The sequence below is a fragment of the Sporosarcina sp. FSL K6-1508 genome, from assembly GCF_038007465.1.
GTDB lineage: Bacteria > Bacillota > Bacilli > Bacillales_A > Planococcaceae > Sporosarcina > Sporosarcina psychrophila_B.
This window is the reverse complement of sequence record NZ_JBBOXF010000001.1, coordinates 3719452-3777122: the sequence shown is the minus strand read 5'-3', so window position 1 is coordinate 3777122 and position 57671 is coordinate 3719452. Positions and strand designations below refer to the sequence as shown.

General features: G+C 42.5%; 61 protein-coding genes (2 of these 61 only partly in view). 57 read left to right on the top strand and 4 right to left on the bottom strand.

Annotated elements, in window-relative coordinates:
- The 4 genes from MKZ11_RS19275 to MKZ11_RS19260 form a co-directional block, all read left to right on the top strand.
- On the top strand, positions 1-877 hold the 3' portion of the coding sequence (locus MKZ11_RS19275) for a RecQ family ATP-dependent DNA helicase (protein WP_340795971.1). 560 nt of this gene lie to the left of the window's left edge; only the last 877 of its 1437 coding nucleotides appear in the window; the start codon falls outside the window, past its left edge; its stop codon occupies positions 875-877.
- Positions 878-1028: 151 nt separating this feature from the next.
- Positions 1029-1685: a LysM peptidoglycan-binding domain-containing protein gene (locus tag MKZ11_RS19270; protein ID WP_340795970.1), complete on the top strand. Its 657-nt coding sequence runs from the start codon at positions 1029-1031 to the stop codon at positions 1683-1685.
- 238 nt (positions 1686-1923) lie between these two features.
- Positions 1924-2622 carry a metallophosphoesterase gene (locus MKZ11_RS19265; RefSeq protein WP_340795969.1) on the top strand — a complete coding sequence of 233 codons (699 nt, stop codon included), beginning with the start codon at positions 1924-1926 and terminating at the stop codon, positions 2620-2622.
- A 1-nt stretch (position 2623) separates the two neighbouring features.
- A complete protein-coding gene (locus MKZ11_RS19260) occupies positions 2624-3598 on the top strand; it encodes a YpdA family putative bacillithiol disulfide reductase (RefSeq protein ID WP_340795968.1) in 975 nt (324 codons plus the stop codon).
- A 176-nt stretch (positions 3599-3774) separates the two neighbouring features.
- Here MKZ11_RS19260 and MKZ11_RS19255 read toward each other — a convergent pair whose 3' ends face one another.
- Positions 3775-4713, bottom strand: coding sequence for an asparaginase (locus MKZ11_RS19255; protein WP_340795967.1), 939 nt, complete (start codon positions 4711-4713; stop codon positions 3775-3777).
- Positions 4714-4773: 60 nt separating this feature from the next.
- On the opposite strand from MKZ11_RS19255, the gene prsW reads away from it, so the two are divergent.
- The 36 genes from prsW to MKZ11_RS19075 all read left to right on the top strand — a co-directional run bounded on the left by prsW (position 4774) and on the right by MKZ11_RS19075 (position 36496).
- Entirely contained in the window at positions 4774-5457 is a 684-nt protein-coding gene (gene prsW, locus MKZ11_RS19250; protein ID WP_340795966.1) for a glutamic-type intramembrane protease PrsW, read from the top strand.
- 101 nt (positions 5458-5558) lie between these two features.
- A complete protein-coding gene (gene sleB, locus MKZ11_RS19245) occupies positions 5559-6323 on the top strand; it encodes a spore cortex-lytic enzyme (RefSeq protein WP_340797059.1) in 765 nt (254 codons plus the stop codon).
- Positions 6324-6416: 93 nt separating this feature from the next.
- On the top strand, positions 6417-7703 hold the full coding sequence (locus tag MKZ11_RS19240; protein ID WP_340795965.1) for a PepSY1/2 domain-containing protein: 1287 nt from the start codon (positions 6417-6419) through the stop codon (positions 7701-7703).
- 189 nt (positions 7704-7892) lie between these two features.
- On the top strand, positions 7893-8555 hold the full coding sequence (locus tag MKZ11_RS19235) for a flagellar brake protein (protein WP_340795964.1): 663 nt from the start codon (positions 7893-7895) through the stop codon (positions 8553-8555).
- 91 nt (positions 8556-8646) lie between these two features.
- Positions 8647-9324: a (d)CMP kinase gene (gene cmk, locus MKZ11_RS19230; RefSeq protein WP_340795963.1), complete on the top strand. Its 678-nt coding sequence runs from the start codon at positions 8647-8649 to the stop codon at positions 9322-9324.
- Positions 9321-9905 carry a lysophospholipid acyltransferase family protein gene (locus MKZ11_RS19225; protein ID WP_340795962.1) on the top strand — a complete coding sequence of 195 codons (585 nt, stop codon included), beginning with the start codon at positions 9321-9323 and terminating at the stop codon, positions 9903-9905. The genes cmk and MKZ11_RS19225 overlap by 4 nt, the downstream gene beginning before the upstream one ends.
- Before the next feature lie 82 nt (positions 9906-9987).
- The gene (gene rpsA / locus MKZ11_RS19220; RefSeq protein ID WP_340795961.1) at positions 9988-11136 is read left to right on the top strand and encodes a 30S ribosomal protein S1; all 1149 of its coding nucleotides are present in this window, start codon (positions 9988-9990) and stop codon (positions 11134-11136) included.
- Positions 11137-11630: 494 nt separating this feature from the next.
- A complete protein-coding gene (locus MKZ11_RS19215) occupies positions 11631-12320 on the top strand; it encodes a peptidoglycan recognition protein family protein (protein ID WP_340795960.1) in 690 nt (229 codons plus the stop codon).
- Positions 12321-13093: 773 nt separating this feature from the next.
- On the top strand, positions 13094-13381 hold the full coding sequence (locus MKZ11_RS19210) for a transcriptional regulator (protein ID WP_340795959.1): 288 nt from the start codon (positions 13094-13096) through the stop codon (positions 13379-13381).
- A 343-nt stretch (positions 13382-13724) separates the two neighbouring features.
- A complete protein-coding gene (gene der / locus MKZ11_RS19205) occupies positions 13725-15035 on the top strand; it encodes a ribosome biogenesis GTPase Der (RefSeq protein WP_340795958.1) in 1311 nt (436 codons plus the stop codon).
- A gap of 33 nt (positions 15036-15068) precedes the next feature.
- On the top strand, positions 15069-16091 hold the full coding sequence (locus MKZ11_RS19200) for an NAD(P)H-dependent glycerol-3-phosphate dehydrogenase (RefSeq protein WP_340795957.1): 1023 nt from the start codon (positions 15069-15071) through the stop codon (positions 16089-16091).
- A 90-nt stretch (positions 16092-16181) separates the two neighbouring features.
- On the top strand, positions 16182-16376 hold the full coding sequence (locus tag MKZ11_RS19195) for a DUF2768 domain-containing protein (RefSeq protein WP_445327058.1): 195 nt from the start codon (positions 16182-16184) through the stop codon (positions 16374-16376).
- The gene (locus MKZ11_RS19190) at positions 16376-17098 is read left to right on the top strand and encodes a hypothetical protein (RefSeq protein WP_340795955.1); all 723 of its coding nucleotides are present in this window, start codon (positions 16376-16378) and stop codon (positions 17096-17098) included. The genes MKZ11_RS19195 and MKZ11_RS19190 overlap by 1 nt, the downstream gene beginning before the upstream one ends.
- Positions 17099-17174: 76 nt before the next feature.
- A complete protein-coding gene (gene spoIVA, locus MKZ11_RS19185; protein ID WP_340795954.1) occupies positions 17175-18653 on the top strand; it encodes a stage IV sporulation protein A in 1479 nt (492 codons plus the stop codon).
- Positions 18654-18815: 162 nt separating this feature from the next.
- Positions 18816-19088, top strand: coding sequence for an HU family DNA-binding protein (locus MKZ11_RS19180; protein ID WP_067210384.1), 273 nt, complete (start codon positions 18816-18818; stop codon positions 19086-19088).
- Positions 19089-19267: 179 nt separating this feature from the next.
- Positions 19268-19837, top strand: a complete 570-nt coding sequence (gene folE / locus MKZ11_RS19175; RefSeq protein WP_340797058.1) for a GTP cyclohydrolase I FolE — start codon at positions 19268-19270, stop codon at positions 19835-19837.
- Between the two features lie 68 nt (positions 19838-19905).
- The gene (gene mtrB / locus MKZ11_RS19170; RefSeq protein WP_340795953.1) at positions 19906-20127 is read left to right on the top strand and encodes a trp RNA-binding attenuation protein MtrB; all 222 of its coding nucleotides are present in this window, start codon (positions 19906-19908) and stop codon (positions 20125-20127) included.
- 50 nt (positions 20128-20177) lie between these two features.
- On the top strand, positions 20178-20912 hold the full coding sequence (locus MKZ11_RS19165; RefSeq protein WP_340795952.1) for a heptaprenyl diphosphate synthase component 1: 735 nt from the start codon (positions 20178-20180) through the stop codon (positions 20910-20912).
- A gap of 18 nt (positions 20913-20930) precedes the next feature.
- Positions 20931-21629 carry a demethylmenaquinone methyltransferase gene (locus MKZ11_RS19160; RefSeq protein WP_340795951.1) on the top strand — a complete coding sequence of 233 codons (699 nt, stop codon included), beginning with the start codon at positions 20931-20933 and terminating at the stop codon, positions 21627-21629.
- A 24-nt stretch (positions 21630-21653) separates the two neighbouring features.
- Positions 21654-22634 (top strand): polyprenyl synthetase family protein, encoded by a 981-nt coding sequence (locus MKZ11_RS19155; protein WP_340795950.1) that lies wholly within the window; start codon positions 21654-21656, stop codon positions 22632-22634.
- An 83-nt stretch (positions 22635-22717) separates the two neighbouring features.
- Positions 22718-23164 (top strand): nucleoside-diphosphate kinase, encoded by a 447-nt coding sequence (ndk, locus tag MKZ11_RS19150; protein WP_340795949.1) that lies wholly within the window; start codon positions 22718-22720, stop codon positions 23162-23164.
- 215 nt (positions 23165-23379) lie between these two features.
- Positions 23380-24150 (top strand): CheR family methyltransferase, encoded by a 771-nt coding sequence (locus MKZ11_RS19145; protein ID WP_340795948.1) that lies wholly within the window; start codon positions 23380-23382, stop codon positions 24148-24150.
- Between the two features lie 114 nt (positions 24151-24264).
- A complete protein-coding gene (aroC, locus tag MKZ11_RS19140) occupies positions 24265-25446 on the top strand; it encodes a chorismate synthase (RefSeq protein ID WP_340795947.1) in 1182 nt (393 codons plus the stop codon).
- A 1-nt stretch (position 25447) separates the two neighbouring features.
- Positions 25448-26554 (top strand): 3-dehydroquinate synthase, encoded by a 1107-nt coding sequence (aroB, locus tag MKZ11_RS19135; protein WP_340795946.1) that lies wholly within the window; start codon positions 25448-25450, stop codon positions 26552-26554.
- Complete coding sequence (gene aroH, locus MKZ11_RS19130) at positions 26554-26916, top strand: chorismate mutase (protein ID WP_340797057.1); 363 nt, start codon at positions 26554-26556, stop codon at positions 26914-26916. The genes aroB and aroH overlap by 1 nt, the downstream gene beginning before the upstream one ends.
- Positions 26917-26945: 29 nt before the next feature.
- Positions 26946-28049 carry a histidinol-phosphate transaminase gene (hisC, locus tag MKZ11_RS19125; RefSeq protein ID WP_340795945.1) on the top strand — a complete coding sequence of 368 codons (1104 nt, stop codon included), beginning with the start codon at positions 26946-26948 and terminating at the stop codon, positions 28047-28049.
- Positions 28046-29146, top strand: coding sequence for a prephenate dehydrogenase (locus MKZ11_RS19120; RefSeq protein ID WP_340795944.1), 1101 nt, complete (start codon positions 28046-28048; stop codon positions 29144-29146). The genes hisC and MKZ11_RS19120 overlap by 4 nt, the downstream gene beginning before the upstream one ends.
- A 17-nt stretch (positions 29147-29163) precedes the next feature.
- Complete coding sequence (gene aroA / locus MKZ11_RS19115) at positions 29164-30471, top strand: 3-phosphoshikimate 1-carboxyvinyltransferase (RefSeq protein ID WP_340795943.1); 1308 nt, start codon at positions 29164-29166, stop codon at positions 30469-30471.
- A 38-nt stretch (positions 30472-30509) separates the two neighbouring features.
- The gene (locus MKZ11_RS19110) at positions 30510-31775 is read left to right on the top strand and encodes a tetratricopeptide repeat protein (RefSeq protein ID WP_340795942.1); all 1266 of its coding nucleotides are present in this window, start codon (positions 30510-30512) and stop codon (positions 31773-31775) included.
- 1 nt (position 31776) lies between these two features.
- Positions 31777-32328, top strand: a complete 552-nt coding sequence (locus MKZ11_RS19105) for a ReoY family proteolytic degradation factor (RefSeq protein WP_340795941.1) — start codon at positions 31777-31779, stop codon at positions 32326-32328.
- A gap of 57 nt (positions 32329-32385) precedes the next feature.
- Positions 32386-32835 carry a YpiF family protein gene (locus MKZ11_RS19100; RefSeq protein WP_340795940.1) on the top strand — a complete coding sequence of 150 codons (450 nt, stop codon included), beginning with the start codon at positions 32386-32388 and terminating at the stop codon, positions 32833-32835.
- Between the two features lie 144 nt (positions 32836-32979).
- Positions 32980-33486, top strand: a complete 507-nt coding sequence (locus MKZ11_RS19095; RefSeq protein WP_340795939.1) for a ubiquinol-cytochrome c reductase iron-sulfur subunit — start codon at positions 32980-32982, stop codon at positions 33484-33486.
- Positions 33487-33509: 23 nt separating this feature from the next.
- On the top strand, positions 33510-34184 hold the full coding sequence (qcrB, locus tag MKZ11_RS19090; protein ID WP_340795938.1) for a menaquinol-cytochrome c reductase cytochrome b subunit: 675 nt from the start codon (positions 33510-33512) through the stop codon (positions 34182-34184).
- 41 nt (positions 34185-34225) lie between these two features.
- Entirely contained in the window at positions 34226-34993 is a 768-nt protein-coding gene (locus tag MKZ11_RS19085) for a menaquinol-cytochrome c reductase cytochrome b/c subunit (RefSeq protein ID WP_340795937.1), read from the top strand.
- Positions 34994-35157: 164 nt separating this feature from the next.
- Positions 35158-35757, top strand: coding sequence for a DUF1405 domain-containing protein (locus MKZ11_RS19080; RefSeq protein WP_340795936.1), 600 nt, complete (start codon positions 35158-35160; stop codon positions 35755-35757).
- 70 nt (positions 35758-35827) lie between these two features.
- Positions 35828-36496: a zinc metallopeptidase gene (locus tag MKZ11_RS19075; RefSeq protein ID WP_340795935.1), complete on the top strand. Its 669-nt coding sequence runs from the start codon at positions 35828-35830 to the stop codon at positions 36494-36496.
- Between the two features lie 226 nt (positions 36497-36722).
- Here MKZ11_RS19075 and MKZ11_RS19070 read toward each other — a convergent pair whose 3' ends face one another.
- Positions 36723-37595 (bottom strand): YitT family protein, encoded by an 873-nt coding sequence (locus MKZ11_RS19070; RefSeq protein ID WP_340795934.1) that lies wholly within the window; start codon positions 37593-37595, stop codon positions 36723-36725.
- A 106-nt stretch (positions 37596-37701) separates the two neighbouring features.
- Between MKZ11_RS19070 and MKZ11_RS19065 the strand changes: the two genes are divergently transcribed.
- From MKZ11_RS19065 to MKZ11_RS18995, 15 genes are all read left to right on the top strand, one after another.
- A complete protein-coding gene (locus MKZ11_RS19065; RefSeq protein WP_340795933.1) occupies positions 37702-38040 on the top strand; it encodes a nucleotide pyrophosphohydrolase in 339 nt (112 codons plus the stop codon).
- Positions 38037-38837 carry a 4-hydroxy-tetrahydrodipicolinate reductase gene (gene dapB, locus MKZ11_RS19060; protein WP_340795932.1) on the top strand — a complete coding sequence of 267 codons (801 nt, stop codon included), beginning with the start codon at positions 38037-38039 and terminating at the stop codon, positions 38835-38837. Before MKZ11_RS19065 ends, dapB begins: the two co-directional genes overlap by 4 nt.
- Before the next feature lie 41 nt (positions 38838-38878).
- Positions 38879-40012 (top strand): N-acetyl-alpha-D-glucosaminyl L-malate synthase BshA, encoded by a 1134-nt coding sequence (gene bshA, locus MKZ11_RS19055; RefSeq protein ID WP_340795931.1) that lies wholly within the window; start codon positions 38879-38881, stop codon positions 40010-40012.
- Positions 40009-41199, top strand: coding sequence for a CCA tRNA nucleotidyltransferase (locus MKZ11_RS19050; RefSeq protein ID WP_340795930.1), 1191 nt, complete (start codon positions 40009-40011; stop codon positions 41197-41199). Before bshA ends, MKZ11_RS19050 begins: the two co-directional genes overlap by 4 nt.
- Positions 41177-42160, top strand: coding sequence for a biotin--[acetyl-CoA-carboxylase] ligase (locus MKZ11_RS19045; RefSeq protein ID WP_340795929.1), 984 nt, complete (start codon positions 41177-41179; stop codon positions 42158-42160). The genes MKZ11_RS19050 and MKZ11_RS19045 overlap by 23 nt, the downstream gene beginning before the upstream one ends.
- Before the next feature lie 231 nt (positions 42161-42391).
- Positions 42392-43237, top strand: coding sequence for a 3-methyl-2-oxobutanoate hydroxymethyltransferase (gene panB / locus MKZ11_RS19040; RefSeq protein WP_340795928.1), 846 nt, complete (start codon positions 42392-42394; stop codon positions 43235-43237).
- A 10-nt stretch (positions 43238-43247) separates the two neighbouring features.
- Positions 43248-44126: a pantoate--beta-alanine ligase gene (panC, locus tag MKZ11_RS19035; RefSeq protein WP_445327057.1), complete on the top strand. Its 879-nt coding sequence runs from the start codon at positions 43248-43250 to the stop codon at positions 44124-44126.
- Positions 44101-44481, top strand: a complete 381-nt coding sequence (gene panD / locus MKZ11_RS19030; RefSeq protein ID WP_340795926.1) for an aspartate 1-decarboxylase — start codon at positions 44101-44103, stop codon at positions 44479-44481. Before panC ends, panD begins: the two co-directional genes overlap by 26 nt.
- Before the next feature lie 650 nt (positions 44482-45131).
- A complete protein-coding gene (gene dinG, locus MKZ11_RS19025) occupies positions 45132-47909 on the top strand; it encodes an ATP-dependent DNA helicase DinG (protein ID WP_340795925.1) in 2778 nt (925 codons plus the stop codon).
- A gap of 68 nt (positions 47910-47977) precedes the next feature.
- On the top strand, positions 47978-48457 hold the full coding sequence (locus MKZ11_RS19020) for a cell wall elongation regulator TseB-like domain-containing protein (RefSeq protein ID WP_340795924.1): 480 nt from the start codon (positions 47978-47980) through the stop codon (positions 48455-48457).
- A gap of 13 nt (positions 48458-48470) precedes the next feature.
- Positions 48471-49664 carry a pyridoxal phosphate-dependent aminotransferase gene (locus tag MKZ11_RS19015; protein ID WP_340795923.1) on the top strand — a complete coding sequence of 398 codons (1194 nt, stop codon included), beginning with the start codon at positions 48471-48473 and terminating at the stop codon, positions 49662-49664.
- 124 nt (positions 49665-49788) lie between these two features.
- The gene (gene asnS, locus MKZ11_RS19010; protein WP_340795922.1) at positions 49789-51084 is read left to right on the top strand and encodes an asparagine--tRNA ligase; all 1296 of its coding nucleotides are present in this window, start codon (positions 49789-49791) and stop codon (positions 51082-51084) included.
- Between the two features lie 28 nt (positions 51085-51112).
- The gene (locus MKZ11_RS19005; RefSeq protein ID WP_340795921.1) at positions 51113-51826 is read left to right on the top strand and encodes a DnaD domain-containing protein; all 714 of its coding nucleotides are present in this window, start codon (positions 51113-51115) and stop codon (positions 51824-51826) included.
- Between the two features lie 10 nt (positions 51827-51836).
- The gene (gene nth, locus MKZ11_RS19000; RefSeq protein WP_340795920.1) at positions 51837-52487 is read left to right on the top strand and encodes an endonuclease III; all 651 of its coding nucleotides are present in this window, start codon (positions 51837-51839) and stop codon (positions 52485-52487) included.
- A complete protein-coding gene (locus tag MKZ11_RS18995) occupies positions 52480-52827 on the top strand; it encodes a YpoC family protein (protein ID WP_340795919.1) in 348 nt (115 codons plus the stop codon). The genes nth and MKZ11_RS18995 overlap by 8 nt, the downstream gene beginning before the upstream one ends.
- 212 nt (positions 52828-53039) lie before the next feature.
- Here MKZ11_RS18995 and MKZ11_RS18990 read toward each other — a convergent pair whose 3' ends face one another.
- On the bottom strand, positions 53040-55712 hold the full coding sequence (locus MKZ11_RS18990; protein ID WP_340795918.1) for a PBP1A family penicillin-binding protein: 2673 nt from the start codon (positions 55710-55712) through the stop codon (positions 53040-53042).
- Complete coding sequence (gene recU / locus MKZ11_RS18985; RefSeq protein ID WP_340795917.1) at positions 55709-56344, bottom strand: Holliday junction resolvase RecU; 636 nt, start codon at positions 56342-56344, stop codon at positions 55709-55711. Before recU ends, MKZ11_RS18990 begins: the two co-directional genes overlap by 4 nt.
- Before the next feature lie 176 nt (positions 56345-56520).
- Here recU and MKZ11_RS18980 point away from each other — a divergent pair, with 176 nt between their 5' ends.
- Both MKZ11_RS18980 and MKZ11_RS18975 read left to right on the top strand, forming a co-directional pair.
- A complete protein-coding gene (locus tag MKZ11_RS18980; RefSeq protein WP_340795916.1) occupies positions 56521-56892 on the top strand; it encodes a YppE family protein in 372 nt (123 codons plus the stop codon).
- Positions 56889-57671, top strand: the beginning of a protein-coding gene (locus MKZ11_RS18975) for a DEAD/DEAH box helicase (RefSeq protein ID WP_340795915.1). The gene runs 1500 nt beyond the window's last position; the window shows 783 of its 2283 coding nt (coding positions 1-783); it begins with the start codon at positions 56889-56891; its stop codon lies beyond the right edge, outside the window. The genes MKZ11_RS18980 and MKZ11_RS18975 overlap by 4 nt, the downstream gene beginning before the upstream one ends.

Sequence of the window (57671 nt, the reverse complement as noted above, 5' to 3'; positions counted from 1 at the left end):
TCACATGCCTGCAATCCATCAGCGTTCGCTGGACCGCCCAAATATTTCGTATTCAATTGTCAAAGTAGAGAGTGGAATGATGAAAACGGAATGGATTAAGAACCGTCTAGTAACTACGCCGGGGCCTGGAATCATCTATGTAGCGTCGCGAAAACGTGCGGATGAACTATCTTTACTGCTTCAGGAGATAGGTATCTCCGCCGCATCCTATCACGCAGGTAAAGAGCAGGAAGATCGAGCATTCATCCAAGAACAATTTATCACTGGTGAAATAAGTTGGATATGTGCTACAAATGCGTTTGGAATGGGTATACATAAAGACAATATCCGCCAAGTGATTCACGAACATGTACCACAAGCCATTGCTAGTTACATTCAGGAAGTAGGCCGAGCGGGCCGTGATGGTGAATTATCGGCGGCAACATTACTATTTTCATCCGACGATGAAGGAAGAACACGTTTCATCATCCAGGATGATATTCCTCAAGAATGGGAAATCAAACACTATGAAGGTCTTCTGGTGGAAAATTATCCTTCTGCTGAGGCTGCCGAATTGGCACGAATTAGCGAAACCGGCAAACGCGTCATAGACTACTACATCGAACGCATGCCGATAGAAGATGTCATTATTCGGATGAATGAATTAAAACGTGAGAAAGAGGCACAACTACAGACGATGCTCGGACTGATTCATACGGAAAAATGTATTCGGGAGGAGATCTTAGGTTTTTTTGGCGAGGATTGCGAAACAAAGCCGACGTTTTGCTGTTCAGTTTGCGGAACAGCAGATGATCTAAGACTTGATGGACAAAAGCCCATTATATCCGACAAACATATGATGGATTGGGATGAAAGGCTTACTCAACTTCTAGGCTAACGGCTCTGTTGTCCATTGATCTTCATTTAGCAAAATATGCTTGCTAACTACATTACTTGATTTGGACAAAAATACACCAAGGTGCATTTGATTTTTGCGACAAAATTCGTCATAATGGAAGAATAGCACGATGTGATAGGAGAATGCAGCGATGAAAAATGATGATTATAAAACTGAATTTGAAGAGCACAGGAAGGAGATCAGTCTAGACGAAGGTCTTGATGATGGCAAGCTTCCATCACGTACCGACTTGCATAGAAAAGGCCGTAAGCCTAGAAAGAAATCCAGTCATACGATGATTAATATTATCCTTGGACTATTTACACTCATTCCGGTTGTCATCTTAGTTTACATCATTTCTGATTTTTATACTCCAGGAGATCGAACGTCTGCAAAAGGTGGAGAAACAGGCACACTCTTCGAGATGAACAGTGAGACGTCTGATGAAAAAAACGCTGTTGCTGATAAGGGCGAAGAAAAGAAAGCAACCAATAAAGATGACGAGAAAACTGCTGTTCAATCAGAAAATGAAAAAGAAACAAAGGTTGAAGAAAAACCAGTATCTAAACCTGTAGTGAATGTTAACCCAGTACCTGAGAAGAAACCGGTCGTAAAGGCGGAACCGAAGCCAGACAAGAGACCGGTAGAAAAGCCTGCGTCAAAGTCGCATACAGTTGCGAGTAATGAAAATCTTTATCGTATCTCATTGAAATACTACGGCAATGGTTCGGGTGTCGCAAAAATCAAAAGCGCAAATGGTTTATCATCGGATGAGATTAGTGTGGGGCAGACGCTTGTCATTCCTTAAGAAATAGCAGTGTTAAAAAGGCGAAGTATCAATTCTTTGCCTTTTTTTTATGAAAATAGGAAAGTCTAAGTTTATCGACACAGAATAGTGTCTAGACTCTGGGCGCCTTACGCTTTGTTTATGAAAGGTGGGCATGATTACGGCTAAAAAAACGTTATGGTCATTAGTTTCACTTATGATCGGATTCATAACATTCATGTTTATGAGCGCTCGGGGACGGAATGTTATTTTTCACAATATGAAGATTAAAGATGACAGCTTAGCTGAAAAAAAAATGTCGGTGTTTTTCATTTCGGATATTCATCGGCGCAAAATAGATGAAAAGCTGCTGGCAAAAGTACAGTCTTCCCAGAAAATAGATCTTGTTATCATTGGCGGTGACCTTGCTGAAAGGGGCGTGCCTCTTACAAGGATATCCGAAAACATCCGTAAATTATCACAATTGGGACCATTGTTTTATGTATGGGGTAATAATGACCGTGAAGCTGGAGAAGAGGAAATCAGGGGGATTATTAACCGATATGGCGGGAAAATCCTTGACAATGAAAGTGTAGGTATTCCAGGGCATTCGCAATGGGGCATAGGAGGAACGGATGATCCATCAAGCCGCAATGTCGATATTGAATCGACTCTCCGTTATATCGAGCAATATGAGAATGTCATTCTCGTCACCCACACGCCTTCGATCTTCAAGAAAATAGAGCAGTTCTATCAGCCCCGACTGATGCTTGCGGGGCATACGCATGGCGGACAGATACGATTTGGTAAATACGGTCTGCAAGAAAGAGGTGAGTTCCGGTTGGAGAAAGGCAGAGCGAAGCTGGTCAGTAATGGATATGGCACATCTACGTTGCCACTCAGACTTGGTGCGAAGCCTGAATGTCATGTTATCGTAATCAATTACGGGGAAAGCGTACTAAAGGAGTGTTCTGATTAAAATGTTACAAAAAGACGTAATTGTGGTAGGAGGAGGTCCTTGTGGCCTTTCCGCAGCAATAGAATTGCAAAAACAGGGACTGGATGTTCTTGTAATCGAAAAAGGTAATATCGTTAATTCGATTTATCATTACCCGACGCACCAGACTTTTTTCAGTTCAAGCATGAAGTTGTCCATTGGGGATATTCCATTCATCACCGCAATTGAAAAACCGAAGCGAAATGACGCTCTAGTTTATTACCGAAAAGTTGCGGAGCTGAAAGAAATACCTATCCATAGTTTTGAAAAGGTAGAGGATATTAAGAAAGTAAGTGCAGGATTTCATGTTTTGACGGAAAAAGGAGAATATTTATCGGAAAATGTTGTAATCGCCACAGGCTATTACGACAATCCAAACTTACTGGGCATTGAAGGGGAGGATCTTCCGAATGTCTTCCATTATTTTAAAGAAGCGCATCCTTTCTTTAGAAAAAAAGTGGTTGTCATCGGAGGAAAGAACTCCTCAATCGATGCTGCTCTCGAGTTGGAACGTGCAGGGGCGCTAGTTACCGTTATTTATCGGGGCACCGATTATTCACCGAGTGTAAAGCCTTGGATTTTGCCTGGATTTGATAGCCTTGTCCGAAGTGGGGAGATAGCCATGCATTTTAATGCAGATGTCGTCAAAATTACGGACTCTGCCGTCACCATGGAAATAGCTGGTGAATGGTTTGACATTGAAAATGAGTATGTCTTCGCGATGATCGGCTATCACCCAGACCATACTTTCCTAAAAAAGGCTGGCATTTTAATTGATGAGGAAAGTGGTCGTCCCTCTTTTGACGAAAAAACAATGGAAACGAATATCGAAGGGCTTTTCATCGCAGGGGTTATCGCTGCGGGTAATAACGCAAATGAAATTTTTATCGAGAACGGCAAGTTTCATGGTGAACTAATTGCCCATGCGATCAATGCTAAACAAAATACTACAAAATGAAAACAGGCTACTCTCCACTCGATCCAAAAAAGCGAGGGAGTAGCCTGTTTTGTCATTTACTAGAAAATCTGATGATCTATTTCATATGTTGCATACGTTGAATGAGCTATCTAAACGCAATCTGAGGAAAATTTCATATACACATCTTTTTTCGTTTATGTCGAGCGTCTAAAACCTCATACTGAACATAGTTCAAGCAGTAGCTTTAAACGGGCTTTCTGGCCACTGAGACCATGCTCAAACCGTACGCCCATATCTTTAAGCATCTTACCTCCGCCCTCGTACGCATAAATGTCCTGTGCGATTCCATTGAAACAACGAGAGACGAGGATGACTGGTAACCCTTGATCCAGCAAATGGCGGATTCCCACAATCAAAGCAGGCGGGACGTTTCCCTGACCGAGACCTTCGAGTACAACACCGTCATAGCCAAGAGAAGATATTGAAATGAGCAAGTCGGATTCCATTCCTGCATATATTTTAAACATAGCAACTTTTTTACTGATGGACTCAACAGGTAAATAAGTTCTTGATAATGGTGCGTGATGGAAGTGAATATCTGACTTTGTCACGATACCGATAGGTCCATATTGAGGACTTTGAAAAGTGGACACACTGCTACTATGTGTCTTCGTCACGTTCGTCGCTGTATGGATCTCATCATTTAGGACGACGAGTACCCCTTTGGTATTTGCATCGTCTGCTGCGGCAACCCTGACGGCTGACATTAGGTTGTAGACACCATCCGATCCGATTTCATTTGATGAACGCATTGCTCCTGTTAGAACAATAGGAATGTCGTAATTTGTTGAGAGTTCCAAGAAATAAGCGGTCTCTTCAAGTGTGTCTGTGCCATGCGTAATGACTACGCCATCGACAGGATTGTTTTTTACATGTTTAGTAAGCAAGACTCTCAGTTCAAGCATCTTTTCAGGAGTTATATGGGGAGACGGTAAATTGAATGCTTCAACTTCTGTAATCGTTGCGAATTGCTGAATATTATCGATTTCTAATGCAAGGGGATTAGCGGCACTCAGAATAACACCGCCTGTTTTTGAATCCAGTTCCATTGAAATTGTCCCACCGGTATGGATGAGTAGAATATTTTTCTTCAAATTCGTTCCTCCTGTTTTAAGGGAAATCATGGTACAATATAGCAGAATGGGGGCCCGCCTATGTTCATATTGCTCACCGTAGCGATTGCGCCGGGATTCGCGCTCTTTAGCTATTTTTATTTAAGAAAACAAATTGCAAAAGAGCCATCACTTACATTATTCCATACATTCATATATGGGGCTATCATGACTTTTCCGATTTTGTTCATCCAGCACGTATTTGAAGAAGAAAATATCTTTTCTCACTTTTTTATACGGAATGTTGTTTTTACGAGTGGTCTTGAAGAGTTTTTTAAGTGGCTCATCCTTCTGCTAGCTATTTATCGGCATGTTGAATTTGAAGACGCTTATGATGGAATTCTTTACGGTGCCAGTGTATCTCTAGGTTTTGCGACAGTCGAAAACATTATTTATCTGTTAGCATTTGGAGCCGACACCGCATTTCTTCGGGCTTTGCTACCGGTTTCCAGTCATGCACTGTTCGGTGTTGTAATGGGCTATTATTTCGGCCAAGCAAAATTTGCTATAGAATCAAACGTCAATAAGTATTTGTTTTTAGCACTCCTTGCTCCGTATAGTCTTCACTTTGTTTATAATGGAATCCTTGCTATTGATGATTTATGGCTCTATCTGATTATTCCTTTCATGCTATTTCTTTGGTGGTTTGGTTTGACACGAGTGAAATATGCCCATACGTTCGCGATGCAACAATTCAGGCGCAAAGCACGAACGAATACAAAATGATCCAGCATTCGCTGGATTTTTTTTATTTGTTCATAAAATTAAAGACTTTGGACAAACTGTATGAAAAGGAGGAATGAAATTTGAAAAAGTTTGTTATCCGAATGATAACAGTCGCTCTGCTCCTCGGTAGCGCCTACGCTACATCGCCTATCCAAATAAAAGCGTTCAGTTCTCAGGAAATCGCACGTGGCGCATTTGGCGATGATGTTATTGAATTGCAATCGAGGCTTCAGTATATCGGTTATTACACAGGGACGATTGATGGAACATTTGGCTATGGAACGTATTGGGCATTACGCAATTTTCAAGAGAAATATGGACTTCCGGTAGATGGTATTGCGGGATTGAAAACGAGAAAGAAACTAGTGGATGCGTCACAGTACGATGAAAAATTCGTAAAGGATAATTTAAATAAAGGCAATAAATTTACGTATTACGGAAGTAAACCTCTTGCATCCCAAGTGGAAAAAGGAACTGGTAAGAAAGAGAATATCCAATTGCCGTCCAAGTATTCCGAACAGGATCTTAAACTAATGGCAAATGCAGTTTACGGAGAAGCGAGAGGTGAGCCTTATGAAGGCCAAGTTGCGGTAGCTGCGGTTATCTTGAACCGGGTGGAGCACCCCGATTTTCCAGATACGGTTGGGGGTGTCATTTTCCAGCCGCTCGCATTTACTGCGGTTGCTGACGGACAAATTTGGCTGACGCCGAATGAACGGGCAAAGGAAGCCGTTCTCGATGCTATCAACGGATGGGATCCATCTGAAAATGCAATTTATTACTTCAATCCTATTACCGCGACAAGCAAGTGGATTTGGTCACGGCCACAAATAAAAAAAATCGGATTGCATATTTTTGCTAACTAATCAGCATGAAAAAGGCAATGAAAACTTGTGATAAAGGAGGGTAGGCGAAAGTTTCCGGAATAACGAAAGCTTCCGGCGATATTTTGCCGAACTATGAAAAAAATGATTTTTGTACTAGTGTACTCATTAGCAGCACTGTCGATCTTTTCTTACGGTAAAGCCGCTGAAAACGAACAGCTTGCCATCGCCTTAAGTGGACAATATGCCAATAAGATGACAGATGCCTCGAAGAAACTGGAAGAGTTGGATACCGCAGTTAAGAAAACGTTATTGTTTAATGAAGCAGAGGGTTCTTCGAAAGCGCGAGAGGATATTTGGCGTCTTTCAGCTGATATTAAAAACTCTGTTTCCTCATTGCCTATGGATCCGAGCTTTTCGACGTCTTGGATGAATTATCTTGGACGGCTCGGCAATTTTGCAAAGGAAGCCGGCGGTACGGGAGATAATGGCGAATATCACCGTGTTATGAAAGTGGCTTCAAAAAACCTGCGCTCAATGGCAGATGAGTGGCAAGTTGCAACTGCAGATATGGTAAGTGGTAATTTGTCGATAGCTGATTGGAATAATAGATTGGATGTTGCTGATTCGGGCCACGATTGGGCTGGTATGGGTACGAGTGTAAAACAGTATACAGAGAGTGACTTTCCATTAACAGCTAGTGAGTCGGACTCGATGAAGAAAAAAGAATTAAGGGATATGGCAGATCCTAAAGTGACACGTGAAGAGGCTGTTACAGAGTTCAAAAAACTGTTTCCCCACTTGTCTAACGAGACAATTGGTGTAGAAATGAGTAAACCGGGTTCTCCGTATCCGTTTTATCATATTCGTTTTGCTGAAAATCAGTCTGTCGGTTATATTGATATCACGGAAAAGGGAGGTCATGTCCTTTCATTTCTGAGTGAAAGACCGTTTGGGAAGGAAAGTCTTCCATTTGAAGATCTTAAAAAGAAAGCTGAAGTGTTTTTAAAGGAAGCAGGATATAAAGATCTGGTTTATGAAGAAGCGAGGGAAAATAATACGGTATGGCATATGGTATATGTCCGAGTGGAGCCCGAATATGGAGCAAAAGTTTTTTCAGATACAATCCATTTAAAAGTTGCAAAAGACAACGCGAATATAGTTGGACTTGACGCATCTGAATATATACGGAAAGAGAAGACAACACGACAGCCGATAACGAAAAAAGATTGGAAAACATTTTTCCATTCTGGCGCTAATGTTGTCAAGGAAGAACTTGCGTATGTTGAAAATGATCGGCTTGAGCAGCGCTTAGCACATTATTTGACTGTAACGTTGGATGAAAATGGGGAAATAGGCACATATACAGTTATTATCGATACAGAGACTTCTGAAGTGATTAAAACAGAGAAGTTGCAGTAAATTACTATAGAAATAGTCGTTGGAATTTTCATCCGGTCATGACATAATAGGTATTAAGGGAAGCGGAAGGTTCTATTTTATCGGCGACATACGTGAGGAGATTGTATGTATAAGGTTAGACTTTAGCCTCATATGGAAATCTGAAGTGCCAAGGAAGTCGATAGTTCCTGATGCTGGACCATATGACATATGGATGGCTGGTGGTTAATAATGCTACTTTCGATTGGAACGATAGTTGTTCTGGACAAAGACTTTACAAAAAACAGTGAAAAGTTTAAAAGTAAAGTGGTGGATATGAATGACGGATTGGTGATGATAGATTACCCAACTCACATCGAAACTGGGAAAACCGCTTTTTTTATGGACGGGACACAGTTGCATGTTACATTCTCGGACAGTAAGAAGGTATCCTATGCTTTCCGGACTGAAGTGAGTGGCCGTCTTAACAAAGGGATTCCTATGCTGAAATTATCCTATCCGGGCGATGACCAGCTACTAAAAATCCAACGGCGTGAATTTGTGAGGGTAGAATCAGCAATCGATATTGCGATTGAAAAAGATGGGCGATTCAGCCAGTATGTGGCGGCAGATCTTAGCGCGGGTGGTGTTGCACTTACTCTGCCCAATCAAGATGTGTTCAAAAAAGGCGATATCCTATCGCTGACAATTGTACTGCCATTTATGAACCGTGAAATTAAGTATGTAAAAGCAGATGCCAGGGTAATTAGAATTTGGGAGAAGGATGGCAGAATAATTGCCTCTCTGGAATTCGAGAAGATTAATCAGGTAGACCGTCAATACGTCATTCGGTTTTGTTTTGAACGACAATTGCAGATGAGAGATTTTAATTAGGATTTGATCGAGGGGAAAAGTCTGCGTGAATGGGACTTTTCCCTTTTCAATATGATACAATATTGTCGAATTGACTACGGGGGTAGATGAAATGACATTAGGGATAAAAATCGCAATTGACGGTCCTGCTGCGGCCGGAAAAAGTACAATTGCTAAAATTACAGCTGAAATATTGGGCTATACGTATATCGATACAGGCGCTATGTACCGCGCGCTTACGCATAAGGCGTTAGTTCGCAACATAAATACTAATGATGGAAAAGAACTTGAAGCATTATTGGAAGATACAAAGATTGTTCTGAAGCCATCAGCTAGCGGCCAAGCGGTGATTGTGGATGGTGAAGATGTGACAGAAGATATCCGTTCGCAATTGGTGACTGCTAATGTATCTTCTGTCGCAACACATATGGGTGTCCGCCAACTTATGGTCGATAAACAACGTCACTTAGCGGAAGGTGCAGGTGTGGTTATGGATGGCAGGGATATCGGGACAGCAGTACTGCCGGATGCAGAGTTAAAGATTTTCATGACGGCCTCTGTTGAGGAGCGGGCCATGAGACGTCATATAGAAGACGAAAAGCGCGGCTTTACAACATCTCTTGAACGATTGAAAACTGAAATAGCTGAACGTGACCGAGCGGATAGTGAAAGAGAAGTGTCTCCACTTCGACAAGCGGAAGATGCTGTTCTTATCGATACGACAGCTATGACAATTGCAGATGTGGCGGAAAAAATTAGTGCGCTTGCAGAAAAGAGGATGAAATTATGAACTTATACCCACTAGGTAAACTTCTTTGCAGCACAATTTTTTATCCGCTATATCGTATTAAAGTAATTGGAGTGGAAAACTTCCCGAAAGAAGGGGGCGTTCTGCTTTGCACGAACCACATCGAAAATATCGATCCGCCAGTTGTCGGCAGTACTTGTCCCAGACCTGTTCACTTTATGGCAAAAGAAGAGTTATTTAAAATGCCGCTGCTGAAAAGTATTCTTCCGCAAGTAAATGCATATCCTGTGAAACGCGGAATGAGTGACAGGGAAGCATTTCGGAATACATTGAAAATCCTCAAAGCTGGGAAAGTCGTCGGGATGTTTCCTGAAGGGACGAGAAGTAAGACGGGTGAACTTGGCAAAGGGCTTGCGGGCGCTGGCTTCTTCGCATTGAAGGGCGGCGATGCGGTTGTTGTTCCTTGTGCGATTATTGGGCCTTACAAAGCGTTTAGAAGATTGAAAGTTGTGTATGGTAAACCGCTTGATTTGACGACTTATCGTGAAAATCGGACTTCAGCTGAAGCTGTTACAGAGGTTATCATGAGTGAGATTCAAACACTTATCGAACAAAATAAATAAAGAAGATAAGGGTAATTTTTTGTTATTTTGAATAGATTCGCATAATATAGGAGTAGGATTCTTTATGAAGGAGGACTACATAATGACTGAAGACATGAACTTGGAAACAACGAACATCTACAATGAAGGTGACCGTGTTACTGGGAAAGTGACTAAAATCGAAGAAAAGTCTGTGACAGTTGAAATTGAGGGAGCACCATTTGATGGTGTCATCCCAATTAGTGAACTTTCAAGCCTTCACATTGAAAAAGCTGCAGATGCAGTGGCGGTGGGCGACGAACTTGAATTGATTGTCATGAAAGTGGAAGATGATAATTATGTTCTTTCAAAACGGAAAGTCGATGCGGAAGATGCGTGGGACTCCCTTGAAGAAAAATACAATAATAAAGAGACGATTGAAACGGAAGTAAAAGACGTTGTAAAAGGTGGACTAGTTGTTGACCTTGGCGTTCGCGGTTTTATTCCCGCATCACTTGTAGAAGATTATTTCGTCGAATCGTTTGAAGAATATAAAGGCCGCATGATGACATTTAAAATTGTTGAAATGGAAAAAGATAAAAATCGATTAATACTTTCTCACCGTGCAGTTATCCAAGAAGAAAAAGAATCACATAAAGGCGAAGTATTGGATAATCTTAAAGAAGGCGAAATACTTGAAGGTACTGTTCAACGTCTTGCAACATTCGGTGCTTTTGTTGATATCGGCGGTGTTGATGGACTTGTCCATATTTCTCAATTGTCCCATGATCACGTCGAGAAAGTTTCAGATGTGCTAAAAGAAGGCGACAAAGTGACAGTTAAAATACTTTCAATCGATCGCGATTCAGAACGGATTTCACTTTCCATTAAAGACACCTTGCCTGGTCCGTGGGAAGGGATCGAAGAGAAGGCTCCACAAGGATCTACGTTTGAAGGAACTGTGAAACGTCTTGTCTCATATGGTGCGTTCGTTGAAGTCTTCCCGGGCGTAGAAGGTCTCGTCCATATTTCACGTATTTCCCACCAGCACATTGGTACTCCGCATGAAGTGCTGCAGGAGGGTCAAAAAATAAATGTCAAAGTTCTAGAAGTCAATACGGATGATAAACGTCTCTCTTTAAGCATTAAAGATCTTATTGAAAAAGAAGATAATAACTCTTATGGTAATTACGAGATGCCAGAAGAAGCATCAGGTTTTTCAATGAGTGACGTCATCGGGGATCAGCTAAAGAAGTTTTCTAGTAAAGACTGAATAGAGTGAAACACTGTTTTGCTTACAAGCAGTGATTGAATTGTGAACATTATGAATGACTTTTGAATGGATGATGGTGCCTTTTATGGGCGCTGTCATCTTTTTTTGCATAGAAAGGAAATTATAGCATCTTTACTTATGGGGAATTTGTGTCCTGAGATCCAAATGCCAGGAGATTCACGAGGATAGGTGGAACGTGTGCTGTTTATAATCGGCGGGCGTGAAGATGTGGCTGTGTAAGAGAGAATTAAGCACTGTCAACTTAAGGGGTTGTATTTAGGAGTTGTCATAGGGGGCTTCTAGATTGTCTCATATAATAGGAAGCAAGGTATTTTCTTGTCGCTTAGGAAATTAAGAATCTCGTACTGTCGATAATTTGTAACAGAAGAATTTTACGTCTGAACTTCGGACACCCTACACTTTTTGTTCGAATTCTTAGCAGATAGCCTTTATTCTAGCGACAAAGTTTTAGTAGAGAAAGGAAGTGAAAGGGTATGCCGTACACAATAATTACCAACTACATCCCGGCGTCTCTCTATCCGCTTAAAGCAACGTATCCGATGACGCCCGAATACATCACTATACACAATACAGCCAATGATGCGACGGCCATCAATGAAATTGCTTTCATGACGAGGAACACGGCTGCTACCTCCTACCATGTTGCAATCGATGACAAACATGCAGTACAAGCCATCCCATTTACACGCAATGGTTGGCACGCTGGGGATGGTCAAGGAGCGGGTAATCGGAAATCCATCGGAATCGAAATCTGTTACTCGGAATCCGGTGGTACGAAGTATGCTAATGCAGAAGCAAATGCCATTGACTATATAGCGCGCTTACTTAAGCAATACGGTTGGGGTTTAGATCGTGTGAAGTGGCATCGGGATTGGAGCGGTAAAAAATGTCCGCATCGTATCATAGATGAGGGGCGCACGTCGGCTGTCCACAATGCCATCGCTAAACGTTTGTCGGAACTGAGTGGCCCAACACCGCCAAAGGAGGATGTCCGCATGTTTAATCCGAGTTCAGCAACACTCAAGCTTGCTTACGAACAATTTTTGTTAGATGCCCTGAAAGAGGGATTGATTTCTGATAAATGGCTAATTGAATTTAAGGCAGGCAAGTTGTCACTTGATGATGCTCTTGCGCTTAAAGTCATTATTGACCAGCGCAAGTGAGATAATTTAGAAGGCATATATGTTGAACAAATGAATACGGCCAATGCACTTTACAAGGGCTTTTGGGAGGCCACTGAAAAACTCCTAATACTAGGTGCGAATTAGAATTCCTTCCAATACCGCTTCGGCGCTTTGCGGATGCCTTCCATGATATGCCAGAAAGGAGACCGCTTTCAGTCTTATCGCTCCGGCTACAACGAAGTCGCGCCTTCGCTGGATTGTCTATGCGAGAAAAAGCATTTCGTTAACGGGGATGAGGCCTACAACCTGGAGTGCCAAAAAGTGAAACTCAATTAGGTGGCGTCTTACTGCCCGTTAATACGAAATAAGTCGAGCGAATGTGATCAACGAATGTCTCAATATATAAGAATGAATTAGAAATCCTGCTAATACCGCTTCGACGCTTTGTGGATGCCTCCCGCGATAAGCCGGAAAGGAGAGCACTTTCAGTCTTATCGCTCCGGCTACCACGAAGTCGCGCCTTCGCTGAAAGGTCTATTTGAGAAAACGTATTTCGTTATCTGTGATGAGATCTGCAACCTAGAGTGCGTCTTTCTTGAAACTAATTATATATGTTGAACTATTGAATCTGGTGTATAAACTTAGCGCAGGCGCCGCAAAGTCATCCTCAAAGCGCCAAGCGTTTTACAATCCACACCCCGAATTACAACTCGACTATTATTGAGTACCACAACAGATTCAATAAGATTCTTTATTTCAACATATATTATAGATAACAAAAGGCGACGCTTCCATTATGGGTGTCCGCCTTTTTGTTTGTCATATTAAGAACGTTAGTTCCATATATTGTTGAAAAGGAGGGAAAGAGTATACGTGATCAATTGATCAAGTCAGTAAAATACAACGAGTCACTCGACATGATATACATGACGAATGACGGTCAAATCAGTAAAAGGCGAATAAGAGCGCAACAAGTTGGTGAGGTATCGTTTCGTGCATATTGTTTTCTGCGTAAATCCACTCGCACTTTTACAATCGAAAACGTGCTGGCACTTGTTCCTGTTACAGTGAATGAAAATAGGATGATCTATATTAGTTGAAGTATTGAATGCGGTGTTTAAATTGAGAGAAGGGCCTTGCGGGGGAACCGAAGCGGGTTGAGGGATAAATTTATAACCTTACCACTTTTAGAGAGGTTTGGTGTGGATTTTTTTGTTCGGTGTGTTGTGCCAGTTGGTGCCACAATTCAAAGGGCGTGAATTGTGGCGGTACTGGCACGATGTATTAAATTGTTTAAACTTGCGGAAGTTAAAAGCGCTTAAAAATGATATACTGTCATAGTGTGTCAAGGACACTGTTTATAGTTAATGAATGTGCCCGTTTAGACGCTTTAATGATTATTGTGTATAATATGCAGAAGATAAGCTGGAAGGATGTTAGATTATGAATAAACCAACAGTAGCGATCGTCGGTAGGCCGAACGTCGGGAAATCGACAATATTCAACCGAATCGTTGGTGAACGAATTTCAATCGTAGAAGATGTTGCGGGTGTTACACGTGACCGTATTTACAGTTCTGCTGATTGGCTCTCCCATGAATTTAACCTGATTGATACAGGAGGAATCGACATTGGGGACGAGCCTTTTCTTGAGCAAATCCGACTACAGGCGGAGATTGCAATTGAAGAAGCAGACGTTATCATTTTCCTTGTGAATGGCCGTGAAGGGGTAACCGATGCTGATGAGCAAGTTGCCAAGATCTTGTACAAAACGAAAAAACCGATTGTTCTTGCAGTAAACAAAGTTGATAACCCAGATATGCGGGATATGATTTATGATTTCTATTCCCTTGGGTTCGGAGAACCTTATCCAATTTCGGGTTCACATGGACTAGGTCTTGGAGATTTGCTTGATGCAGTAGCAAACGATTTCCCAGAACCAGGCGATGAAGATATCGAAGACGATGTTATCCGATTTTCGTTAATCGGTAGACCGAATGTTGGAAAGTCATCCCTCGTCAATGCTTTTCTAGGTGAGGAACGGGTTATCGTCAGTGATATACCGGGGACAACAATCGATGCAATCGATACATCTTATGAATATGAAGGACAAAAATACAAGATTATCGATACAGCCGGCATGCGCAAAAAAGGAAAAGTATATGAAAACGTTGAAAAGTATGCCGTCCTTCGTGCACTAAAAGCTATTGACCGTTCCGATGTCGTACTCATCGTTATTAACGGTGAAGAAGGAATTCGGGAAATGGACAAGCGGATTGCAGGCTATGCAGAAGATGCAGGCAAAGGTGTCATGTTTGTTGTAAACAAGTGGGATGCTGTTGAAAAAGATGACAAAACGATGAATAAGTTTATAACGGATATCCGCGACAACTTCTTATTCCTTGACTATGCACCTATTTCTTTTGTTTCGGCGAAAACGAAACAGCGTGTCAATACACTGTTCGATAAAGTTAAGTTAATCAGTGAAAATCATGCGCTTCGTATTCAGTCAAGTGTTCTGAACGAAGTAATTGAAGATGCCGTTGCAAGAAACCCGGCACCTAATAACAAAGGACGCAGACTGCGTATTTACTACGCTACCCAAGTAGCTGTCAAGCCGCCAACTTTCGTTGTCTTCGTGAACGATGTAGAAATCATGCATTTCTCTTATGAACGCTTTTTACAAAACCGTCTTCGTGAATCATTTGGCTTCGAAGGAACGCCGATCAGAATCATTACTCGCGCAAGAAGCTGACCGACGTTACGGAAGAAAGGATGTCTGTGTGAAATGGAAAAAGTAACTGTTATTGGCGCTGGAAGTTGGGGAACAGCAATCGCTTTTGTCCTGGCTGAAAATGGTCATGATTGTTTACTCTGGGCGAGACGTTCTAACCAGTCCGCTGAAATTAACGAAAATCATACAAATAATTCATATTTACCCGGTATTTCTTTACCTGCAAATTTGAGGGCGACATCAGATTTGGAAACGGCGGTGATGCATAGTGATACTGTCATTATCGCTGTTCCTACAAAAGCGATTCGAGATATCTGTACTGAACTGAATGCATTGGCAATCAGTCCTAAATTAATTGTCCATGTTTCAAAAGGGATTGAACCGGATTCGTTGAAGCGGATCTCCGAAATGATTTCGGAAGAGTTGGATTCCGCAAAGACGACGGCTATTGTCGTTCTCTCAGGACCTAGCCATGCCGAAGAAGTTGTTCTGCGTCATCCAACGACAGTGACAGCTGCGTCATTTGATCTGGAGGCTGCAGAAAAGATTCAGGACCTATTTATGAACAATTATTTCCGTGTCTATACAAATCCGGATATTGTCGGTGTGGAAATCGGAGCCGCGCTTAAAAATGTAATTGCATTGGCGGCTGGTATTTCTGATGGGCTCGGTTATGGCGATAACGCAAAAGCTGCCTTGATTACCCGCGGTTTAGCGGAGATTTCAAGACTCGGTGTCAAGATGGGCGCAAATCCTCTTACTTTTTCAGGTCTTACAGGTCTCGGAGATTTAATCGTCACTTGTACGAGTGTCCATTCGCGCAACTGGAAAGCGGGCAACATGCTCGGTAAAGGGAATAGTCTGGATGAGGTCGTATCAGGCATGGGCATGGTCATCGAAGGTGTCAGGACAGCTAAAGCAGCGCATCAGCTTGCGGCGCAGTATAAGGTCTCCATGCCGCTTACAGAAGCTTTGTATTCCATCCTGTTCGAGGATATTCCGCCGAAAGAGGCTGTTGACCAACTTATGAACCGTATGAAAAAGCAGGAAGTTGAAGATCTATTCGGCAATCGTTAATTTTTGAATTTGTCAGTCAAAAAAATTCGATGAAAATTGTCTTCAGTTTTGAATACTGATTATACGAAAGGAGGACTACCTTTGTCCTCGATGGATAAAATGTGGCTGTCGTTCTATGCAATGGGATTCATGGTTATTTCCATGGGTCTTATTTATGTGAGCAGGCAAAAGCTTCAAAATAAAGTATTGAAATTTATATTTGCTATAGTAGCCTATTCTTTACTAATCATCGCATTTTTTGCAATGATTTACCTTGTATTTAATGGGCCGACAGGAGGGGCATAATGACAATGTCAGTAAAAAAAATCGGGCTGCTCCTGATTTTTTCTTTTGTTTTTGTTCTATCCGGATGTATGTATCCGTCCGAAAAAACAACTGGGCAGGAAATCCCGTATGCTGATCAGCTGGAATCGATGCAAAAAGCGGTTGAAGCTTATCAGCAGGATGCAGGAGGGCTCTTGCCTATCAAAACACGTGATCTTGAAACAGATATTTACATAAAATATCCCATCGAGTTCTCCAAAATCGTACCGGCTTATACGGAGAAAATACCTTCCAATGCATACGAAACAGGAGGGATTTATCAGTATGTACTGACGGATGTTGAAACAAATCCAACAGTAAAGCTAGTCGATTTGCGCTCAGCGGAACGCATCCGTGATTTAAATCTAAGGAAAAACATTAATGGCAGGGTTCCATTCAAAGAGTCTGTCGGTCAGAATGTCTATACAGTCGATTTTAAAGCAATGGGCTTTAAAGAGCCGCTGACGGTTCCTAGTCCTTATTCAGATGCAATCTTACCGATTGTGATCGGCGGGGACGGTGTTTTTTATATCGATTATTCAATTGACTTGAATCGGATTTTGCAAGAAGAAACTCCGAAGGTTAAACAAGGAGAGGATATCCGTTTTTTGTTAGCGGATAATTATCCCGTTTTACCGGCTTATTCTTTACCTTATACGGTGAACGAAAACAACGAACCGATATTCATGAATAAATCAAAATAAAAAACGTTTCATGCCGCGTGCATGAAACGTTTTTTATTTACATAAACTAATATGCGCATATAAAGGAGGACGATGGATGAAAGAGGAATTATATGAAAACTTGGCACGACGCACTGACGGTGATATTTATATCGGTGTCGTCGGCCCTGTCCGTGTAGGGAAATCAACATTCGTGAAAAGGGTTATGGAAGAAGTCGTTATTCCAAATATGACGGAAGCGTCGGATCGGATTCGTGCACAGGATGAACTCCCGCAAAGTTCACCCGGAACAGTCATCATGACATCAGAACCGAAATTTGTACCTGCTCAAGGGACGTCTGTATCCGTAGGGGACGGTGAACTTAAGTTTCAAATCAGGTTAGCAGATTGCGTTGGTTACGTGATAGACGGTGTAAAAGGGTATGAGGACGAGAATGGTCCCAAACTGGTCCACACGCCATGGCACAACGAACCAATCCCGTTTGAAGAAGCGGCACGTATAGGCACGGATAAAGTGATCAGGGATCATTCTACGATTGGTATTCTTGTCACGACGGATGGAACGGTGAATAATATTCCGCGGGCAGCAGCCGAAGTAGCAGAAGTAGAAATTGTCAACAAGTTGAAAGATATCGGCAAGCCGTTTGTCATTGTACTCAATTCTAAAATGCCTGCAAATGATAGGACTGTTGCGCTAAAGCATGATTTACATGAAAAATATGGAGTGCCTGTCATTGCAATAAGTGCTGATCAGTTAAATGCGCAGGAAATTCAACTCATTTTAAAAGAAGCTTTATACGAATTTCCGATTTCTGATATCGAAGTTCAAAAACCCGATTGGATGGACGTACTTGGAAGTGAACATGAGTTGAATGCCAACATCGATAGGGTGATTAACGAAGGTTTTCTAGAAGTATCAAAAATTCGTAAAGTACAGGAATTGGCGGAAAGATTAAGAGACGAAAAATATGTTAAGCAAGCAGAAGTCATTGAAGTAGATGCTGGCAAAGGGAAAGCAATCGTGAAAATCGCCATGGATGAACAGGCTTTCCGTGAAATTTGTGAAGAGATTATGGGCCAGGAAATCGGCTCGAAAAAAGATTGGTTATTGTTTGTTAAAGAGGCGGCCAAAGCGAAAAAGTCATACAATATGTATTCAGAAGCCATTGATACGGCCAGAAAACAAGGTTACGGCGTCGCTCTTCCAACAATTGATGATTTTAATCCTTCTGCACCAGAACTGATCAAACAGAATAACTTTTTTGGCGTACGCATGAAAGCGACGGCACCTTCACTTCACATTATCCGGGTAGATATGGAGGCTGAATTTTCTCCATTAATCGGCTCCGAATTTCATAGCCATCATCTACTAAAAGAATTGAAGAATGCTTATTTGCATGATAGAGAGGCATTATGGGAAACACAACTCTTCGGAACGCCGCTCCATGAAGTTATGAAAGAGAGCATTCGATTCAAAACAGCTTCGGTCCCGATGAATGCACGAAAACGTCTGCGAGAGACGATTGAACAGATGGTGAACGATGGAAATAAAGGCATGATAACATTTATCGTATAAGGGAAAAAGATCCGTCAAAAGCGGATCTTTTTCTCTTTTTTGCGCTTAAAGTGCATGATATTGGCAATTCCGCGATAATATTGTTGCGTCTAGGTTTTTCTTGTGATACTCTTTTTACAGTATTAGAAGCTAGCTAATGCCCTTTGAGAGGAGGTGAATGGTGTGAATAAAACAGAATTGATTACTTCTGTAGCTGAAGCAGCAGAACTAACTAAGAAAGATGCTACAAAAGCTGTCGAAGCTGTATTCGATACGATCCAATCTACTCTTGCAAGTGGTGAGAAGGTACAATTGATCGGTTTCGGAAACTTCGAAGTTCGTGAGCGTGCAGCTCGTAAAGGACGTAACCCACAATCTGGGGAAGAAATCGATATCGCTGCAAGCAAAGTACCAGCTTTCAAAGCAGGTAAAGCGCTTAAAGACGCGGTAAAATAATCTTCGCGATTACATAGAAGTCCGTCCGTCGTATCTGATTCGTTAGATACTTGGGGCGGACTTCTTTCCATTTTTAGCATATTGCCCATTTACAAAGTGAACGAACTGTACGGAAATGGGCGAGTATGCTACTATTTTTGTTGGAATAGCTTTATTTCCGATTGGGGAGGATTCGAATGATGAATGTTGTCGATTATGAGAAAATAGAGAAGGCAGTTTCAATGATCCTTGAAGCAGTCGGTGAAGATCCCGAGCGTGAAGGACTTATAGAAACTCCGAAGCGTGTCGCAAAGATGTATGCCGAAGTATTCGAAGGTTTGAATAAAGATCCAAAGGATTATTTCAAAACGGTATTCCATGAAAATCACGATGAAGTCGTCCTTGTAAAAGATATTCCGTTTTACTCGATGTGTGAGCATCACCTTGTACCCTTTTTTGGGAATGCACATATTGCATACATACCGCGGGACGGTGTCGTCGCCGGCTTAAGTAAATTGGCGAGAGCTGTCGAAACGACTGCCAGAAGGCCGCAGCTTCAAGAACGCATCACTTCCACAGTTGCGGAGGCAATGATGGAAATGCTGAATCCAATCGGCGTGTACGTTGTAATCGAAGCAGAACATATGTGTATGACTATGCGAGGCATCAAGAAACCGGGCGCGAAGACAGTGACTACTGTCGCTCGTGGAATTTACGAGCAGGACGATGTGAAACGTGCAGAGATCCTGTCACTTATTAAGATGTCTTGAAGCCTTTGCGGCTAACGCCTTTTCTATGATATGATAAGACCGTAATAGAATAGACAGGAGAGGTGAAAATGACACAAACCGACTATATCGTCATAAAAGCGAAAGAAGACGGCGTAAACGTAATCGGTCTGACACGAGGGAACGATACAAAGTTCCATCATACGGAAAAATTAGATCGTGGTGAAGTGATGATTGCACAATTTACAGATCATACGTCAGCAATGAAAATACGAGGCGAAGCTGACGTTCATACCGCATATGGTGTTTTGTCAAGCGAAGGGAAAGACTGATTCGCATTTGGCACACTTTTCCGTAGACGTCTTTGAATGGAGATTCGACGATGGAAACCCAAAAAATCAAACTGCATATCGAAAATTATATAGGTGAAGTAGAGCGTTCAATTTACGAGCCGATTATGGACAAGGATGTTGGACGCACGACAATCGATGCCGGTAAAGCTTTCTTCCTTTTGTTGCCGCTGTTAAATGGAGAAAGATGGAATAATCATTTAAACACTTCAGCAATTGCAGTCGGTGCTGTGCATGCAGCTCTAGCAGCGCATGAGTCGATTGATGTATCCAACGCAACTTCAAAGCAACAACAACTTACTGTTTTGTCTGGTGATCATTTCAGCGGAATCCATTACAGACTTCTTGCATCTCTTCCTGAATTCGGTTTCATCCGTTCATTGTCTGAAACGATCGGACAAATTAACGAGATGAAAACAACTTTTCACAACCAATTACCGGATGGGCCTGAAATGTTGATTGAAGCAATTCGTATTATCGAAGCAGGGTGTGTAACGGATTTTTTACATACATTCGGTTTTTCACAATACGTCCCGCTTGTCAGTGCGGCTATGTCGCTCTTATGGTTTAACGAAGAGAATGCTGACAGTAATTTTAGTTCGGGTAAGTATTCGTGCCATACAATGAATGCTGCTGATGCAGATCGTGCGGTTGTTTTGCTTCATGCTGAAATGCAGGAAGCGCTTGATGCAGCTGATTACCTTCAGCCCTTTTTGAAGCGTCAACTCCGTAACCTGGCGACTCCGCTACTTGGTAAACTGAATTGAAGAAAAGAGGTATAACTCTTGTCATTATCAAAAGAACAGAAAGTCCATACCGTTTTTGAAAAAATATCCGTTGATTACGATAAGATGAATTCCGTGATCAGTTTCAATCAACATAAGAAATGGCGTGATGATATCATGTCACGTATGAACGTTCATGAAGGCGCTCATGCGCTGGACGTCTGTTGCGGCACTGCTGATTGGACAATCGCTATTGCAGAAGCGACAGGATCTAATGGGCACGTGACGGGTCTGGACTTTAGCGAGGGTATGCTAGAAGCAGGCCGATCGAAAGTTGCAGCCCATCCAAATATTACGCTCGTACAAGGAAATGCTATGGAACTGCCGTTTCCTGACGATTCGTTCGATTTTGTTACAATCGGTTTCGGATTGCGTAACGTCCCGGATTATTTAACGGTTTTACAAGAAATGAACCGTGTCTTAAAGCCGGGTGGAATGATTGCATGTCTTGAAACTTCTCAATCTGAGCTTCCAGGTTACAGGCAGTTATTCCGCTTTTATTTTAAATTCATTATGCCTGTACTGGGAAAGGTATTTGCAAAAAGTTATAAAGAATATTCATGGCTTCAAGAATCGGCCGATGATTTTCCAGGGATGAAACAACTCGCCCAGCTATTCACAGAAGCAGGCTTCACTGGAGTGTCCTTTAAATCATATAGTGGTGGCGCCGCGGCTGGCCACGTGGGGTATAAACAATAAAGACCGCAGGGGAAGGTAATCGTTTTGGAGAAATTGAAGTTAATGTCACTTTATGCTGATTTCCGTAAGGATATGGCTTATATAGAAAAGGAACTTGAACGATCCGTCAATTCATCTTCCCCAATCATTCGGCAAGCATCACTTCATTTGCTTCGTGCAGGTGGAAAAAGGATTCGGCCAATTTTTGTTATTCTGTCATCCAAATTCGGTAACTATTCGTTGGAGGATGTGGCAAAGGTAGCTGTCTCGCTTGAGCTTGTTCACATGGCATCTCTTGTCCATGATGATGTTATCGATGATTCAGATATGCGTCGCGGCCTTGAAACTGTGAAGGCGCGCTGGGATAACCGGATTGCAATGTACACGGGAGATTTCATCTTTTCCCGTGCGCTTACATCCATCGGTGAAATAGAACTACCTGCGGTTCATCAACTGCTTGCAAAAACAATGCTTGAAATTTGTAAAGGTGAAATTATTCAAATCGATCATCAGCGGAAAACGGATCAGACGGTTCGGGATTATTTGCGCCGCATAAAACGAAAGACTGCACTTCTTCTATCATCTAGCTGTGAGCTCGGCGCTCTTGTATCGGGAGCTGATCCTTTGATAGTGAGAAAATTGCGCCGCTTCGGTTATTTCGCAGGCATGGCTTTTCAAATTGTCGATGACATCCTTGATATTACATCAACTGATGAAGAACTTGGAAAACCTGCAGGTAGTGATTTGTTGAATGGTCATCTGACATTGCCGATTTTATACATAAAAAATGATATGAATTTCCAACCTTATATGGAGCGTTCGTTTGACGGGACCTTGACGGAATCGGACCGGGATGAAATGCTGACTTATATTCGTAATACAGATGCCATCCAAAAAGCACAAGCTGTAAGTGATTTGTATTTGAAAAAAGCAATGGATGAAATAAGTACACTGCCTGATGGTGAAGCCAATGCTAAAAAAGCATTCATGCAAATTTCTGCTTTCATTGGTAAACGTAAGTATTAATGCGTTAACAGTTGAAAAATCGTGCATCGGGTGGTACGATCGAAAAGGAGAAATCCTGATACATACAAGAAGGAGTGTTAATAATGGAAAGAACATTTTTAATGGTTAAACCGGACGGCGTTCAACGTAACCTAATTGGTGAAATTGTTGGCCGTTTTGAAAACAAAGGCTTCCAACTAGTAGGTGCGAAGCTTATGACAATTTCACAAGAACTTGCTGAGCAACACTATGGTGAACATAAAGAGCGTCCTTTTTTCGGCGAGCTTGTTGATTTCATCACTTCCGGTCCTGTATTTGCAATGGTATGGGAAGGCGAAAACGTCATCTCTGTTGGTCGTCTGATGACTGGCGCAACAAATCCGAAAGAATCTGCACCTGGAACAATCCGTGGCGACTTCGCTGTTACTGTCGGCAAAAACATCATTCACGGTTCTGATGCTCCAGAATCGGCTGTTCGTGAAATCGGTCTTTTCTTCAAAGAAGAAGAACTTGTAACTTACGGCAAAACGATGAACAACTGGATCAACTAATTACCAAAAACAGCCCTGCCAATTGCGCACGGCTGTTTTTCTTATTTTCACAGGAAATCATTGACTCTTGTGCAATAAGTTATTTAGAACGTGAAGATGTTGCTTCTAGAATGCTATCCGCTTGTCGTGTCTAACAGGCGCTTTTTGCATTTGTACTTCCGAAATAAGTCTCAATCCGTTATAATAGTAAGAATATATGAACGGAGGGACTCAGATTGCCGGATTATGCTGTATTTATTGGAAACATCAAGAAAAAGACGGGAATTGATCTGTCACTTTATAAAGAAGCACAGATGAAAAGAAGACTCACTTCTCTATATGAGAAAAGAGGGTACCGAAATTTTATAGAGTATTATGAAGCCATACATAATGACAAAGAGCTACTCGAGGAATTCCTGGATCGGATGACTATCAATGTTTCCGAATTCTATCGCAATGCCCAGCGGTGGGATGTGCTGGAAAAGAAGATTTTCCCAAAGCTCCTTGCACAAAATAAAAAACTGAAGATTTGGAGTGCTGCCTGTTCCACGGGTGAAGAACCATATTCGATCGCGCTTGTTTTATTATCCCATGTACCACTTCGCGATATATCGATTTTAGCAACAGATCTTGATTTAGGCGTCATTGAACGGGCGAAAGTTGGTTTATACCCTGAAAGAGCTTTGAAGGAAGTGCCTGCTCCGATTGTAAATCAGCATTTTGTCAATGAAGGTCATTTTTATCAGGTGAAGGATGAAATCAAGCGGACCGTAACGTTTAAACAGCAAAATCTATTGGAAGACCGTTACGATACGGGATTCGATTTAATCGTTTGCCGCAATGTAATGATCTATTTTACAGAAGAAGCAAAAGACCAAATTTACACAAACTTTTCCAAGTCGCTAAAACAAGGCGGAATTCTTTTTGTGGGAAGCACAGAGCAGATTTTTAATCCTTCAAAATATGGGTTAGAATCAGAAGATACATTCTTTTATAGGAAAATTTAAAATATCCGGATATCTTTCCGGATATTTTTCATATAAACATATAGTCAAAAGCATCTTACTTTGGTAGAGTGCTATAAAACGAATGTTAACCCATTCGTCGGAGGAGGAAATGGAATGAGGTATTTCACAGCCGGTGAATCACACGGACCGCAATTGACTGCAATCATTGAAGGACTGCCTGCCCAAATGGAATTGACTGCTGAAATGATTAATGGGGAACTTTCAAGACGTCAAGGTGGACACGGACGCGGAAGGCGCATGCAAATAGAAAAAGATCAGGTTGTTATTTCGTCGGGTGTCCGCCATGGCGAAACACTGGGCTCTCCGGTCACGTTGACGGTTATCAACGATGATTGGAAACATTGGACCTCGATTATGGGGGTAGAACCTTTAGCGGATGATGTTAAACCGGAAGACGTTAAACGACAAATAACACGTCCAAGACCGGGCCATGCAGATCTTGTTGGCGGGATGAAATACGGTCACCGGGATTTGCGCAACGTTCTGGAACGATCGTCTGCACGTGAGACAACGATGCGCGTCGCTATCGGTGCGGTTGCAAAACAATTCCTTCGTGAACTTGATATTGAAACTGTCGCACATGTAACAGAGATTGGAGGAGTCACAACAAATCCAGATACATATGCAGGAAAAGGAACGGAAGAATTGCGTAACATCGTTGAAAACGATCCTGTCTACTGTGCAGACCCTGAAGCTTCTAAATTGATGGTACAAGCCATTGATGACGCGAAAGGGCGTGGAGATACAGTAGGCGGTGTCGTAGAAGTGGTGATTGAAGGGTGCCCTCCTGGAATCGGGAGTTACGTTCAATTTGACAGAAAAATGGATGGTAAGCTTGCTGGGGCGATGATGAGCATCAATGCGTTCAAAGGTGTTGAAATCGGGCTCGGATTTGAAATGGCAAAAATACCCGGCAGTAAAGTACATGATGAAATTACCTGGAGTGAAGAACAAGGTTATTACCGTAAATCGAACCGTTTAGGCGGGCTTGAAGGCGGAATGACGACAGGTATGCCGATTGTTATCAGGGGCGTCATGAAGCCCATTCCGACATTGTATAAACCGCTTGAAAGTGTCGATATAGATACAAAAGAACCATTTGTCGCAACAATTGAACGCTCGGACCCTTGTGCAGTACCAGCAGCCTCCGTAGTAGCAGAGCATGTAATTGCCACAGAAATGGCAAAGGCCATTATGGATGAATTCCGATCAGATACAATTGACGGCCTAAAAAAAGAAATCGAAGAATATAGAAGGTATGTAAAGGAGTTTTAACATGGGGAAACTTACGGTTGCTGTCCGAGATCACCACTATAACGTCGATATCGGTCCAGACACATACAATCTATTTACTACAGATTATGCTGAACTTCTAGGCAGTGTCGACCGAATTGCAATCATTGCGGATGAAAAGGTTGCGGCTATTCATTTACCGTTGCTTCAAAAGGCGTTGGAGTCTGTAAATCATGAAATTATCGTAAAAACAGTTCCTGCCGGAGAAAGTTGTAAAACATCCACAGTTTACATTGATTGTCTATCCTTTTTGTTGAATGAAAAATTCACAAGAGATTCACTCCTCATTGCTTTTGGCGGTGGTGCATGCGGAGATCTCACTGGATTCGTCGCAGCGACATACATGAGGGGGATAAAGTACCTGCAATGCCCTACGACAATCCTGGCGCATGACAGTGCAGTAGGAGGCAAAACGGCAATCAATATGCCGGAAGGAAAAAATATGGTCGGTTCTTTTCATCAGCCAACCGGGGTTTTATTCAACACCTCGCTTTTTGAATCGCTACCGCCGCGAGAAATCAGATCGGGCATGGCGGAGTTGTTGAAACATGCGTTAATCTCGGATGAGAAATGGGCACTTGAGTTATTGTCTGAATCATCCTTTTCACAACCAGACATCGAATGGTTATCACACGAACTGTTGCGGGGAATCGAAGTGAAGGCGAAAATCGTCACCGAGGATGAATTTGAGCATTCCACCCGTAAGTTTCTAAATTTTGGCCATACATTCGGTCATGCCGTGGAAGGGGTGTGCGGATTCGGGGGTCTAAGCCACGGTGAATCAGTTATGATCGGCATGGCTTACAGTCTTATTTTAAGTGAAAGTCATGGGGCGATCGATGAATCATTGACAAGTCGTTTCATTAAATTTGCAAACACGCATAGCTATACATTCCAACCAGTCCATGAACATGCATTTAATGTATTTATGGGATATATGGAAAAAGATAAAAAAGCCTCTTTCGGTAAACTGAATTTTGTTTTGCTGAATGGTGTTGGAAAACCGTATGTAAAAGAACTGTCAAAAGAGCAATGTGAAGAAGCATTCAATCAATTGAAGCAAAGAACGAAAGGGGATGAGACGAAATGATGGTTAGAGGATTAAGGGGAGCAACGACGGTCGAGAATGACATAGAACAAGCTGTTCTTGAAGCGACACAAGCACTTGTCGAAGAAATGGCCAAAGAAAATAGGGTTTTGCCTGTGGATATCATTTCTGTACTTATATCCACAACGACAGACATCAAATCAGCCTTCCCTGCAAAAGCAGTTCGATCGATTGATGGGTGGATGTATGTTCCAGTCATATGTACACATGAAATGGATGTCCCAGGAGCGATGCCATCATGCATCAGAGTCCTTATGCATGTGAACACAGATATTCCGCAACGTTATGTAAAACATATTTATCAAAATAACGCGGTTAAATTACGGCCAGATTTACAAAAGTAAACTCATTTCTATTGACCGGAGGGATTCGTATGAACTGGAAAAAAGCACTTGACGGTATAACCCCGTACAAACCAGGCAGATCGATTGAAGAGGTAACACGCATGTATGGACTAAAAGAAGTAGTGAAGCTCGCTTCAAACGAAAATCCTTACGGCTGCGCGCCGTCTGTTAAAGAATCTCTGGCTTCTGCCGCTATCCAACATGAAATTTATCCGGATGGCTATGCAAGTGCTTTGCGCAGTAAACTAACCCAAAAATTGGGGGTAGATGAAGAAGCAGTATTGTTCGGCAATGGTTCGGATGAAATTATTATGATCATTACTCGAGCACTTCTTGGCACAGATACAAATACAGTTATGGCAACGCCGACATTTCCACAATATGCACATAATGCGAAGATCGCAGGTGCTGAAATACGGGAAGTTACGTTGAAAGATAATGGGCAACATGATCTCGAAGGATTTCTAAAAGCAATCGATAGTGAGACAGCTGTTATCTGGATATGTAATCCGAATAATCCGACTGGTAACCTAATTCCAAGCGACGCTTTGGAGGCTTTCCTTGGTCAAGTACCCCCAAATATTCTTGTCGTCCTTGACGAAGCATATATAGAATACGTTATGGCACCCGGATATATAGACTCCGTCACCTATTTGGAACAATTTCCAAACGTTATCTTGCTCCGAACGTTTTCCAAAGCATACGGGCTCGCATCATACAGAGTTGGCTATGCAATCGGTCATCCTGCAGTCATTTCCAATCTTAATAAAGTACGGAACCCGTTCAACAATAACTCGATTGGACTTGCAATCGCTGAAAAGGCACTTGATGACGAAGCGTTCATAGAACAGTGTCGTAAATTGAATCATGAGCAAAGGAAACGATTCAAGCACTATGCTGACGAAAAGAAACTACACCTTTTTGATTCGGAAACGAATTTCGTGCTAATAGAGGTTCCGAATGATTCAGATGACGCTTCAGAAAAATTGTTGCAACAAGGTTTCATTGTTAGAAGTGGGAATGCACTCGGAACTCCAGGTTATATACGAGTGACGATTGGGTCAGAAGAACAGACTAGTAAATTTTTAAAGGCATTTGATACATTGTGGCAATCCGAGGGTTCGCCCGTATGAAACTGAAAGTCGCGATAATTGGGCTCGGTCTGATCGGTGGTTCGCTCGGACTTGCATTGAAAAGAAATCCTGAACTGCATATAACAGGATACGACCGATCATTCAGTACGTTGGAACAAGCATTTCGCAGGGGAATCATTGATACAATCGCTACTTCTATTGAATATGCATGTGAACATGCGGATGTCATCATCTTTGCGACGCCCGTCAACACGACGGTTGCAATGATGCAGCAGGCAGGCGACTGGAAATTGAAAAAAGACGTTATCATGACGGATACGGGCAGTACGAAAGGCCCGATCATGGATGCGGCAAAACAATTGCGTAGGCTGGGAATCACCTTCATAGGTGGTCATCCCATGGCGGGCTCCCATAAAAGTGGGGTAACGGCGGCTAAAGAGCATCTATTTGAAAATGCGTATTATATATTGACGCCAGATCCTCAAACAGACAGTGTAAAAGTCGAACGCCTTCGCAACCTTCTCGAACCAACGAAAGGGAAAATAGTAGTGCTCGATTCTGAAGAACATGATCGAATGACAGCAATCGTCAGCCATTTTCCACATCTGGTCGCCTCCTCGCTCGTGGGAAGGCTTGAAGCTCAACAAGAAAAGCAACCATTTGTTAAAAAACTTGCTGCAGGCGGATTTCGTGACTTGACTCGGATCGCATCTGCGGATCCCATCATGTGGCGTGATATTACGTCGCAGAACAGGGAAGAGTTGTTAAAGCAACTTGACGGATGGCTTGAAGAGATGGAAAATGTTCGAAATATGCTAAAATCGAATGATCCCGCCGAAATCTATGATTATTTTGCAGGAGCGAAACAGTTTCGGGATGACTTGCCGATCACATCTCAAGGTGCATTATATATGACTTACGATTTACATATCGATGTTCCGGATCATCCTGGTATCATTTCTGAAATCACAAAAATACTTGCCGATGAACTGATCAGTTTGACAAATATCCGAATCGTTGAGACACGGACGGATGTCTTCGGGATACTCGTCATCAGCTTCCAAACTGCTGATGACCGGGAACAGGCAAAATCTGCCCTTTCCAAAACGATGAATTTTAGCATGTACATAGTATGAACGGGGGGCTTTTATTGGTGGAAACGAAAATAGTGGAGTTCACTAAACCTGTACTACAGGGAGATATGGCAGTTCCGGGTGATAAGTCAATATCACACCGGGCTGTAATGCTTGGCTCCATCGCTAAAGGGCAAACACAAATCACCGGATTCCTTGACGGGGAAGATTGTCTGCATACAATTGATATCTTTCGGCAGCTGGGCGTATCAATTGAAAGGGACGGCACCAGCGTTATGATAGACAGCCCCGGAATGCAAGAATGGGAAACTCCTGCCGACAATCTCTATGCCGGTAATTCAGGGACTACAGCACGTCTAATGCTTGGCATACTTGCTGGTTCAACTATCAACTCTGTTTTAACAGGAGACGAATCATTGTCTAAGCGACCGATGAATAGGGTTACACTGCCATTGGCGTCGATGGGGGCATCCATAGCAGGTGACTCAGACAGCAATCTGCTACCGATTTCCATTACTGGCGTGACACTCTCAGCAATAGACTACGAGATGCCTGTTGCAAGCGCGCAAGTAAAATCAGCTATTTTATTTGCAGGCTTGAATGCGGAAGGGACGACTACTATCAGTGAGGAAACCGTTTCACGTGACCATACTGAACGAATGCTCTTACAATTTGGCGCAAAAATTCGGGTTGATGGAAATAAAGTACATGTTAAAGGTGGGAATGTGCTCCATGGGACAGATGTCATCGTTCCAGGTGATATTTCATCAGCAGCATTTTTCATGGCCGCGGCAGCAATGATCAAAGGAAGTTCCGTCACATTTACAAATGTTGGGCTTAACCCGACAAGAACAGGGATAATAGATGTGCTCGAAAGTATGGGGGCACGTGTAGAAATTCTTGAAAAGGTGGATGGGATAGGTGAACCATATGGCACAGTCAACGTTTCCACCGAAGGCTTACGTGGGACAGAAATCAGTGGAAATCTCATACCGCGATTGATTGATGAATTGCCTATTATTGCTCTAATGGCAACGCAGGCAGTAGGAACGACTATTATCAAAGACGCTGGAGAACTGCGGGTCAAAGAGACGGATAGAATTGCGGCTGTGACGTCAGAATTAAAAAAGATTGGCGCCAATATTGAAGCGACAGACGACGGCATGATTATTCATGGTCCATCGAAGCTTTCTGGCGGGACATTAGCTTCTTACGGTGATCATAGACTGGGTATGATGGCTGGAATTGCAGCACTTGTTGCATCATCGCCGATTCATATCGAAAATCCGGCATGTATAGCCGTTTCATATCCAGGATTTTTCGATGATCTTGAAAAGCTCACAGTCTCCAAAAATGCAAAAGGATAACGTACTGATGTATACATTGTGAAAGAACAGGTGAAAATATGGGACAGTTAGAAGAAATTGAACGAAATATCTTAGAAGGTGATGTTGAAATACTCACTGGCGTTATTGATCAGTTAAGTGGGTCGACCGATTTTGATTTACTTTATGAAGCAGCAGACCTATTTGCAAGCTATGGATTCATGGGGGAGGCTGATCGTCTATATGAAACATTGCGCCTCCATCTGCCGGATGAAGCACAGCTGAAAATTGACCGTGCCGGCACGTTGCTGGAGCTTGGAGAAGAAGATGAAGCCCTTTTACTTCTCACAGATGTGCGTCCAGATGACGAAGAATATGTTCAAGCTCTATTGGCGTTAGCGGATTATTATCAGATGTCTGGAATGGCGGAAGCAGCGCTAGCGAAGATTAAGGAAGCCCATGAACTTGTACCGCATGAGCCTGTCATTCGGTTCGCATATGCAGAGCTGCTCCTTGATTCAGGGAAGTATGGAGAGGCAGCGCGGATGTACCTCGATTTGCATGATGAAACAGATGAAATCGGCGGCATTCGTATTTTATCAAGGCTGGCGGAAACGTATAGCGCCGGTGCGGCTTACGAAGAAGCAATTCCATATTACGAAGAAATGTTGGAAGATAACGTCTTGCCGGATACACTTTTCGGTGCGGCATTTGCTTACTTTCAATGTGGAAATGCAGAAAGGGCTGTCACACTGTTAGACGATTTAATTGAGATGGATCCAGATTATTTTTCTGCTTATATGCTCGCAGGACAGTCGTTGTCAGTACTGGGGGATGATCAAAGAGCTTACGATATGTTCAAAGATGGAATCCGTAGGGACGAATTTGACAAGGAACTTCAATTGACTGCTGGTAAATCAGCATTAAAGCTTGGTCTCTCAGAAAAGGCAGAAGAGCATTTGAAAGAAGCACTGGTGCTTGATCCAGAGTACATCGAAGCACTTATTACGCTTGCTTCGTTGTATAATGAGAGGGAGCAAAGCCATGAATTGCTCGATCTTCTTTCGTACTCAAAAGATAATCAGGTAGATATTCCATTATTGGATGCATTTATGGCGTATGCACACGAACGTGAAGAACAATATGATGATGCATACGAATCCTATGGCAAGGCATATATTGGCATGAAGGATGATCATGATTTTCTTGGAAACTTCGCGAGATTTCTTCTTGAAGAAGGAAAACGTGATGAAGCCCTCAAAATAGTCAAGGAATTGGTTGAAATGGTTCCTGATGATGAGTATTGGAGAGCTTTTCTAGAAGCACAAAATGACGAGGAGGTGTGACATGACGGCCATGATTCCTGTCGCTGCTAAAAAGGACTTTGTGCGATGGTTCTTAAAGCGGTACAAATTGAAGCGCCGTGAATGTGTGTGGATTTTGAATTACCTTCTAAGCCATGAACACCTACTGCAAAACGTCCACTTTACGGATGAAGCACATTACTGTCCAAGGGCGATGGTAATGTCAACAACAGGTTCGGAGAGCATTCCATTCCGTTTTTACAAAGGGAATTTAATGACTGCTGATGCCGAAAAATCATTCCATGACTTAAGACTTCATCCAGATGATAAAATGTATATACAACTTAATTTTTCAAACAGTCATTCTTGCCCGGAGTATGCAAGTGTTCGGGAGGAAAATCCTTTTCTTCCGGATTATCTACAAGTAAGTGAAGGTGATCGGAAGATTGCTGAGCAATTACTTGAGGAAAGTGTTGCATTGATGACCGTTGATATGCTTATGAAAAGGGTGGATGAAGCTCTTGACACAAATGACAAGGAACGGTTCATCGCATTATCTGCACTGTTGAATGACATGAAGGTATCGAAGAATTAATGACTCCACCCAATACGGTGGAGTCCTTTACTGATTTCACAAGGAGGCAATTTTGGAATGAACTGGACTGCGCAAGATATGGATACATATTTGCAACAGAAAGAATATATCGATACACTTATTGTGCCCTTGCTTAAAGTAGAGACAGACCCGGGAAACATGAAAAGTAGCACGTCATCTTCCGAGTTTCTGAGACATCTTACGACGTTTATCGAAACTCAATTTAAAGGGCGCATGATGCTAATGCCTCCATTTGCTTACACGCAGTCAATGAATTTGACGGAAATGGCTGAAACTCTGTCTCGCGACCTTTCTACCGCACCATTTAAACATATATTTTTCTTGACAACGGATTCTGCTTGGACAAGCATTGAAATAGATGGTGAAATGATCTGGCTGCCATCGATTCCGCTTGAAAACATGGAACCGCAATTAAGGAAAACCATTATTGAAGATCAGTTACGGCAAGTTCTACCCCGCTTTACAAAAAAGTGGTCAGAACAGTAAAATTCGATATTTGTTCACAAACTTGCATCCGTACAGAAAGCATGATTGAATTTCCCTTAGTATTGATATATCATAGATATGTCCTAGTATTACAATTAGCAAAAGAATGTCCGTTGGACTGACCTTTAAGTAAGAGGAGGGAAAATGATGAGCAAGAAAGTGTCAAGACGCCAATTCATGAGCTACACACTTATGGGTGTTGGTGGATTCATGGCTTCTGGTATGTTGATGCCGATGGCCCGTTTTGCAATCGACCCTGTGTTGCAGACGAAAGATGAAGGTGATTTCATCCCTACTCAACACAAAGTGGACGAGCTATCGGAAACGCCGATTCGTATCGATTTCACTATCAAAGATCGAAAAGATGCTTGGTATAAATCCGATGTGTCGAATACTGCCTGGGTTTATAAGAATGGTGATACGGTCATCGCGCTTTCTCCTGTCTGTAAACACCTTGGTTGTACAGTAAACTGGAGCGGTGATGAAAAGCACCCAGATCAATTTTACTGTCCATGCCACGCAGGACGTTATATGAAAAATGGTGAAAACGTAAAAGGAACACCACCGCTTGGACCACTTGACGAATTTGACGTTAAAGTCGAAGACGGATACCTGTTTCTCGGAAAAACAAAACCGAACACATTAGTTTAAAAATGTAAGGGGGTACGACCGAAGTGCTAAATAAAATTTATGATTGGGTTGACGAACGGTTGGATATCACCCCGATTTGGCGCGATATCGCTGACCACGAAGTACCTGAGCACGTAAACCCTGCACATCATTTTTCCGCATTCATCTATTGTTTCGGGGGACTGACATTTTTCATTACTGTCATCCAGATCCTTTCTGGTATGTTCCTTACAATGTATTACACACCGGACATTGAAAATGCATGGAAATCCGTTTATTACCTTCAGAATGAAGTAGCATTCGGTGAAATTGTGCGTGGGATGCATCACTGGGGAGCGTCACTTGTTATCGTGATGATGTTCCTACATACACTGCGTGTATTCTTTACAGGCTCATATAAGAAACCACGTGAATTGAATTGGGTTGTCGGAGTATTGATCTTCATGGTCATGCTTGGTCTCGGATTCACTGGTTATCTACTGCCATGGGATATGAAAGCATTGTTCGCTACGAAAGTAGGAATTGAAATTGCTGCATCTGTCCCGTTCATCGGCGAGGCGATTAAGGTACTCCTTGCGGGGGACTCAACGATTCTCGGTGCACAAACACTAACACGTTTCTTCGCGATTCATGTATTCTTCTTACCGGCTGCTTTGCTTGGGTTGCTTGCAGCACACTTTATCATGATCAGAAGACAAGGTATTTCAGGACCGCTATAAGATTGACCGGCGTCCAATGAATTTAATAAGGAGGGGACATTATGCACCGCGGAAAAGGGATGAAATTTGTCGGAGATTCGCGCATTAAGGCTACTAACAAAATGCCGAACGTCCCGAAAGATTACTCAGAATATCCGGGTAAAACGGAAGCCTTCTGGCCTAACTTCCTTTTGAAAGAATGGCTGATTGGTGCGGTTTTCCTTATTGGATATTTAATATTGACAGTTGCTCATCCGTCACCGCTTGAACGTCAAGCGGACCCGACAGATACGATGTACATGCCCGTTCCGGACTGGTACTTCCTATCGATGTATCAATTGTTGAAATATCAGTTTGCTTCAGGACCGTTTAATATTATTGGTGCTATTATCATGCCGGGTCTAGCATTCGGCGCATTGATGCTTGTTCCGTTTATGGACACTACGAAGGAGCGCCGAGCAATTAAACGTCCGCTTCCTACTGCATTCATGCTTCTTGCATTTGCAGCACTCTTCTATTTGACATGGGAATCATATGTGAACCACGACTGGGATAAACAGAAAATACAAGGTGCAATTGTTGAAGAAGTTGAGTTCGACACTGAATCTGAAGGCTATCAAATCTACGCTGCAGCATCTTGTATCGGTTGTCACGGAGATGCATTCCAAGGTGGGCTCGGTAAGCCGCTTGTGGGTACTGGCCATACAGCTGACGAAATTATCGATATCGCTCATAATGGTATTGGAGATATGCCTCCCGGAACATGGGAAGGGTCAGATGAAGATTTACAAATACTCGCCGAGTTTATTGAAGGCTTGAAAAGCGAGTAACGAAAAAGAGTCAGGAAACTGACTCTTTTTTTGTAGTTTAGGAAATTATAATATCTCCTACTATGGATAATCTGCGACAGGTGATATTTCACGTTTCGATTCCAACGCCTAAGGACGCTTGTGCTTTTGTTCTATACATATTAAGTTATTTTGGAGAGGTGCCCATGAGTTTATTCATACAAAAGATTTGGCTCGTTCTATCCAGTAAATCGTTTCTTTGGATCCTGTTATTTGTGAACTTGGTCGGCACGGTGTTCGGGTATGACTGGTATATGTGGCAGCTTGAAATCACAGAGCCGAAGTTCTGGATTTTTGTACCGGACAGTCCAACCGCCAGTCTATTCTTCACGCTTGCTATCATAGGCTGGTTAATCGGAAAGAACTTCAAAATGATCGAGGCACTAGCGCTCATCACGCTTGTTAAATATGGCCTTTGGGCAGTTGTCATGAACTTATTGTTGCTTGTTGAAAATGGTTCAATCGGTCCGATGGGCTGGATGCTTATTGGCTCGCATTTTGCAATGGCGCTTCAGGCAGTGCTATACAGTCCGTTATACAGATTTTCATTCATTCATATTGCAATCGCAGCGGTTTGGACACTTCATAACGATGTTATCGATTACGTCTACGGTCAGATGCCGATTTATTATGACTTGATGAAACATATAGATCATATCGGGTACTTTACATTCTGGTTATCAATAGCCTGCATTTTACTTGCTTATTGGGTCTGGAAGAAGAGAACGAAAGCTGTTATATGGTAATAGTAAAAAGTTGCGATTGCAGTAAGACCGTTATAGAATAAGTATATAGAGAAAAGGGAGGAAGTTGATTATGTTCTGGATTTACTTGGGTGCAATTATACTTTTGCCGCTTTATGCCCAATTTAAAGTGAAAAGCACATACAAAAAGTATTCTAAGGTACGTTCCTCATCAGGTATGACAGGTGCGGAAGTCGCTCGTCTCATCCTCGACAAAAATGGTTTACAAGATGTACAGGTCGTAGAAAGCAAAGGGTTCCTAAGTGATCATTATAACCCGCTTACGAAAATCGTTGCACTATCCACACATAATTTCTATGAAGCATCCGTCGCGGGTACAGCAATTGCGGCCCACGAAGTAGGTCATGCTATACAAGATCAGGAAGCATATGCATTTCTGCGTTTCCGCCATCGTCTGGCACCAGTTGCAAGTATCACTTCCAATGCATCTTGGGTTTTCATTATGATTGGACTGATTTTCTCAAGTATGAATTCTATGCTTGGAATTGGAATTGCACTTCTGGCAGTAGGCGTTCTGTTCCAAGTTGTCACACTGCCAGTTGAGTTTAACGCTTCCACACGTGCGATGAATCAGATTGTCTCACTTGGCATTATCCGCAATGAAGAAGAAGGACACGCGAAAAAAGTATTGAGCGCAGCAGCGATGACTTATGTTGCAGCAACAGCAGTTGCAGTGCTTGAATTGGTTCGTCTGATTCTGATTTTCACGAACAGAGACTAAGTATACAATAATAAAATCCGTCCTCAGATTTCGAGGAGCGGATTTTTTTTGGTTATATTAAAATGAAAAATAGAAGTTTTTCAACCTTGAGCATTGTCTAGCTTCATCGCCTAGCCCTTTGAGACAAAGTTAAAGAAAAAAACGCCTTTAGCTTAAGGCCCTCCAAATGGAAGGGATTGAAGCATATCCCTCCAACTTGTCGAATCTACTAAGATGCTTAGTTTTTTTACCGTTCAAGCGGACGTTTCAGTTCATCCAGCGTAAAACCTTCGCCCATAACGTCGTGGACATCGGTGAGTGAAACAAACGCATGCGGATCAACGGAAGTGATAATGTTTTTCAAACGGACGATTTCATTCCTGCCGACGACACAATAGAGAATTTCACGATCGGATTTAGTGAAATGGCCGTACCCCCTAAAGACGGTGACACCGCGGTCCATTTCTTCAGTGATTTTTGTCGCAATTTTATCTTGCGATTCGGAGATGATGAAAGCGCCTCTAGCCGCGTATGCACCTTCTTGGACGAAGTCGATGACACGGGCACCAACAAACAGTGCAACGAGCGTGTACATCATGGAGCGGTGGTCCAGATAGACAGCCCAAGAAACAAGAATGACAAGCGCATCAAATAGAAACATTGTCTTCCCCATACTCCAGCCGATGTATTTATGGGCCAGACGTGCGATAATGTCTACACCGCCGGTTGTTCCTCCGTATCTGAAAATAATACCAAGTCCGATTCCGATAAACACACCTGCGAACAAAGCAACAAGGAACATATCGTCTTTCAGATGGATGTCAATCTGATAAATCATGAAGACTTTAAGGAAGACTGACACCGCTATCGTTCCGATGACCGTATAAACGAACACCCTTTTCCCCAATAGCTTCCAACCGATAATGAACATCGGAATGTTTAGGATAAGGTTCATAATTGCTGGGTCCCAATTGAAAGCGAACAGGAGAATAAGTGTAATTCCTGTAAAACCTCCCTCGGCAAGTTCATTTTGAATATTGAAATGGACGAGACCGAAACTGAAAATTGCAGCACCAAGAATAATGAAAAAGATATTTTTGAATTTGATCCCGTCAAGCATTTAGTGCACACCTTTCTTTTTAAAGCGATAGGGCTATTATCGGCTATAATTTTTATTTTGACAATAGTGTTATTAATTTATACGATAGTAAAGGGAGTTGACGCAAATGGAACAATCCAAGACCATGGAGAAATTACAACAAGAAGTTGATTCGTACATAAATAGTTTTAAAGAAGGTTACTTTCCGCCGATGGAGCTGATCGCGAGGTTAACTGAAGAGCTGGGAGAATTGTCTAGAGAAGTACAGCACGTACATGGTATGAAAAAGAAGAAATCGAGCGAAGCGATAAGATCACTCGAAGAAGAAACGGGAGATCTACTATTTGTTCTTATCTGTTTCGCTAATTCACAGGGAATTAGTTTGGAAAAGGCACTTACAAGCGTTCTTGATAAATTTAAGGAACGCGATGCTAACCGTTGGACAAAAAAGGAGGAAACGATATGACAATAAAAGTTGCAATCGCAGGAGCACGCGGCCGATTGGGAAGTGCAGCATTAAAATCAATTATGAATGCGCCAAATATGGAAGTTGTTGCTGCCCTTGATTATAAGTACGAAGGGCAGTATTTACATGTAACTGAAGTAAATGACGTGCCAGGTGGAATCCCAATTTATACATCTCTTGAAAATCTAGCGGCTGTGAATAAACCGGACGTACTCCTTGACGTGACAGATCCGGACGCTGTTTTCAAAAATGTACACGATGCCATATCGCTCGGCATTCGTCCTGTTGTTGGTACGTCAGGACTCTCTAAGGGTAATATCGCCCTATTAACAGAACTGGCGGCAGAAAATCAGATTGGCGGGATTATAGCACCGAACTTTTCAATAGGTGCTGTGTTGATGATGAAGTTTACTGCCACAGCAGCCCGTTATTTAGGTGATATTGAAATACTTGAAATGCATCACGATAAAAAAGTCGATGCCCCGTCAGGAACAGCAGTAAAGACTGCTGAAATGATACAAGCGGTCAGAGAGTCACATAAGCAAGGACACTCGGATGAAAAAGAACACCTGGCTGGTGCACGAGGCGCGGATTTTGATGGTATGAAAATACATAGCATCCGACTGCCAGGTCTGCTAGCGCATCAAGAAGTACTGCTCGGAGGCAAAGGGGAGCTCCTAAGTATCCGTCATGATTCTTTCGATCGGACTTCGTTCATGCCGGGAATCCTTATGGCTATACATAATGTCATGGAACGGCAGGATCTCGTCTACGGGCTTGAAAACATTATCGATTGACACGAAAAAATTATCACTGTAAATCGGAAGGAGCACTGTGATTGGAAAAATTGAAAGTCGGTGTAATTTGCTATCCATCACTCGGAGGCTCCGGAGTTGTAGCAACTGAGCTGGGGAAAATGATGGCGGATAAGGGCCACGAAATGCATTATATTACATCGAGTAAGCCATTCAGGTTTCTGGATGCACATCCAAACATACAATTCCATGAAGTGAAAATCGATGGCTATGCTGTATTTAAATATCCACCGTATGACATTGCGCTTGCCAACCGCATCGCAGAAGTAATTGAAACAGAAAAACTCGATCTTCTACATGTGCATTACGCCGTACCTCACGCAGTGTCGGCCGCGCTTGGCAAAGATATGGCGAATTCAACGATTGGCGTTATTACGACATTGCATGGAACAGATGTAACAATTCTCGGACATGATCCAGGGTTGCGTAATACAGTGCGTTATGGAATCGATAAATCAACAATTACGACAGCCGTGTCTGAATCGCTTCGACTAGAAACGCTGGAATTAATTGAACCCCAGAAGGATCTGGTCACAATTTATAATTTCATCGATGAAAAAAAATACCGTCCAGTCGATCCAGGAACACTAAGAAGTGATCTTGGGATTAAACCGGAAGAAAAAATTATTATTCATATTTCTAATTTTAGGGCAGTAAAACGAATTCCCGATATTATTGAAAGTTTCAAGAAGGTTGCGAAAGAAATTGATGCCAAACTGCTCCTTGTTGGCGATGGACCTGAAAGAACGGATATGGAAGCGCTTGTTGTTGAATTAGGAATAGAGCAACATGTAATATTCACTGGGAAACGGGATGATTTACCGGAGCTTCTGGCCATTAGTGATGTCATGTTTCATTTGTCGGAAAAGGAGGCATTCGGTCTTGTTCTACTAGAAGCGCTCGCTTGCGGCTTGCCTTCAGTTGCGACGAATGTAGGTGGAATCCCGGAAGTGATTGAGGATGGTTTCAATGGATTTCTTGTACAGCTCGGGGACATAAGTGCAGCAGCGGAAAAAGCAATGCTGTTATTGACAGACGATAAATTGCATGCTGCATTCCGTGAAAATGGTTTGGCAACAGCAGCTGACAAATTCCATTCATCAACGATCGTCAATCAATATGAAAAACTTTATTATGAAGTGGCGGGAAATAAATGACTGTATTATTCGGAACTGCACCAAGCCGGGAAGTTATTCATACCCTTGAAGAAGCCGGATATGAAGCTGTTTTCGTCGGAGGCGCAGTGCGGGACTTCCTTCTAGGTAAACCGGCGACTGATATCGACATTGCAACTTCTGCTGAACCACAGGAAGTAAAAGCGGTTTTTCCAATGACTGTAGATATAGGTACTGCGCACGGGACAATTCTTGTACTGATGAATGGTGAACCGATTGAAGTCACAACTTATCGAACAGAAGGCACATATACAGATCATCGTCGACCGGATAAAGTACAGTTCGTTAAATCTTTGCGGGAGGATTTACGGCGACGTGACTTCACCATGAATGCACTTGCCATAACAAAAGATGGGGAACTAATCGATCTGTTCGGTGGGAAGGCGGATATGGCTGATCGAATCATTAGGGCCGTCGGAATTGCAGCAGATCGTTTTAACGAAGACGCTCTCAGAATGTTCAGGGCTATCCGATTTACAGCTGTCCTCGGATTTGATATCGAAGAGCAGACTTTTGAGGCGATACGGACCAATGCCAATCAAATTCGTTACATATCCGTAGAGCGGTTAAAAGCTGAAATGGACAAATTATTTGCAAGTAACAATCCGGCAAAAGCATTTCGAAATATACAAAATACAGGCTTGAATTTATATTTGCCGCTTTTTCCACTAGATATCGAAAAGTTTAGCAGGACAGTACCGTTTGAATCGGTAATGGAAGGATGGGCTTGTTTTATGATTTCGGGAAACTTTTCATCATCGGACGTTGCAAACGCGTACAAATTATCTAATGCCGAAAAAATGTTTCTGTCGTCAGTAAAAGGTGCTTACACGAATCGGATCGATCGTCAATTTACAACGGATGATTATTATCATTACGATTTAGCTGTCTTGTATACCACTGAAAAGCTGTTCAAATCGCTTCGCAATACTGGCCAAATAATATCTTTCGCAGAAATTAAAGAGATGAAGGAATCTTTGCCAATACAGTCACTAGCCGATCTTAGTGTTGACGGCAAAAAACTGATGGCGTGGACAAGTCAAAAGGGTGGCAGATGGATTGGTGAATGGATAGAGAAGATCGAAAAAGCTGTCCTGTACGGAATATGTGAAAATGAGCCAAACGACATAAAGGAATGGTTTCTATATGAATTCAATCGTAAAAAATGAATTATTGAAAAGGCTGTTCGAAGCGGAAGGCGAACCTGTATCCGGGCAAGACATTGCTGATCAATTCGGATTATCAAGGACAGCGATCTGGAAATACGTAAAAGAACTAGAACAAGAAGGTTACGAAATTGGAACGGTCCGGAAGAAGGGGTATTATCTCATCAAATCGCCGGATCGTGTAAATGAAGCCAATGTGCAAAAACATTTGACGACAAAAAAATATGGACAGCATATCCATTATTTCGACACATGCAAATCCACACAATTCATCGCACATGATGAAGAACAGAACGGTGCGGTGGACGGTACTGTTATCATAGCGGAAGAACAGACTGCTGGCAGAGGCCGTATGGCACGTCCGTGGAGTTCCTCAGCGGGTAAAGGGGTATGGATGAGTGTAATTATCCGCCCAGCTTTAACACCGCAACAAGCGCCGCAAATGACATTAGTTGCAGCGGTTGCTGTAACGCGTGCCATTCAGGAACTGACAGGAATCGACCCTGATATTAAATGGCCAAATGATATCTTGGTTAAAGGCAAAAAAGTGACAGGGATTTTAACGGAACTGCAGGCAGATCCGGATCAAGTAAAGGCAGTCATTCTAGGAATCGGCATGAATGTCAACCAAGATGAAACGGATTTTCCTGAGGAATTGAACGGTATCGCGGCGTCACTTAAAATGCTGACGGGTAAACAGGTCGACCGGGCACAATTGATTGCAAAAACACTAGGTTTTCTTGAAATTTATACTGATCTCTATGTGAAACACGGTTTTGGGCCAATAAAGCTGCTATGGGAAGGTTATTCCAATACGACCGGGAAACGAATCCGGGCGGTTATGCTCAACGAAACGATTGAGGGAATTGCGCTTGGGATTTCAGTGGAAGGTGTTCTTGAACTAAAGCTTGATGACGGAACGGTCCGGGGTATCTATTCTGCAGACATTGAACTTTCAAATTGATGACTATACATAGATCCCTCAATTTGATATAGTAGTTCCGAAGGGCGGTATCTATTGCGAACTGCACCTATTGGAAATTTCTGAAAAATTTAAAATTCAATATGATCTGCCTTGATCTTTAGTAAAAGACAGGGACGGAGGAAACCATCACATGATGATACAACCCTTCTGTCCATTTATTGGCGGAAGGGTTTTTATATCCGGTTTTCTCTCAAGAGAGGGGATAGTAAAATGAAAAGTACACTTGATTTTATCAAAATGAAAAAAGAGGGCGAGAAGATTGTTATGCTGACGGCTTATGATTATCCGTCTGCACGACTGGCGGAAGAAGCGGGTGTTGACATTCTTCTTGTCGGAGATTCACTTGGCATGGTCGTTCTCGGCTATGATTCGACGATTGCCGTCACGACGGAGGACATGATCCATCACGGCAGTGCTACTAGGAGAGGGGCGAAGGAAACCTTCCTTGTTGTCGATATGCCGTTTGGTTCTTATCACGGTTCTGCGGACAGAACGCTAACGGATGCAGTCCGTATTTTTCAGCAAACAGGTGCTAATGCATTAAAGCTTGAAGGTGCCGGGAACGTAATTGATACAATTCGATTGCTCACGGGAACAGGAATTCCAATCGTCGCACATCTTGGTCTATTGCCTCAGTCGGCGTCAGTTGTAGGCGGATACAAAGTACAAGGAAAAACGGCGGAAGCAGCGCAGCAACTTATTGACGATGCACGTGCATGTGAAGCCGCCGGTGCGTTCATGGTCGTCTTGGAATGTATTCCCTATCAGCTTGGAGAGGAAGTCTCAGCCGCAGTTTCGATACCGGTTATTGGCATTGGCGCCGGGGCTGGAACGGATGGTCAAGTACTTGTATATCATGATACTGTGAAGTATGGCAGTCATCACGTCCCGAAATTCGTGGAGACATATGCAGATGTAGGAACGGTTATCTATGATGGTTTGAAAAAGTATGTAACGTCAGTGAAGGATGGTTCATTTCCAGCGGAACGCCATCGTTTTACGATGAAAGAAGAAGAATTGACTGCATTGTACGGGGGAAATAAAGATGGCAACTGAACCGGAAGATATGAGGGTCGTTCACTCGATTACGTCTCTTCAAGGAATGATTGACCGCAACAAACGTGAAGGCCGTACTGTGGGTTTTGTTCCGACGATGGGTTTTTTACATGACGGCCATTTATCACTTGTGAAACAGGCAAGAGAGCAAAATGATATCGTTGTTATGAGCATTTTCGTCAATCCGGCTCAGTTCGGACCGGGGGAAGATTTTGAAGCGTATCCGCGGGACAAAGAACGGGATACAAATCTGGCTTATGAGGTCGGTGTCGACATTTTGTTCATGCCGACGCCGGAAGAAATGTACCCGCAGGAAGGCGGTATTCGTATTCTTCCGGGTCCTCAAGCAAACGTGCTTTGCGGAGCATCCCGTCCCGGTCATTTTGATGGTGTGTTGAAGGTCGTATTAAAACTATTTAATATCGTTGACCCGGATCGTTCGTATTTTGGTATGAAAGATGCGCAACAACTTGCGATTATTGAGACATTTGTCCGTGATTTCAATTTGAGAACTTCAATTGTGCGGGTTCCAATTATCCGCGATCAGGATGGTCTTGCGAAAAGTTCCCGAAACGTTAATCTGTCTGAAACTGATCGTGCAGAAGCGCCGGTTATCCAGCAAGCCCTTCAAAAAGGTGTTTTGTTATTCAATGAGGGTAGTTCGGTGGAGACAATTGAACGGGGAGTCACAGCTTACATTACAGAAAACAGCTCAGGCATAATGGATTATGTTTCACTTTTATCGTATCCGGAACTTGCAGAATATGATGGTTTGTCAGATGAGGCAATTCTTGCGTGCGCAGTAAAATTTGGTAAAACAAGATTAATAGATAATATTATTATATCTATAAAGGATGGTTGTCATGTTCAGAATGATGATGAACAGTAAATTACACCGTGCAACTGTAACAGAAGCCGACTTAAATTATGTCGGAAGTATTACAATTGATTCGGATCTTCTCGACGCGGCGGGTATGTTGCCGAATGAGAAAGTGCATGTAGTCAATAACAATAATGGTGCACGATTTGAAACCTATATAATCGCAGGAGAACGCGGGAGTGGTGTCATCTGCGTCAATGGAGCGGCTGCACGACTTGTACAGCGTGGTGATGTAGTTATCATCTTATCATACGGATATATGACGGATGAAGAAGCGCGAACGCATGAACCGATCGTGCTTATAATGGATGAACAAAACGGTGTGAAAGAAATTATTCGCGAAAAACAAGGCATGACTATCTAGTGAAGGAGGCTCATTTTGAATCGGTACGCCTGATTCCTAATGAGCCTTTTATGTTTCTTGTCAATCTGTATATATTGAAATGAAAAATTCCATTGAATCCGCTACGGCGCCCGGGGATGCCTCCCGTCCCAAGCGCGGATACTGAGAAAGTACGATTTCGTTCAATCCCGTTGATTTCCGTTCCGAGCGAACGCTTTCCGCGGGCACGGCTTCAGCCAATCGAACAGCGAAGGGTTCGATTTGCCGTATTTCTGTGTTCTTTGCAGAAATTAAGGCATTCTTGCCCTGTGCTCCCAACGCTAGCGCTTTTGCTCGCAAAAGCCGTTCTTCGTAACGGCTCTTCCAGCGGGGTCTTCAGCTAAGGAAGAGTGAACTTTCTCTTCCTATCTTTGTTTCCTGTTCCCGCTGGAGTCGCCGCTCTCCACTACAATCAACTAGTTCTTACTAAAAAAAGAACTTTTTCAGTGGCTTCCCCCAAGCCTGACCGCTTCGCTATCAGTATTGGGACTTCGGCATTCTTTAATGGCGTCTTGGCTCAGTTTAAATAAGTATTCATTTGTTCAACATATATATATAGGCTTTATACCAACTCGAAAGCCTGAATGTGATACAATCTGCTTTAGTATGTTAAACAGGAAGTTGATGATCGAATGCACAACAAAACGTATGCAGTCGTCGATCTGGAAACAACCGGCCATTCACCGGCTAAAGGGGACCGGATGATTCAAATCGCGATTGTGTTTATAAAAGATGGAAAAATTGGTGAAAAGTATGTCCGTTTTGTTAATCCCGGACAAAAAATTCCCGCTTTCATCCGTCAATTGACGGCTATTTCCGATGAAGATGTAAAAGATGCGCCTTTTTTTGATGAAATTGCAGCGGAAGTTGCCGGCCTCTTGGAAGGGACGGTATTTATTGCACATAATACTGATTTCGACTTATCCTTTCTTCAAAGCGAGTTTGCTAGATGCGGCGTTGGCAAGTGGACGGGAAAGAAAATCGACACGGTTGAACTGTCTAAAATATTGATACCATCTGCCCCAAGCTATAGGTTACAGGATATTACTGAAGAACTTGGAATACCACTTGGGTCTGCTCATCGGGCTGATGACGATGCAGAGGCGACCGCGAAGTTGTTTCTAATTTGTATGGACAAATTGCATGCTTTACCGGAGGATACACTGAATCTCCTGCATCGGAGATCGTTTCGATTGAAGTCTGATTTCTCAACACTTTTCTACGAAGCCTTGAAGAAGGCACGGACAAAAAGAAGAGGCACTGGATTTTCAACTTTCCGTGGCATCCCGTATCGGAACATGACGATTTCGAAACCGGATCGTTTTGAACGCTTGGTATATCCAGTTGACGATCAGGAAAAAACAACGCAATTGAAAAAAGCCTACCCTGATTTCGAACTAAGGGAATCGCAGTTCGGATTCATGGATGCTGTGTGGAAAGCGCTATCTGCACAATCTGAAATCATAGCAGAAGTACCGACCGGAATCGGAAAGACCATGGCTTATCTATTGCCAGCAGCTATCCATTCAATTGCGACGGGAAAACCTGTCGTTATCAGTACATATACCAATCACCTCGCTGATAAAATCATGGAAGACGAACTGAGCAAAGTAAGAGTAATACTTGGCACCGATGTGACGGCGACTGTATTGAAAGGCAGAGAGCAATATATTTCACTTGGAAAGTTTGAAGAATTACTTCGTATTGCAGATGAGTCATATGATGAAACGTTCGCTATTATGCAAACCCTCGTATGGCTTACAGAAACTGTGACAGGCGATTTGGAAGAATTGAATGTATCCGGTGGCGGCCAGCTGTTTGTCGACCGTATTCGAAAGCGTTCCAATGACTTGGCACTTGACGAACAAGCCGCTGACTATCACTATAAGCTGCTTGATAAATGCGGACACTCAAATTTGATCATTACAAACCATTCAATGCTCCTTTCTGACATGAATCGCGGGCAGATGATTTTTAGTTCACTTGCAGGACTCGTTGTCGATGAGGCTCATCAATTTGTTCAAGCTGCAACACTTATGAATGAAACCGTATTTTCCTACACGAATTGGAAATATGTCATGGGGCAGATTGCGTCCGATGCGACAGGCCAGCTGTTGCAACAGGTTGATAAGCTTACTGCTCAATTCGAAACAGATCAATTTCACAATAGGGAACAGCTAGACTCCGCCTTTGTGAAGTTTCTAACATTGTTCGATTATGCTATAGCCACTTTGACTGCTTTTAATCCTTCTAGGCGTAAAAAACAGCAGGGAAATAGAATCATCTATTCATTGGCTGAACTAAATTATGGGAGGAACGAATTTTCAAAAGTTGCTGAGGCTATGACTGATTACATTAGCAAAGCTGAGTTATTCACAAGCGGTTTAACAAAACACGTAGATAATATGACCCGTAATGAGCAAGCAATCCTCTCGGAATGGGATTTTTGGGTCCGTGAGATGACAATCAAAGCTGGAGAATGGGTCGAAGTCTTTTTAGATGATAATTCAGATGACTTTACGGTCTGGATGGAAAAAGATATGCGCAGCATTCCGGGAAGTCTGACTGTTATTAAACGTTCACTTGATGGATCTCAGCTCATCCGGAAATTTATTGACAGGCTTAAGGATGAACAGACGGGCATTGTATGGACTTCTGGAACACTTGCGATTCCCGAAAATGAGCGTTTTATCGCAAGACAGCTTGGTATCGATGATTCAATACCACTCTTAACATTTGATGCGCCCGTCCATTTCTATGAAGGGGCCGAAATATTCATTGTTAAAGATATGCCTGATATCCAGCAAGTCAGTCAATCGGATTATATTGAAGCGGTCACAGACACAGTGGTCCAAACAGTTATGGCTTCGGGGGGAAGACTCTTTGTCTTGTTTACCTCACTGGATATGCTCAGAAAAACCTATGATCTTATTACAGAAAGTCAACAATTAGAGGATTATGCGTTATTTGCGCAAGGCATTAGTTCAGGCAGCCGAATAAGATTATTGAAGTCTTTCAGGCAATTTAATAATTCCGTCCTATTTGGAACGAATAGTTTCTGGGAAGGTGTCGACGTACCCGGAGATGCGTTGACTGCAGTCATCGTCGTCAGGTTGCCGTTCTCATCCCCGGACGAGCCGGTGTACAAGGCAAAAGCGGCTAAGCTGTCAGCTGCTGGGTTGAACCCATTCACTGAACATGCCTTACCGGAGGCGGTTATGCGGTTACGGCAAGGTTTCGGCAGGCTCATCCGTTCTTCGGCAGACAAGGGTTATTTCATTATCTTGGATAGACGGATTGAAACAAAATCGTATGGTCAACGATTCTTGGAGGCATTTCCGGATGTGCCGGTAAAAAAAGTGTCGCTCGCACATATGGTTAATGAACTCGAAAATTGCTATAATGAATAGGTATCTAAAAGGAAGCGAGTCATAATGATTCGAAAAACATTTTTACGACGTACAGGACGTGAAGAGTTATGCTGAATTGGATTAAATTCATCGTCGTCTTCCTTTTTACGTTAACTTCGGTCATCACCGTCACGGTTCTATATAATGCCGACAAACCTTCATCATCGGTTAAAAAGGCGGCAATTGAATCCGCCATTAAATCAGGACAGCTGGTTTCTGCAAGTACTGTTGAAATTTTCAATGGGACAGTTCCAGCTGTCACGGTATACGGGGTGGACGGGGATGGCAAAAAGAAAGCTGTTTTTGTCGATGAGAAATCGAAAGACGGTTTTAAAGAAGTGAAGTTGGCGGATGGGATTTCGGCAGAAAAGGCCGTTGCAAACGTCAAAAAAGAACTGGATGTAAAAAAGGTTCTTCATGTCAAGCTTGGGCTAGAAGAAAAAGGGCCTGTTTGGGAAGTCGCATTTAAAAGTGATAATGGAAAACTAAATTACGTTTATGTGTTTTTCGAAAATGGTCAATGGTGGAAACGAATATTGAATCTCTAAGGGAGCGATACAATTGACGAAATCATTAGCATCCAGGGTGAATACGCTTTCGCCATCAACGACGCTTGCCATAACGGCAAAAGCGAAAGAAATGAAAGAATCTGGTATTGATGTAATCGGTCTTGGTGCGGGGGAACCAGATTATAATACGCCAGCTAACATTATTGAAGCGGCGTATACATCTATGAAAGAAGGTAAAACAAAATACACACCTTCAGGTGGCCTGCCAGCGCTAAAAGATGCAATCATTCAAAAGCTGCAAAAGGATCAGGGTTTAGCGTATTCTGGAAAAGAAATCATGATCGGGATTGGTGCAAAGCATGTTCTTTATACGCTGTTCCAAGTTATGCTTAATCCCGACGATGAGGTTATCATACCGACACCTTACTGGGTCAGCTATCCAGAACAAGTGAAGTTAGCAGGCGGAGTTCCTGTACATATCGAAGGGACCGCAGCAGCACAGTTTAAAGTGACGGCGAAGCAAATCAATGACGCGGTTACCTCTAAAACTAAAGCGGTCATCATCAACTCGCCGGGGAACCCGACAGGCATGATTTACTCAAAAGAAGAATTGCAGCAAATTGCCGAAGTTTGTAAAGAAAAAGATATCTGGATTATTTCAGATGAAATTTACGAAAAACTTATTTACGGCGGAGAAAAACATATTTCCATCGCACAGCTTTCAGATGATGCAAAGAAAAGGACACTGCTCATTAATGGCGTTTCCAAATCACATTCAATGACTGGCTGGCGAATTGGCTATATTGCGGGAGATGCAAATATTGTTAAAGCGATGACAGATCTTGCGAGTCACTCGACATCCAATCCGACGACAACTTCCCAATATGCGACAATTGAAGCCTATAACGGGCCGCAAGATGCTGTTGAAACGATGCGTAAAGATTTCGAATCGCGTCTGGAACGGGTTTACCCGCAATTATCAGCCATCCCAGGATTTAAAGTGATTAAACCGCAAGGCGCTTTTTATCTTCTTCCGGAAATATCGGAAGCAGTTAAGAAAACAGGGTTTGCAAATGTGGATGATTTTGCTGAGGCATTATTAACGAAAGCGAATGTCGCAGTCATTCCTGGATCTGGTTTTGGCTCTCCAGATACAATCCGGTTATCCTATGCAACTTCGATTGAATTACTTGAAGAAGCAATTCAGCGCATCCGAGAATTTGTAGAAGCAAATTGGAAAGAATAAGAAAAGCGCAGGACGCTCTTATAAATGTATGCAACTTAAGAGCGTTGATACAATGTTCCATGTCGAAAAACTTATATGTTCATATCTAATAAAAAATAGAGAAGTTTAACTTTCGGAGGTTATTATGAAAACAATCATGATACATGAAATGCCAAACCATGCAGGCGAAACGGTTCGAATTGGCGGATGGCTTGCCAATAAACGTTCTAGTGGAAAGATTGCTTTCCTACAGCTGCGTGATGGTTCAGGATTCGTTCAAGGAGTAGTAGTCAAAGAAGTCGTCGGTGAAGATATTTTTGCAAAAGCGAAATCAATGACGCAAGAAAGTTCACTGTATGTTACGGCAGAAGTGACTGTAGATGAACGCTCGACATTCGGGTATGAACTACAAGTGAAAGATATCGAAGTCATTCACGAGGCAGTCGATTATCCGATTACACCGAAAGAACACGGAACAGAATTTTTGATGGATCACCGTCATTTATGGCTCCGGTCACGTAAACAACATGCCGTTATGAAAATTCGTGACGAAGTAATTCGTGCAACCTATGAGTTTTTCCATATGAACGGTTTTGTCAAGGTAGATCCTCCGATTTTGACAGGTTCTTCTCCAGAAGGGACATCTGAACTGTTCCAAACTAAATATTTTGATGAAGATGCATACCTCTCACAATCAGGGCAGCTTTATATGGAAGCTGCAGCAATGGCGCTTGGAAAAGTGTTCTCATTCGGACCGACTTTCCGGGCGGAAAAATCCAAAACACGCCGTCATTTGATTGAGTTTTGGATGATTGAACCCGAAATGGCTTTCGTCGAGTTTGAAGAAAGCTTGGTTGTACAAGAGCAGTATGTGACGCATGTTATCCAATCAGTGCTGCAAAACTGTCCAATTGAGCTCGAAAGACTTAATCGTGATTTGTCTAAATTAGAAAAGATACAAGCACCATTCCCGCGCATTTCTTATGATGAAGCTATCAAATTCCTAAATGACAATGGTTTTGATGACATTAAGTGGGGAGAAGATTTTGGGGCACCGCATGAAACCGCGATTGCTGAAAGCTATGATATGCCAGTATTCATCACACATTACCCAATTGGTATTAAGCCTTTCTATATGCAACCGCATCCTGAACGAGATGATGTCGTCCTATGTGCAGATTTAATCGCACCTGAAGGCTACGGAGAAATCATCGGAGGATCTGAACGTGTTCATGACTACGAGCTGATGAAACAACGAATTAAGGAGCATAATCTTGACGAGTCTGCCTATGAATGGTATTTGGATCTAAGTAAATATGGGGCAGTACCCCATTCAGGTTTTGGTCTTGGACTTGAGCGCACAGTTGCTTGGATTTCAGGCGTGGAACACGTTCGAGAAACGATTCCGTTCCCACGTCTTTTAAACAGATTGTATCCTTAATACCTAAATAGAAAAGAGGAGTTCGGACATGCAACATGAAGAACGGCTCCAAATTTGGATTGAGCAGGGAAATGTTAACATTTCCCAGCTCTTTTTTCACAATTATAAAAGCCTTGGGATAAAAGATTTGGATGCAATGCTGATTATGCATATGACAGCTTATAAATCTGAAGGCAATCATTTTCCAACACCCAATGATTTTTCGAGCCGAATGGATTTGACGGAAAATGAAGTATCTATGATCTTACAACGTTTAATGCAGCACGGTTTTATCCGGATTGGTCAAAGTGAAGATCAAAAAGGGGTGTTGCATGAGGCTTTCTCATTGCAACCTTTGTGGGATCGACTAGTCGACCACATTACACTTGTGAGGAATAAGATTGAAGAAGAGACAGATAAGAATGCGGAAGGGGAAATCTTTACGCTTTTCGAACAAGAATTTGGACGTTTCCTGTCACCGATGGAATGCGAATCAATCACAATGTGGCTGGATGACGATGGTCATACGGCCGAGATTATTCGTGCAGCACTAAAAGAAGCTGTTATCGCACAAAAGCTAAGTCTAAGATATATCGATCGGATTCTTTTTGAATGGAAAAAGAAAAATGTAAAGACATTGTCTGATGTTGAACGTCAAACAAAGTCATTCCGGACCGTAGGAACACGCACGTCACAGCAACCCGAAAAAACTGTTTCGGTAAAGCGTGTACCTTTATATAATTGGCTGGAAGAACGAGATTAGGTGGGAGTACATGCTGACAAAAAAACAATGGGAATTTTGCCTCGGACAATTTGGTGAAATGTTCCCGGATGCACATTGTGAATTGGTGCATGACAATCCTTTTGAATTGACGATAGCGACGCTTCTTTCTGCCCAATGTACTGATGTCCTTGTTAACCGGGTGACAGCAGAGCTATTTAAAAAATATAAAACGCCTGAGGATTATCTGGCGGTGGATATCGAGGAATTACAGTCGGATATCAGATCGATTGGATTATTCCGTAACAAGGCGAAAAATATACAAGCCTTAAGTCAATTGCTTATTGATAACTTTGGCGGAGAAGTACCAGCTAACAGAGATACTATGATGACGTTGCCGGGTGTAGGCCGTAAAACGGCGAACGTCGTCGTGTCGAATGCTTTCGGTATTCCTGCACTAGCTGTTGACACTCACGTAGAGCGTGTAGCAAAACGTCTAGGGATGAATAGGTGGAAAGACTCGCCATTAGCCGTAGAGGAAAAAATCATGCGGTGGACGCCAATAGAAAAGTGGACTGATGCTCATCACCAAATCATTTTTTTTGGAAGGTACCACTGCAAAGCGCAGAACCCGGGTTGTGAAGTCTGTCCACTCCTGCCATTATGCAGGGAAGGGAAGAAGAGGATGAAAGTGAATGCTTAGTGATGTGAATCGTATCGATAAGGAGTTTTTGGGACCTTATTTTGAGCAATGGAAATCAGTACGCGACCAGATTGAAGCTTTTTATGACGAAAAAGATCATCAAGCAGTCGAGTTAATGAATGCAGCAATAGTGAATTATAGTGAGTTGCTCGAGCACGGCGGTAAAACTTTTGATGATCGTAAAGACAAAGCTGTTTATACACTGCTCCCTCTAAATGGGGAAGAGCGTTTCGAATTTGTGAAAGATAAGATATCGAGTCATTACGCTTATATTCAACTGGATGCGCTTTTTACGGAAACAAAAAAGAAGGTTGCAAGACTTTCGATACAAAATAAATAGGAAAAGTGCAAGGCTCCTTTTTAAACGCTACGCCATGTCGCCACAATGAGGGATGAAGTTCAATCCTTCCAGGCAGGACTGTTTTATGACACGAGAGCTTTGCGCTAGACAACGTTCCGTGCTGAAAAACTTATATTATCTTTTGAACAAAACAGAACCCCAATGCCTGCATGGCATTGGGGTTCTGTTTTGTTAGATTATACTTGCCGCAATCATGGATTATCATCACCTGAGGTCCCATCTGTTCCGGCATTGGAATCAGAACCAGTGCCATCATCGCCAGAAGAACCATCGTCCGGGATAGTGCCATTATTACCGTTGTTGCCATTATTACCATTATTACCGTTGTTCCCGTTGTTACCATTATTCCCATTGTTGTCGTTATTGCCGTTGTTCCCGTTATTCCCGTTATTGCCATTGTCCCCGTTATTGCCATTATTCCAGTCTTCTTCATCTGGTTCCTCAGAATCAAATTCATCTTCATCGAAGCTAGGGTCTTCCTCTATTACTTCTTCAATCAGAATTGATGTAGATGCTGGACTGCTTTGAAGGTCCCCAAGTTTGGCAATAACGGAGAATGTATACGTCCTGCCTGGCTCTGGTGCAGTGAATGTAACGGACGATTCGGCCGTTGGCGTCATCTCTTGCAACTCGCCGTCATCAGCAGCTACAAACACAGAAAACTCGACATCACCTTCCATTAAATCTGAATCAGGTGCATTATGGGACCAGTTCAAATTGATAGAGCTTGTATTAGAGTCATATTGTGCAGTTAATCCATTTGGTGCTTCAAGTTCAATAACCTCTTCTACCGCAACTTCAACTGGAACTGTACCTCTCACGAATAATTCTGTCCGTGTCATGCTACTAGGTGTCGTCCGACTCGCAAGAATAAGTGGATTTGAACCATATTGGATCGTCGCTTCCTCTACGGACCCAGGTTGTTGGAAGCGTGCTGTATTTTTACCGGAAGAAATGTCACTCATAACCATACGAAATAGATTTTGTGGGACATATCTGCCTTTATCAAATGTGGTGATAGGTGTTGTATATTTCTCATAACCGCCCCATACGGCAATTGTATAATCAGTCGTATAGCCGGCGAACCATGAATCGGGAACATCTGAATTTTTCAAGCCATTCTTTGTTATTATTTCAGATGGATAGTTTGTCGTTCCAGTTTTTCCGGCAATATCTAGACCAGAAATACTAGCTTTGGTTCCTGTTCCCGCTGTTAATACGTCACGCAAAATGTCCGTTACCATATAGGCTGTCGAATCTTTCATGACCGTTTCGGGATCCGGTGTTATTTTAGGTGCTGTTTTTCCATCCCTATAAGTAATTTTCTTGATGGCGTGCGGTTTTGTGTAAATTCCGCCATTACCGAATGCCGAATATGCTCCGGCCATCTGAAGGGTAGAAAAATCATATTCTCCACCGCCAAGTGCATTAGAAGAATTCAATTTATCATACGGAAGTCCAAGTCCTTTCGCAAAAGCGCCTGCATTTTGTGTTCCGACTTCTTCAAATACCTTTACTGCCGGGATATTTCGAGATTTATATAAGGCCTCTCGAATTGTCATTGTCCCTTGGTATTTACCATCAACGTTCCGAATAGCTTTATCTGTCCCTTTATAGTTATAAGGTTCATCTACAATCGTATTACCGGTTGACCAGTTCAAGTTTTCGATCGCTGGACCGTAAGACAGAACCGGTTTAATAACAGATCCAGGTTGGCGTTTTTGGTCTGTAGCAAAGTTCCAATCAAGTCCTGAATAATTCCGCCCACCGCCTACGGCAACAATTGCGCCCGTTTTGGTATCAAGGACGGTCATTCCGGCTTGCATTTTTTCGGATTCAAATAAGTCGTTCGTGCTTAATGCATTTTCAACAGATTGTTGAGCGTCAGGGTCCAAATTCGTTTGGATTTTCACACCTTCAGCAAGCAAATGTGACATACCCGCTTCTTCTAATTCTGAAAGAACGATATCGACGTAAGCAGGATATTTCGTTTTGCTAACCTGTCTTTTATCATCAGCAAGAAGGGTACCTGTTACTGGCATTGCCTGTGCCGCTTCCATTTCTGCTTTAGTAATCTTTTTATGCTGGTACATGAGTCCGAGAACGATATTGCGACGTTTTTTAGCCCGCGCCGGATTTTTATAAGGGTTATATCCGTTTGGACTTTGTGGAAGCCCTGCTAACATAGCGACTTCATGTAATTCAAGTTCATTCAGATTTTTGCCGTAAAAATATTTTGAAGCTGTTCCAAAACCATAGTTATTTCCGGACATCAGAATTTTATTGAAGTACATTTCGAATATTTCTTCTTTTTCATACTTATTTTCAAGCTGGAATGCAAGCCACGCTTCTTGCGCTTTCCTTTTTAACGTTTTCTCTTCTGATAGGAATGAGTTTTTAATAACCTGTTGAGTGAGTGTGCTCGCCCCTTGAGAACCGAACCCGCTTCTGAAGTTAGCAATGACGGCACCGCCAAGTCTCCAGAAATCCATCCCGTGATGGGAATAGAAGCGGACGTCTTCCGTTGCTAGTATTGCATCTTGCATCTGATCTGGTATTTCAGCATATGGTACGAATTCTCTTTTTTCAGCGCCAGATTTCATGAAGACATCGCCGTTTATATCAAGCAAATCAGATGACAAGGGGTCTTTCAAAAGGTTTTCATCGAGAGCGGGGGCAGAACTTGCATAAAAAGCGAACAAGCCCACACCGCCAACTAGTATAGCAACTCCGATGGCTACAATTGTAAGGATTATCTTTTTAATGATTCCTTTTCCCTTATTATTCTTTTTACCCTTTTTCTTTGTGCGTTCTGCCTCAATAGATTTTCTTCGTGCAGATCTTGAATTTATATTATCGCTCATACTTCTTCCTGCCTTTCAGTTGCATTGTAGGGTGTCGTTATAATGAGGGACACCGCTTTTAAATAATCGAGCCTAGGATTGAAACTTGGTAAGATTTCTATTGCCATAGCCTCAAACTCTATAAGTGTAATCGACTTTCTTCCGCCAGTATTCATTCTTTCCCAATATTTCTCAAAACTATCATAAGGGACGATAAAATAACGGTCAAGTGAAGTGAATTTAACGATGAAGAATACGACTCCACCTTGCTGTGACACCGATTTCATATGTTCCACCTGATGGTCGTGAATATTTTGCAACGGGAAAGATGTTGCACTCTTTGTTTCTTTTGCTTCGAAATCGATATACTTCCCTTGCCATACCCCGTTAAAGTCAGTTGTAGACGGCGTCCGAAAATAGGCTTCTGTTATGACAGCAGCACTTCTCGCCGGATAGTTCACGTTTACGATTTGGATTGGAACAGGTTTCTTATGGATGACGGCCACACCGCGACTTAAATAGAACTCATTCGTTTCATTCAATTCATCTTCTAATGATTTTCCTCGATTACTGAATGATAGATCGACTTTTTTTTGCAAGCCGCTTTTTTGAACAGGAACATATTTCTTGCCGTTCGGATAGCGTATTGTCATATATACCACCTCGCATCTCACTATCATAACACATGAATTAGACGGATTAGCACGGGGAAAGTTCCAACTTCAATTGTGGCAGAAAAACGGTGAAGAATATATGTTCCCTACAATATGGTGAATCACCGTTAAATCTGATAAAATGAAAGAAACGTACGGAAAGGGTGTACATGAATATGAATTTAATAGAGAAGACAGAAATTCTTCTTTCTGTCTGCAAAGAATGTTCTGAAAGACTTTCATATATGAGGGAACTCGATCGGGAACCCGACTTTTTTATAGAAGTGAAACCGTATGCGGATAAATATCATACGATGCTCGATGAATGGACAGAGGAAGTGTCTGAATTTATCAAGACTGCCAAACCGAAATATGTTCATCCGATTCAAATTGAAACACTCACTGACTCCATGAAGCAATTCATCGTCCAATCATTTTATCAAAAGACAGGAAAAAAGCGTTTTATTCTATCAATTAATTCAGCTGAATATACGTTGAAAACAATTCTAGATGCACTGCGTATTGAGCAAGAAGGCGATGAAAGATGACAAAGAAGATGGCGGTTCACGAAGTGTTGGAAAAACTTCACACTGACCCCTCTTTTTCCGAAAACGTCGTCCATACTAAAACGATTGACGGGAAAGAAGCGATCTACGCAGAATTTCCAGAGAAACTCCATCCTTCGATTATTAAAGCACTTGCATCCAAAGGGATAGATAAGTTATATAGCCACCAAAGGGAAGCATTCGACTTGGCTACAACTGGAAGTTCTTTTACAGCAGTTACGCCGACCGCTTCTGGAAAATCCCTTTGCTATCATTTACCGGTTATGCAAAGCATCCTGGAAGACGATACATCCAGGGCCATTTATTTGTTTCCAACGAAAGCACTTGCCCAAGACCAGCTGGCGGATCTCCATGAACTGATTGAAGCGAGCGGGGAAACGATTCTTAGTTATACGTATGACGGAGACACTGCACCTGGATTAAGGTCTAAAGTGCGAAAGTCGGGCCATATCGTGCTGACAAATCCAGATATGCTTCATTCGGGTATTTTGCCACATCATACGAAATGGGTTTCGTTATTCGAAAACTTAAAATATATCATCATTGATGAATTGCATACGTACAAAGGTGTTTTCGGCAGTCATGTTGCGCATGTGCTGCGAAGGCTAAAACGGATTTGTAACTATTACGGCAGCAATCCAGTGTTCATTTGTACATCCGCTACCATTGCCAATCCGCAAGAACTGGCAGAGTCGCTGATAAATTCAGATATGAAGGTAATTGTGAAAAATGGAGCACCGGCAGGGAAAAAACATTTTGTA

What these genes read in the sequence shown, in the direction of transcription:
- MKZ11_RS19270 (WP_340795970.1), top strand. Translation starts at nt 1,029, where the DNA reads ATGAAAAATGATGATTATAAAACTGAATTTGAAGAGCACAGGAAGGAG.
- MKZ11_RS19265 (WP_340795969.1), top strand. Translation starts at nt 1,924, where the DNA reads ATGAAGATTAAAGATGACAGCTTAGCTGAAAAAAAAATGTCGGTGTTT.
- MKZ11_RS19260 (WP_340795968.1), top strand. Translation starts at nt 2,624, where the DNA reads ATGTTACAAAAAGACGTAATTGTGGTAGGAGGAGGTCCTTGTGGCCTT.
- prsW (WP_340795966.1), top strand. Translation starts at nt 4,774, where the DNA reads ATGTTCATATTGCTCACCGTAGCGATTGCGCCGGGATTCGCGCTCTTT.
- sleB (WP_340797059.1), top strand. Translation starts at nt 5,559, where the DNA reads ATGATAACAGTCGCTCTGCTCCTCGGTAGCGCCTACGCTACATCGCCT.
- MKZ11_RS19240 (WP_340795965.1), top strand. Translation starts at nt 6,417, where the DNA reads ATGAAAAAAATGATTTTTGTACTAGTGTACTCATTAGCAGCACTGTCG.
- MKZ11_RS19235 (WP_340795964.1), top strand. Translation starts at nt 7,893, where the DNA reads ATGGATGGCTGGTGGTTAATAATGCTACTTTCGATTGGAACGATAGTT.
- cmk (WP_340795963.1), top strand. Translation starts at nt 8,647, where the DNA reads ATGACATTAGGGATAAAAATCGCAATTGACGGTCCTGCTGCGGCCGGA.
- MKZ11_RS19225 (WP_340795962.1), top strand. Translation starts at nt 9,321, where the DNA reads ATGAACTTATACCCACTAGGTAAACTTCTTTGCAGCACAATTTTTTAT.
- rpsA (WP_340795961.1), top strand. Translation starts at nt 9,988, where the DNA reads ATGACTGAAGACATGAACTTGGAAACAACGAACATCTACAATGAAGGT.
- MKZ11_RS19215 (WP_340795960.1), top strand. Translation starts at nt 11,631, where the DNA reads ATGCCGTACACAATAATTACCAACTACATCCCGGCGTCTCTCTATCCG.
- der (WP_340795958.1), top strand. Translation starts at nt 13,725, where the DNA reads ATGAATAAACCAACAGTAGCGATCGTCGGTAGGCCGAACGTCGGGAAA.
- MKZ11_RS19200 (WP_340795957.1), top strand. Translation starts at nt 15,069, where the DNA reads ATGGAAAAAGTAACTGTTATTGGCGCTGGAAGTTGGGGAACAGCAATC.
- MKZ11_RS19195 (WP_445327058.1), top strand. Translation starts at nt 16,182, where the DNA reads ATGGATAAAATGTGGCTGTCGTTCTATGCAATGGGATTCATGGTTATT.
- MKZ11_RS19190 (WP_340795955.1), top strand. Translation starts at nt 16,376, where the DNA reads ATGACAATGTCAGTAAAAAAAATCGGGCTGCTCCTGATTTTTTCTTTT.
- spoIVA (WP_340795954.1), top strand. Translation starts at nt 17,175, where the DNA reads ATGAAAGAGGAATTATATGAAAACTTGGCACGACGCACTGACGGTGAT.
- folE (WP_340797058.1), top strand. Translation starts at nt 19,268, where the DNA reads ATGAATGTTGTCGATTATGAGAAAATAGAGAAGGCAGTTTCAATGATC.
- mtrB (WP_340795953.1), top strand. Translation starts at nt 19,906, where the DNA reads ATGACACAAACCGACTATATCGTCATAAAAGCGAAAGAAGACGGCGTA.
- MKZ11_RS19165 (WP_340795952.1), top strand. Translation starts at nt 20,178, where the DNA reads ATGGAAACCCAAAAAATCAAACTGCATATCGAAAATTATATAGGTGAA.
- ndk (WP_340795949.1), top strand. Translation starts at nt 22,718, where the DNA reads ATGGAAAGAACATTTTTAATGGTTAAACCGGACGGCGTTCAACGTAAC.
- aroC (WP_340795947.1), top strand. Translation starts at nt 24,265, where the DNA reads ATGAGGTATTTCACAGCCGGTGAATCACACGGACCGCAATTGACTGCA.
- aroB (WP_340795946.1), top strand. Translation starts at nt 25,448, where the DNA reads ATGGGGAAACTTACGGTTGCTGTCCGAGATCACCACTATAACGTCGAT.
- aroH (WP_340797057.1), top strand. Translation starts at nt 26,554, where the DNA reads ATGGTTAGAGGATTAAGGGGAGCAACGACGGTCGAGAATGACATAGAA.
- hisC (WP_340795945.1), top strand. Translation starts at nt 26,946, where the DNA reads ATGAACTGGAAAAAAGCACTTGACGGTATAACCCCGTACAAACCAGGC.
- MKZ11_RS19120 (WP_340795944.1), top strand. Translation starts at nt 28,046, where the DNA reads ATGAAACTGAAAGTCGCGATAATTGGGCTCGGTCTGATCGGTGGTTCG.
- MKZ11_RS19110 (WP_340795942.1), top strand. Translation starts at nt 30,510, where the DNA reads ATGGGACAGTTAGAAGAAATTGAACGAAATATCTTAGAAGGTGATGTT.
- MKZ11_RS19105 (WP_340795941.1), top strand. Translation starts at nt 31,777, where the DNA reads ATGACGGCCATGATTCCTGTCGCTGCTAAAAAGGACTTTGTGCGATGG.
- MKZ11_RS19100 (WP_340795940.1), top strand. Translation starts at nt 32,386, where the DNA reads ATGAACTGGACTGCGCAAGATATGGATACATATTTGCAACAGAAAGAA.
- MKZ11_RS19095 (WP_340795939.1), top strand. Translation starts at nt 32,980, where the DNA reads ATGATGAGCAAGAAAGTGTCAAGACGCCAATTCATGAGCTACACACTT.
- MKZ11_RS19085 (WP_340795937.1), top strand. Translation starts at nt 34,226, where the DNA reads ATGCACCGCGGAAAAGGGATGAAATTTGTCGGAGATTCGCGCATTAAG.
- MKZ11_RS19080 (WP_340795936.1), top strand. Translation starts at nt 35,158, where the DNA reads ATGAGTTTATTCATACAAAAGATTTGGCTCGTTCTATCCAGTAAATCG.
- MKZ11_RS19075 (WP_340795935.1), top strand. Translation starts at nt 35,828, where the DNA reads ATGTTCTGGATTTACTTGGGTGCAATTATACTTTTGCCGCTTTATGCC.
- MKZ11_RS19070 (WP_340795934.1), bottom strand. Translation starts at nt 37,595, where the DNA reads ATGCTTGACGGGATCAAATTCAAAAATATCTTTTTCATTATTCTTGGT.
- MKZ11_RS19065 (WP_340795933.1), top strand. Translation starts at nt 37,702, where the DNA reads ATGGAACAATCCAAGACCATGGAGAAATTACAACAAGAAGTTGATTCG.
- dapB (WP_340795932.1), top strand. Translation starts at nt 38,037, where the DNA reads ATGACAATAAAAGTTGCAATCGCAGGAGCACGCGGCCGATTGGGAAGT.
- MKZ11_RS19050 (WP_340795930.1), top strand. Translation starts at nt 40,009, where the DNA reads ATGACTGTATTATTCGGAACTGCACCAAGCCGGGAAGTTATTCATACC.
- MKZ11_RS19045 (WP_340795929.1), top strand. Translation starts at nt 41,177, where the DNA reads ATGAATTCAATCGTAAAAAATGAATTATTGAAAAGGCTGTTCGAAGCG.
- panB (WP_340795928.1), top strand. Translation starts at nt 42,392, where the DNA reads ATGAAAAGTACACTTGATTTTATCAAAATGAAAAAAGAGGGCGAGAAG.
- panC (WP_445327057.1), top strand. Translation starts at nt 43,248, where the DNA reads ATGAGGGTCGTTCACTCGATTACGTCTCTTCAAGGAATGATTGACCGC.
- panD (WP_340795926.1), top strand. Translation starts at nt 44,101, where the DNA reads ATGTTCAGAATGATGATGAACAGTAAATTACACCGTGCAACTGTAACA.
- dinG (WP_340795925.1), top strand. Translation starts at nt 45,132, where the DNA reads ATGCACAACAAAACGTATGCAGTCGTCGATCTGGAAACAACCGGCCAT.
- MKZ11_RS19020 (WP_340795924.1), top strand. Translation starts at nt 47,978, where the DNA reads ATGCTGAATTGGATTAAATTCATCGTCGTCTTCCTTTTTACGTTAACT.
- asnS (WP_340795922.1), top strand. Translation starts at nt 49,789, where the DNA reads ATGAAAACAATCATGATACATGAAATGCCAAACCATGCAGGCGAAACG.
- MKZ11_RS19005 (WP_340795921.1), top strand. Translation starts at nt 51,113, where the DNA reads ATGCAACATGAAGAACGGCTCCAAATTTGGATTGAGCAGGGAAATGTT.
- nth (WP_340795920.1), top strand. Translation starts at nt 51,837, where the DNA reads ATGCTGACAAAAAAACAATGGGAATTTTGCCTCGGACAATTTGGTGAA.
- MKZ11_RS18995 (WP_340795919.1), top strand. Translation starts at nt 52,480, where the DNA reads ATGCTTAGTGATGTGAATCGTATCGATAAGGAGTTTTTGGGACCTTAT.
- MKZ11_RS18990 (WP_340795918.1), bottom strand. Translation starts at nt 55,712, where the DNA reads ATGAGCGATAATATAAATTCAAGATCTGCACGAAGAAAATCTATTGAG.
- recU (WP_340795917.1), bottom strand. Translation starts at nt 56,344, where the DNA reads ATGACAATACGCTATCCGAACGGCAAGAAATATGTTCCTGTTCAAAAA.
- MKZ11_RS18980 (WP_340795916.1), top strand. Translation starts at nt 56,521, where the DNA reads ATGAATTTAATAGAGAAGACAGAAATTCTTCTTTCTGTCTGCAAAGAA.